Below are 55,720 nucleotides of genomic sequence, written 5' to 3'. Positions count from 1 at the left end.
TTCTCATTCTGCCCCCTGCTGATACCGCAGCTTGTTCGGGACCTGCCAGCGTTCAGCAGTACGGATATTCTCCGGAGTTTCCCGGACGATAAACGGGATTTCGTACATCACTGCATACAGCGGCTCGCCGCTGATGCGAAGCCAGTCAAGTTCCTTCAGCGACGCGAACCGCGACTGCCAGCGCCAGAACGGTCCGGCAAGCTCTGTCGCGTCAAACTCGTCGCTCCAACGGGTGTACCAGGTGCAGACGGTTTCCGGCGACTGAAAATCCAGGTCTATTTTTGCCTGCTCCAGCAGGTTCTGGCGCAGTTTCCAGCGCTGTTCAAACTCGCGGGACTGGCGGCGTAGCTGGCGGATGGTCTTAATGCCGGACCTGTGCAGCCGTCTGCCTGTGCGGGTGTGCATGACTTCAGGAAACAGTTCGGCCTGTACATCAATCGTGAGGGGCAGCGGGCAGGCTTCGCCACCGGTAGCGATCATCGTGTTAAGCGCCTCCTCGACCTGTTTCAGGTTCGAATGGCGGTTGTTTGGTACCCAGTGCAGGCCAGGTATTTTACTGGCCACCGTGGCGTTGAGGCGTCCGCTACCCGTGAGAAGGCGCAGAAAGGTACGCACATACGGCATGGCGGGCAGTCGTGCGCCGCGTTCGCGGACAGACTCAACATGGCTGATAGCCTGTATTGCCGCCTGACGGGCAGGCTTCAGGGAAACGAGCGCGTGTGAGGACGGGATCATGCTGTCACCTCCCCGCTCATCAGGTTCGCCACGGTACTGGCAGTGCAGTTAAAGCGGCGCATACCTGCCAGCTGAGCGATCAGCTGACTTATCCGTTCAGGCTGGAGCGTGTCGCTCTGGTAAAGGGTACGCACCACTTCACCGCCGGATGAGAGCAGCACCAGAAGCCAGTAGGGCGAGACTTCGCCGGGGCTGCACACGCACAGATGCCAGTCATCACTGCCGTCAGCACTGAAGCGGCACTGGACGGGGAAGAAGCCACCAAACTCGCTGCGGAATTCGGCGCAGACGCGCCATCCTTCTGGTGTCGACAGGAGGCCGGTCACGGCATCGCTGAGGGCGCGGCGCGCGTCCTCACCCTGTTGACGGATAAACTCCAGATCGGAGGCAGTCAGGGTGTTGATTCGGTTCAGGTCATATTGCATGGTCATGTCTGTTCCCGCCGCCCGAAGGCGGCGGCCTCCGGTATTAAGCAGCGTGGTCAGTGGTGTCAGCGTCGGTTTCAGTGGCGTCTTCAGCCTCAGCGGCTGGCGCAGTGCGCACCATCCAGTCAGGCAGCCAGCCCTGAGCATTCAGATCCTGTTCGGCGGCCTTCGCTGCATCGCGGCGCTTGAGCTTCACGACTTCACCCGCACGGGCGCTGAGTCCGGCTTCTTCATAGGCTTTGCCAATCTGGGCAATCGTGAGCTTGCCGAAGTAGCTCTCTGCATCAGGCTGCCACCATTTACGCAGGTCAAAGTCCAGCGCCGCTTCCAGCCCGTCCAGTTCGCTTTTCGCCGTATGGTTATACATACGCTCCTGAATGCCGTTGATACCGTGCGCCGCACAGAATCCCAGCAGGGTGTTCACCTGCTCTGCTGACCATGACAGCAGCCAGGTAAAATCGAGATGCCAGTCTTCAGGCAGCGTTGCCTGTAACGCCTCTTTCTGTGCCCTGAGCGCCGTGAGCGCCTTACCTTCCTCACCGGAGGGAGCCAGTGATGCAAGGTGATACTGATTCGAGGACACGGAAGCTTTCAGCGGTTCATTGCGCTTGCCGTAGGTGCGATCAAAAAGCGCAAGACACAGCGTCCACGTCAGGAGTGCCACCGATACGTCGGGCCGACCCGCCAGTTCCGCCTGAACGGCGAGAGTACGCTCGGCAGACATGGCTTTAACCAGCGTTGCCGGATAGGCGTCAGCGGGAATGTCAGGCGTGGTGTGTCTGATCACATTGTTTTCACGTTCCTGACGCGCCTGTGCTTCTGCGGCCCTGTCCTCGTCGGTCAGCCTGCGGATACCCGGCTGAACCCGAAAATTGTCACCATCCCATGACACCCAGATACCGTGCGCGGCGCGAAATTCTGGCGTGGCTTCGCGGTATTCCGCCTTGCAGTAAATGTCATCGATCTGCTGCTGAAGCTCGTATTCGTCATCGTAGGTTTCAGTAGCGTCCATTTGTTCTTCCAGCTCACTGACGCGCTTCTGTTCTTCTTCCGTCAGGACAGCTTTCGGCATGGCAAAACGGTACAGTTCAGTGTCCTCACCGCTGAAGCGTAGTTCCGTCATACGGTACTCAGCCCAGCCCCAGCCCTGCTCCTGCTTAAGACGCGCGGCGAGCACGGTGAGCTTGCCACCCAGCAGTGATTTGACCAGTGCCGCATCGGCAAAGGTGCTGTCCCTGTCGCTGAACAGATCGGCGGTCAGGGCACCGCCAGCGGCGGTGTAGGCTTCCTCCCCCACAAACTCAAACATCGGATGACTGATGGCCATCTTGTCGTCCGTCACCATTTTGCGAAGCGTCTGGGGAGCAGGTACACGACCGTACCACTGCGCCTTCGCTTCCTCCCAGATCTGCAATTGTCGTTCATGCGTTTCGGCAAGGGTCATCACCTCACAATGCTCAAGGGTGATTTCATCCCGCGCCAGCGCATCCAGCAGGGAGGGGGCAAGGTTCGCCAGCTTCAGGCAGCGCTGAACGTGGCGCGGGTGGTAGCCCATCAGTGCGCCGATCTGCGAGGCCGTTTTACCTTCCTGCTCAAGAGTGCGAAAACCGATAATCTGCTCGGCAGGGTGCATGTTTTTACGTCTGCCGTTCTCGATCATCGAGGCCGCCACCGCCATCTCCACAGGCAGGACCTTCACCGGAACAAAGGGCGTGTCTGCGTCGAGCACACCGCGCATCACCAGAATGCCAGTCCCCCTGCGGCGCCCCTCCCCGCCCACAATGCCGATCGTACCGTCCGGCAGTTCTGCGCCGATCAGGTTCTGCAGAATGCCCATTGCCTGAATGCTGTCTGCCATCTCTTCCACTTCCGTATCGGTATGCGGAATGATGCGCGTGTTCAGTCTGGTGTGTGACAGACGGGAGTACGGGAAGATTTGCACGGGCGTGTCCGCAAGCAACTGGACGAGCTTCTGCTCCGTGGACTGCGCGATTTTTTCCGTTGCCTTTTTCGCGCGGGTGGATTTTGCGGGGTTTTTTGCCGTAGTATTGGTGGTGGCCATGATTTTTACTCCTGTGTTTAAGTGATGGTCCGCCGTGGCCGGATTCCCCTCCGGTCACGGCATCCGGTTATTCAGTAATGCGTTTCGGGTGTGCTGCCAGTGCCGCAAAGGACGGATAGCCGTCGAGTACCTGCATCATTGCTTTCGCGCCTTCCAGCATCGCGGTATCAGATACCGTTGCGCAGTTCTCACATACGGCAATCGTTGCCACGATCCCCGATTTCACATCAGAAAAGCGTTCGTACATGCGGTTGCTGAACAGGACGCGTTCGCCCCCTGCCATCACCTGCCAGTTGTTGCAGTCATTAAAACGGGTGTCCACGTTGTCAAACTCGACCACGTGGGTGTCGCTGGCCTGAATGCGCAGCAGCTTCACGATTTCGTTGCTCTGCCCGACCTTACGGGTCGCCGGACGGGAATTAAGGTTCTGCATGTTTCCTCCTTCTCTGGGTTAAGACCGGACATCCGGTCGCGGATTAAAGCTGCACGTCGCGCAGGTTACGTTTAAGTTCAGCGAGAAAATCCGGCTCAAACGACCAGGCGTGCCAGTTAAGTAATCCGTGAGTGCGGATCTCCACCTGAACATCGCCGTAACGGCTCACACCGGACACCGTGACGGTAACACCGGCTTTCAGCGCAGTGGCCTGAGCCACCCACTCCTTCGCGACAGAAACAGGGTTTTGTTCTTCCCCCATCTTCCTGGAAGATTCCTGAGCGGCGGTTTTGACGTTGACGTTTCGTGTGTGCATCCTGGTTTTCTCCTGTGGTGATGGTTGTCCATCTCCCTGGTGAGTTCTCTCGCGGCAGAGGGCAAAGAAGCAACGGCGGGGCGACAGGAGAAGGGCGCAGACAAAAGTTTTTGCGGCACGCAAAAAGTTTTGGCGGAGTACATTTCACCCTTCGGATGACGGCACGACGGTGCTACGACCAGCCCTCCGCGTGAGGACGCACGGGGGATGGCCTCACCGGGCGAACAGGATGCACGCACCCGACACGGCGGAACGGCGTGGCGGCCTTAAAGCGTCGGCTTCGCCGGCGCGGTCAGGGCGGCCCGGCCCCGGCCGGTGCAAGCCGGGGGTTGACCTCAGCCATCAGACCCTAGCGTCAGCCCGAAACCCGGAGGGGTTCGGCGGAGCCTGGCGGGTGCGTCAGCAGCTGCCCTGGCGGAGTGGGGCTCGACGACCGGACCGCCACGCGGGCCGGGAGCCGAAGGGGGCCAGAAGAGAGATTGAGGTGTTCTGAGAGGTTTTGCTGATCGGGTTTCAGAGTCAACGCCACGCCACGCCACGCCACGCCACGCCACGCCACGCCACGCCACGCCACGCCACGCCACGCCACGCCACGCAGGACCGTACCTGTGACAATTTGCCCTCACAATGCCTTTCATCTGCATCGCCACGGGCTAACATCAGGGCGGGAGGGGGGCAGCGCCGCAGGCGCTGGCCTTCACGCCCCGTCAGCCCGAAGGGGTGACAGGGTTTTCGCACGCGGACAGGCGGCGCATATGCCCCGCACGGATTATTTACTGTCCGTCGCCCTGACCGCCCTGGAGAATGAAGTGGCCGCAAAAACAGACGGCACACTGCCGGGTAGCAGATTCGCAGATCTCATCCGGCACTTTCGCTGTGGTTACGGGGCTGAGTCCGGATCCGCGCCGTCGCTCGTTGATGCGCGTTTTATACTGGCGCAGGATACTGCGGGTTTCCGGTGACAGTTGCATGGTGTGCTCCGTTTTTAGTTTCCGGAGGCAACGCCTCCGGTTTCTCTGTCAGGCCTCGAGCGCAGCGCGCAGGCTCATCATGACGTCATTTTCTTCTTTCAGGGTTTCTTCTGCGGATCCGCCGCCATCCTCCGCACATACGGCGATACGCTGCATTTCCCTTCCTGCAAGTTGCATGACCATTGCAAGCGAGGCTGCGGGAATGGTCACGGTGCGGTGTGCCCGTTTCTCCTCAATCATTTTCTCCACGATGCCATGAATGAGAGACACACAGCCGCCGCAATCCAGCGTGGTACTCAGCCTGTCCATAATCGTTTCGATCTCGTCACTGCTCAGATCCCAGTCCACACAAATGCTTCGGATATCATTGCTGTCCCAGCTGGCGAAAACGTACTTCTCGCCATCGAGGTCGGAACATCTGAACATTTCAAGCGCAATTTCTCTTGCTGTACCGATCATGTTTTTCTCCTTTTATCGGGCGGCATCGCCGCCCGTGGTCAGTCAGTCAAGGGCGCGCCAGATGGTGGCGCTTTCCGGATGGGTATCAGCAAATGCCATAAGCTGCTCATAACGGCGGCAGAAGTGGCGGCACAGTTCCTCATGGTCATGGTTACTGTGGTGCCAGCTCCGGTGATTCAGTACCAGCGCCGTGAGGATGATCCCCGCCACTTCCCCGCTGACTGTCTGCTCAAACCAGTTGTCCGGATTGCACAGGGTCAGGCTCTCCACGTCGGGCACCATATATCCGCCGCCTTCCGGCAGCCGGTAAAACTGCCAGAATCCCCCCTGATACTCGGGGCAATAGCGCCGGGCGTAGGCGTACACGGATGCCTCGGACGTCATAAAATCGCCGCCAAACAAATCAGGCAGGAAAGTCAGGCGCTGCGCCCCCTCAAGACGAACAGCATCACAGGTCACGGTCTGGTTCATAGATCCTCCACGGTTAACATATTCTCGGTTCCGGCATCGCCGTGACGACACGACAGACCGGCGAAAAGCGGAGGACACAGGGGCGACGCCGCAAGCCGCAGCGCAAAGCCTTCACGGGCTGAATGCACCGTGAAGGGTGCGAACGGGTGAGGACGGAGGCGCCAGCGAACCCTTGTGGCCGATGCGGCCGGGCTACAGTGAAGTCACGGCGTATGCCGTCACCGCACGGAGCTTCAGGGGAGTTTCATTGTCCCGACGTGGCCCGGAGGGCGGCGGCGGATAAAAGCGGAAGGCACTGACATCCTTATTCGCTGTGGATGGCCACCGGTTGCCGGGGCGTTACCCCGGCGTTCTCTCAGGCAGCCAGCGCCTCCTGTAGCGTGCGCACGTAATTCAGCTCATTCCTGACGGATTTGGGCTCCCGCCGCCCGGCTTCCCAGGCCATACCGATCCGGTTTTCCAGCTCGCATTCATAGTTACGCAGGACGCGGGAAAGAAGTACCGCCGGAACACTCACCTGACGGTTTGCCGCTTCCCGCTGACGGGTCAGGAGGTCACTGATTGTCTGATGATTTACCCCTTCCTGGCGGTATTGCGTCATTTTCATTTCGCCGAGCGCCTTCATCACGGCGCGGATTTCAGTCCCGTCCGGTTCTGGCCGGGTTTCACGGCAGGCCACGCTAATCCCCTCTTCCGTCCAGACCAGCAGGACCAGGGGTTCGTCAGCCGTGAACATGTTTTCAAGCTGTACACAAAGTTCTTCGCGGGTTCCGTACATCGTTTTTTCTCTCCAGTAAGGGGTTACAGGCCGGGCCTCAGCCCGGCAGGGTCAGTCAGTCCTGAAAGGTTTCGTCCAGCACCAGGGCTTCGCGGTAGGCTTCCAGAAGCAGGGTGTTGATCCGGCGCAGAGTCTGCGCAGCCATACGTTCGGTAAGCGTCGCCGCGTCGTGCCGGTGCTGCGATTCGAGGCGGTTCAGCAGCATCCGCACGTCACACATGGCATTGCTGAGTGCAGCCACGTCCGCGCGCAGGGGTTCAAGGCCCGGGTAGTTCATGCTGCCTCCGGCCAGTCAGGGTAAAACGCGCCGTCATTGGCCGCCGGCATCCTTCTCGCCCGTTCAACCTGTGCCAGACGGCGAACGCCGGCGGCGTGGTACTGCTCAAGCATCTCGATCCCGATATAGCGGCGGCTGGCTTCGGCGGCGGCCACGCAGGTGGAGCCGCTGCCGGCGAACGGATCAAGGACAATGGCCCCCGGACGCGTGAGCGATTCGATTAGCGGCCGCAGGCTCTGCACCGGCTTCTCCGTCGGATGGTGTCGGTTGCCCGTGTATTGCCAGGGGATCACGTCCGCGACGGGGCGGTCCGGGGTCTGCGGCCTCCCCTTCGCCAGCAGGTAGGCGCTCTCATGGGTGTAACCCACGAACGTCGATTTTGAGGCATAGCTCTTGGCAAAGACGATATGGCCAACCACCCGGAAGCCGGCCGTTTTCCACGCATTCAGAAACAGATCCGCGCGGTTCCAGGCGTAGAAGCTCACCATGAGACTGTCGTTTTTCAGCACGCGGTACATTTCATGACAGGCAGGCTGGAGCCATTCGGCTGAGTTGTCCCCGGCCAGGGTACGACCGGTACGGTCCTTATAGCCAACCAGATACGGCGGATCGGTAAGAATAAAATCGACGGCACGCGCCGGGAAACGGGACATCACCTGCACGCAGTCACCCAGAATAAAACGGGACATAGACACACTCCTCTCTGATATGCGGCACCCTGTTGCGCCGTGCCGCCACAAAAACCCGGCGAAAAGCGGCGGGCGCAGGGGCGACGCCGCAAGCCGCAGCGCAAGCCTTTCACGGGCTGATGCGCCGTGAAAGGTGCGAACGGGTGAGGACGGAGGCGACAGCTTCCCTTGCGACCACAGCGGCCGGGTTAGCGTGAAGGCACGGCGTTGAACACGCCGCCGTCTGGCGGCCATAAGGCGGAGGTAACCGACATCATTGATTACCGTTTCTGGTAGCTGATGCTGTTACGGGGATGTGGCAGAATAGTGACGAGTGTGTATCACGATACCACTTTGATTGTTATTAGCCTGGTATGTTTTGGGACGCCTCCGGCCGGAGGCGACTTTTTTTTGAAGCAGGTATATAGCAGGAAAAAGTGGGCTGTCATTGTGTGATCCCCAGCGCCGAAACTATCTGAAAGGTTTTCAATTAACACGAATTGCATGATTTCAGGACACCCCGCCCCCGGAAGGTGTCCTTCTTTTTCGTCAGTGCCCCCTTCACCCCGTCCATGGCAAGCTGCAGAGTGTCCCAGTTAAATCCGGTTCCGGCATCGTGGCTGTGATCGCAGATACGCATGGCTTCAGCAATTTGCGCTTCAGACAGACTGTCATCGAGTGACAGGAAATCGTCTGCCAGCCAGAACGCCCCCAGACACAGTGCAGCTTCAGCCTGGCGATGAGTCCTGCCACCGTCACATCATCACGGCAGGCAGGACGCGACGGCAGTACGCGATCGGCGATGTCGTTCCACCACCAGTCCTCGTCCTCCGGCACGGATTCATGCAGGGTCTGTAATTCCACGCCCGGAATCAGGGAAAGCAGCTCCCGAATTTCGCTCAGGCAGAGTCGTTCACTGCGGGCATCCTCGCTCCCCAAGTAATGGTGGTTGATATACACGGCAAACTCGCCGCTATCGAGTTCAATACAGGTCAGTCTGAACATGGTTGTGTCCTCAGCATCCGGCACCCTCTTGCGCCTTGCCGCCACAAAAACCCGGCGGAAAGCAGAGGACGCCCGGGCGACGCCGAAGCCGAAGCCGCAGCGCAAGCCCGTCACGGGCTGAATGCACCGTGCAGGGCGCGAACGGGTGAGCAGTTGTGTTTGATGTCAAACAGGAACCATGTTTAAAAGACGCGTAGTGGTTGCAGGCGATGAATGTCTGTTATGAGCGAAGAGCAGACATCCTTGACCTGTGAATCATGAATCTTATTATCTCTTAGGCTTGTTAAACAGACTTAGGGAGAACTGGTGTTGGGCTGGAAATTACTAATCGGCTTTCTTTTTGTCACCATCATTGGGTTTGCACTATTTGGTTTCATTTTTTCACTCCAGCAACTGTAGTAAAATGATCGTCATCCTTGTTGCATGCCATCCATGAAACACAAAAACCCGCTCAAGGCGGGTTTTTTATCACGTTCACTTATCTGCTCAGGCCAGAGCCGTCATCGCTGTCGTAAGCGTCTGTGTCGTTATCGGCAATTAAAGCGCGACAACATTTCCGGCAGCCGGACCTTTGGCACCATTCTCAATCGAGAACTCAACCTTCTGGCCTTCGTCGAGCGTTTTGTAATCGTTGCTCTGAATGGCAGAGAAATGAACAAAAACATCTTTGCTGCCGTCAGCTGGCGTAATGAAGCCAAAACCTTTATCAGAGTTAAACCATTTTACTAAACCAGTCATTTTATTCGACATAGATACTTCCTTTAATTTTCTTGAGCCACACGTTGTGGCAAACATGGCCTGCTTGCAGATGAGGACTTATTGGGCACTTAGGAGGAGGCTCATGCAGAAGAGTATCTAAGGATAACGCTTGAAATGAGGACTGCTTTACTAAAACTGCTTTCATAAGGTCTGTATGCCAAACCGATGACGCATCGTGGACTGATATAAGTTGATAAGCAAGATTATTTTTGTCAGTAATCAGTTGGGAAAACTTACAATTCAAAGGGAGCAGTAATCTTAAAAGCCCTGACCATTGCAGCAAGGGCTTTTAAGGTACTACAGACTTCATATTTAACATTAATGGACTTAATAAAGTGATACTGCTATTTATACTGCTTTCAAATGTACCCGTTCACTACAGATAATATTGGGCATTAATACTAAAAAGCCTCCCTCTATTTATCTCGTTTTACACCTCCAACGCTTTCGAAACCTAAGCGTGGAAACTTAAACAAGCACATCTCCCATCGCGACATATACTCTTTGATGCGTTGCCCTTTGCTGATACGGTTACCATCAAAAAAACGAAACCGTCAGCATCAACTAAAAAAACAAGGCCTTACATCTTCGCGCTAACACTACCATTTTGCGAATCAGCACAATCACTACGAGGCCTGAAAGCTAACTTCATCCCAAACAACAAACTTCGGGGCCTGTAAAGCAAAATGGCTTAATCCAAAACTTCTTTCTATTCACTAACTGACTAACCACTTTCATTGTGCTGCTGTGTACTAATTTACTTATTTGAGATTTGCGGTCAATACTGTTTTTTAAAACATGTTTTTATTAACAGCGATAGTGACTGCGCTGCATCCCGCGATTCATTGTATCGAACTATTGGCAATGTCCGCTATTGGCACAAAGCGGACCGACATAGGAGCCGCAAGGTTCGCTATAGGTTTCTCATTGTCACACTGATCATACAAGGACGGAGGCGACAGCCTCCCTGGCGGCCGAAGCGGCCGGGTTAGCGTAAAGGCACGGCGGGTAATCTTTATGAGAAGATGTGAAACGGAGGGAAAAATTTCACATTAAATACAAATGTGATTTACATCACAAAACAACGCTTTATAATCGCCGAAAAATTAAGCGTTTAGTTTTGACGGCAGGAGTACGATGTCACCCTGCCGTTTTTTTTAAGCCTGTTGCGCACGGTACCTTGCTTTATCGCGCAGGAGCCGCGCCAATACGTCTCAGCGCATCCTGAACTTCCTGCAGTCCAAAAATTTCTTTCGGTGGCTGTTCCTTTCCGGCCAGGCTACAGACTGTAAAGACCGCATCTGATGCGGTTAATCTCTCCCGGTACAACGCCTGCAGTGCCACTACTACCAGCGTGCGTTCGTCTCCTGTCAGTTCTTCAAGCTGCATACTGTTTCCTTCAGGTTAATGTTCATATTCGTCCCCGCCCCTTTGGTTTTTTCTCGTCAAAAGCCAGAAGAACCCCGAGGCCGATCAGTGAGGCATAGCAGACCTGCATCGCGATTGTCACCGGCAGGGAAATGTTATCAATCAGAACACCGGGAACCACGACGGCCACGCCTGCCAGTATCATTCCCCTGCCGGTCTTTTTGACCAGATCCGGCCACTGAGATTCAGGGACGTTCCGGGCGCGCAGAAAGTTGTGAATGAACTGCTCTGCCTTTCGTTTAATCACTGACATGTTTTACTCTCCGAATGCACGTCGCATATTTTTCTTTATCCTGGTCGTTTCACCGGATACCTGCCCGGCAGAGGCTGCCGGTTTCCCCGTTAGTGCAGCCTGACTCGCGCCAGCAGGACCGGCCATCTGCTGAACCAGAACCTGCAGCTCGCTGACCGTTGCGGGTGGTACCGGCATGCTGGCCAGCAGACGCGGCAGCTCTGGTGCCGTCGTGTGCAGGGCCAGACCGGTGATAATCAGGTTTCTCAGCAACTCGCCCCGCAGGCGGGATGACACGCCCGTCAGCACACTTTCCACCCGTTCACTGCTCCGGTCATCCTGAAGCGTCAGGGTGTAACGCCGGCGCTGATATTTCGTCTCAGGTGGCATTGCCAGCGCGGCCACGCCGCCATCTGGCTCATCAGGAAGTCCGGAAAGTGAAGACCAGGTGCCGGAGGCCAGGGCCATCACGGCACAAAGCCGGATGGCGCTCAGCTGCCCGTCAAAGAACACCGGGATCAGTACCGGTAAACGAGCATCCGTCTGATACATCACCGCCCCGGCGGTGGCTGCGGTCCGGATGAAGTCTCCGCGCAGGGGCTGTGAGATGGTGCTGATGGTCGCCATCGCTGCGATGTCGGTGCGATCGTCGCTGTGCAGATAGAAAGAATACAGGCCGTCCGGCACGTTTAGTCCTCTTTATTGTAAAGGGCAATCTCTCTGGCCAGCGCCAGCTGCGGATCGCCTATAACCTCGATACGGTCAGGAGCCAGAGGCCAGGCCTGACGGACAGCCTCTTCAATGAGGGATGCCCCTCCCCCGACCAGGAATACCCGGTTAACGTTCCTGAAGGCCGTCAGCTCACTGGTGACGCGCGCGCCTAGGGAGGTGATGGCCTCTGTAATTTTGCTCAGGACATCATCAATTTTACCGGCATCGTTGATAACACGCTGCAGATACTGACGATCATTGCGGTTGCGGATGACCGTGTCAGCAATGAGCGCGCTGGTTTCACTGTCTGCAGCACGCAGCGCGCCTGCAGCTGCCCGGGTGACCTGTGACACGCCAACAGACGGATTACCATGCACCGCACTGATATCATCAAACTGTCCGACAATCACACCGGCATCGAGCGTGGTCCCGCCGAGATCGATAATCAGGGTGGTTTCCGCGGGTCCGGCCTTCAGCTCAGCGAGACGGGAGAACGCTGCCGGCAGTGACTCCGGCATCACCTTCACGTCCTTTACGGTAAATACCCTGCCCTTGTTCAGAACCAGCTCACGCATCAGGTTTTCACGTTTGCGTCGGATATTTTCCTCGTTCCGCTGGCAGTCCCCGTCGTAATACTCGCTCAGGGGCAGCGTCACGGTCAGGCTCACCGGCTGCGGCTCAAGTCCGCTGTTCAGCAGCGCATGATGCACGGCCAGCAGGTTGAGATCACCGTACTGATATTCCACGTTTGTTGTCGGGATGGCATCCCGGCTGACGCTGTCCCAGGTGTATTTCAGCGTGCCTACCTGATAGTTAAACGTTGCAGCACTGAATTCAGCCACTTTCCAGCCATGCCGGAAGGAGTTAGCAGAGACCCGGGTCTGCAGCTCGTTTCCTTCAAACCATGCCAGCTTAACATTAGTTGAACCATCATCGCAGTAAATATTCATCATTATGCTCCGTCAATTAAACTCAATTTGATAAACATTATAAGAGCAAAATGGGAAAATAAAAGCCTTATTTCTCATTATGAGAAATACAAATGATTCAAAATGATATTAATGAACATTTGAGTAGCTTAGGTTACTCACCCTGTTCATGGAGCATGTGATCTGGATTATCCTCACGCTGCTAAATATACTGTATGCATAACCAGTATTTTTAGACATCAGGAGGAAAGATGAAACTGCAGCTTTTCAGCACCGGGAAAGAACTCCCGCCACAGGCCCTTCCGTTGTTTGCAGACCTGGCCAGCTGCGGTTTTCCCAGCCCTGCTGCAGACTATGTCGAGTCTGACCTGGATCTCCATGATTACTGCATACGGCATCCGAGCGCGACTTACTACCTGCGTGCCAGCGGCGACAGTATGTCCGACGGCAGCCTATACAATGGCGATCTGCTGGTTGTGGACAGTGCAGAGAAGCCCCGGCACGGCGATATTGTTGTGGCCAGCGTGCAAGGGGAGTTTACGGTCAAACGGCTTCTGCTGACGCCACGACTGACACTGCAGCCGATGAATGCCAACTGGTCGCCGATTTATCCTGACCCGGACGATCTGGATATCTTTGGCGTCGTCACGCACATTATCCACCGTCCCAGGGAGATGTACTGATGTTTGCCCTGGCCGATGTGAACAGCTTTTATGCCAGCTGCGAACGTGTTTTCCGTCCGGATTTGAAAGGAAAGCCGGTTGTGGTGCTCAGTAATAACGATGGTTGCGTAATCGCAAGAAGTGCCGAGGCAAAGGCCTGGATCAAAATGGGCACACCGTGGTTTCAGATGAAAAACGAAAAGTACCCGGAAAAAATATACGCGTTCTCAAGCAACTATGAACTTTATGCCTCAATGTCAGCGCGCGTGATGAGTTGTCTGGAGGAGCTGGCCCCCAGGGTGGAACAGTATTCGATTGACGAGATGTTCCTCGACCTGACCGGCGTGGAGCACTGCATGGATCTGGAGGATTTTGGCCGACAGCTGCGCCAGCATGTGTATGACTGTACCCGTCTGACCATCGGCGTGGGCGCCGGCCCTACTAAAACGCTGGCAAAATCAGCACAATGGGCCTCAAAGGAGTGGAAACAGTTTCGTGGCGTGCTCGCCCTGACCCGGGGGAATCCACAGCGAACGCGGAAACTGCTTTCACTGCAGCCTGTCGAAGAAATCTGGGGCGTGGGAAACCGTATTGCACGTAAGCTAAATGTACTGGGCATTAAGACCGCGCTCGATCTGGCCCTGACGAACCCGGCTTTCATCCGCAAAAATTTCTCCGTGGTCCTCGAGCGAACGGTGCGGGAACTGAACGGGGAAAGCTGCATGTCGCTTGAGGAAGCACCACCAACAAAGCAGCAGATAGTCTGCAGCCGCAGCTTTGGAGAGAAGATCACGGAGTACGATTCGCTCCGCCAGGCTATCTGTCAGTACGCAGAGCGGGCCTCTGAAAAGCTGCGTAAAGAGCACCAGTACTGCCGGCATATTTCCGTATTCATCAAAACGTCCCCCTTCGCCGTAAAAGAGCCTTATTACGGCAACGTGGCCACAGAGAAACTGCTTACCCCTACTCAGGATACCCGGGACATCATTGCGGCTGCCACAACGGCTCTGGAGCGTATCTGGAAGGATGGCCACCGATATGCCAAGGCCGGTGTGATGCTGAATGACTTCACCGGCTCCGGTGTGTCACAGCTGCAGCTGTTCGACGAACGTCCGCCACGTCCTCACAGCGCTGAGCTGATGAAGGTTCTCGACGGTATTAATCATTCCGGCCTGGGACAGATCTGGTTTGCCGGACGAGGAATTGCGCCATCCTGGCAAATGAAACGCGATATGCTCTCCCCTGCGTACACCACCCGCTGGAAAGATATCCCCATTGCGAGGATCAGTTAAATTTCGCCTTTCAGAGTGAGCCAGTAGTGCTCGCCGCAGCCGAACGACAGGGCGAAGCCCGCGAGTGAGCGAGGAAGCACCAGGGAACTACATGGGCAAATTCTGCTTACGCTCGAAGTTTAATGGATAGCTCTTTCTGGGTTATCCACTTATCCACGGGCATATTTTTATAAGATCTTTTTAAAGGGTTGTTAGGTTTACCTTTTTAGAATACCTCCCAGCCCTTTATCCATGCGGGTTAGAGAAGGATCAATGTGACAATTTGCCCTTTTAGTGTGACAAATCACCCTCAAATCCCCACCTAAACTGTGACAGATTGCCCTTAACCCTGTGACAAACTGCCCTCAGGAACTGTTGTATCTCACAAAGTTATCCCTACCTGTTGACTCTTTTTTATTTAGTGTGACAATCTAAAATCCTGTCACACTTTACACGGACCTGTCATGACGGAAGTTGCGGTTATTAACCATAAAAAACGTAAGAATAGCCCGCGAATTGTCCAGTCAAACGAACTGACTGAGGCGGCATACAGTCTATCTCGCGATCAAAAGCGTATGCTTTATCTCTTTGTGGACCAGATTAGAAAATCTGACGGTACGCTGCAGGAACATGACGGGATATGTGAAATTCAAGTCGCCAAGTATGCAGAAACCTTCGGTCTGACCTCCGCCGAGGCCAGTAAAGATATCCGTCAGGCGTTGAAGGGGTTCGCGGGTAAGGAAGTGGTCTTTTATCGCCCCGAAGAAGATGCGGGTGAAGAGAAGGGATATGAATCCTTTCCCTGGTTCATCAAACGTGCGCATAGTCCCTCCAGAGGACTATACAGCGTACATATCAATCCTTATTTAATCCCTTTCTTCATCGGGCTTCAGAACCGTTTTACACAGTTCCGACTTAGTGAAACGAAAGAGATTACTAATCCTTATGCCATGCGTCTTTACGAGTCATTATGTCAATACCGTAAACCGGATGGTTCTGGCGTTGTGTCGCTCAAGATAGAATGGATCATGGAGCGCTACCAGCTCCCCCAGAGCTATCAGCGTATGCCAGACTTCCGCCGTCGCTTTCTGCAGGCGAGCGTCGATGAGATCAACAGCAGAACGCCAATGCGTCTTTCTTATATCGAGAAAAAGAAAGGCCGCCAGACAACACATATAGTCTTTTCTTTCAGTGATATAACCTCTATTCAACCTGTGTAACACTGAGGGTTATCTGTCACAGTTCAGAGGGTGGTATGTCACACCATAATTAAAGATCTGAGGGTGATTTGTCACAGTACAGACCACCTTCATTTGCCCACGCTGGTTTTCAGGTACTAAATGAAGCCAATTTTGTGATTTAAAAACACTTAGTGAGGGCAATTTGTCACAGTTACCTCAGTACAGCTTGTCACATATCCCCTCAGCCCTGAGTGTAGTTTGTCACACTACGGATAATGCACTCCACTTCAGACTGAGGGTTTATTGTCACTGTTTGAATTCAACGCCTCTACCTGTAACTACTGGTGCATTTTTCCTGCACTAAAAATGTGTTTGAGCAAGAAGCTGTTAAATGTCCTGTCTGAAGGTTCTGGCCAGCCCGGAGGATCTGTTAAGAGCACGCCCTCCTGCTCCATCCAGCTATGTGTTTGTTGTTTTCGCGCAATATATTCCTCAGATTCATAGCCCATTGTTTCAATGATGAAAGTGGTAACTGTATTTTCTTTTCTCGGTACCACATTCAGTATGAAATCAGGATGAATGACCTCTTCCACCCCATTCATAATGCTTTTCGACGTGAAGAGTGGCTTGCTGAGGCTGATCGCCTCCGGATGATTGGCCTGACGGCCTGCATAGCTGCTGGCGTTTATTATTACCTTAAGGGTGTCGCGCTCTTTATTGCTATCCACTGGCACCGGATTATCAAGCGTATACGCGGCATGAGCATAGCCTTCATGGCAGTAAACTTTCCCATCTCTCCCTCTACGGTATTCCAGTATTGCCCAGTAAGGCGCCCGGCTGCCAGCGTTGTATGTGCTTTCACCATTGATGCTGACGCGGGCTTCAGGCCTATGGACAAAAGTATTACCCCGAACGGTGAAGGTTACTTCTTCTCGGTTGGCATCGGTCGCAATACCCATGATATACACGCATGCCTCCTTATCACTGCTATCTGTTCCCAGAGAAACTTCCAGTTGGGTCAACATGTCGTTAATCCGTTCGTGGGACAACCAGGGCGCGCAGCTGAACAGCATATTCAGCAGAGTTCCATTGCCCATTGAATATTCATCCAGCACTTCTTTTATTCTGTTGATCGAACCGACAAGGCCCGGACTTTGAAACTCTGGTACCAGTTCAATTTGATTCAGGCCGGCTGCCTGAATGAGTGTCAGCAATTTTCGGCCCAGAGCCGGAATGGGTTTAAGAGTTTTGCGTCGAGGCTTTCTGGGCACTACCGGCCCTTCCACAGAGGTGATTCTGGTTTCTTTCTTCTTGTCTGGTAACCAGTCATTTTCACCTACCGGGTATAACGGGCTGGTTTTTCCTTCAGTGACGCTATTATCAGCATCCTTACTTTTCTTTAGCCTGAACAAAGGGCATTGTTCATCATGATATCTTGTCGTCTTAACGTGGCGTAATTTGGCAGCATTTACCTCGCAGTTAAAAGGTCCTTCAGTGATCGTGTCATTTTCGACGCAATCACATTTTACCCATAACTCACGGCGGTCCATTTCTTCAAACACTGTTTTTGCTATACGTAAATCGGCCTGTGATGGCTTACGACCGTTGCTGCAGACTTGCAGCAAAGCGTCCCTTTCAGCCATGTTAAGTTTACGTACAAAACCCCCTCGTGGGTCTGTTTTCCATACCAGCTCCATACGGACTCCTTCATTATAACTAGCAGCAAGATAGCAGATAGATAGCTGCAATATATATGTTAAAAAAAGATAGCTGCAAGATTGCATTCATCTTGCAGCTATCTATTAGTAGCCCTGCTGTTTTTTATATGCGGCAATCGCATTTTCCAATACTTCAACTAGCCTGAGTCCTTCACGATCTGCGATGTCTCTAATCTCATTATCAAGTTCAGGAGTGATGCGTGTCGCAAACGCTAATGTCCGATTTGTCTTTCTTGCTGAACGGCCATCGCGCCGGGTGTAAGGCAGGTCATTCGGTCTATCATTTTCCTGTTCAGACTTTGAGTAAGGCACTGGCTCTGATAATTGTTGAGGCTCAGCTGGCGCTATCTCGGGTGCATTTAAACTGGTTGCCACTTCATCAGGACCTGGAGGTGACCCAAGCCCTATCCGAGCACGTTTAGATTTTAGTTTCGATGCATCAGCCATTACTCTTCTCCAATCTTATCTATGAGCGCCTGGATAAGCTCATCTGCTCTTTCATTTAAACCTTTGTAGCGTGTTTCAGTTACAGCAAGCCCCGAATTCATAGCCTTTCTGTAAGCTGGTTTTTCAAAGAGGCAACCTGCTAGAGTTTCGTAACCGGCTTCACTGATGTACGCACGGGCATCAAGTTCTTCAGCCTCCGTTCCAACCCGGCTTAAAGCGAAAACCAGTTTTGAACGTGGAATTCCTTCCTTTACCAGCGCATTGAAAACTTTAATTGCTGGAACAAGATCATCCAAAGATGCACCGGTTGGCTGAACTATTAGATCGGCAACTTTAGCAATTTCAGATGTTCCTTTACTGGCTCGAGCTGGTCCATCGAGGATGAGAAGTTCATAATCATCTGCTGACTCGATCGCTTGTTTTGCTGTGGAGAAAACTTCAACCGATGCTACTGGCGGCAGACCGGCTGCAAGACGTCTACGGTGCCACTCTGCACTCGTAGCCTGCTCCAAATCGAGGTCAGCTAATTTTGTTTTAATACCACATGCAGAAGCTTCACGAGCTAAGGCTCTCGCTTTGGTACTTTTGCCAACGCCGCCTTTCTGTGAAATCAAACCTACTATCCAGGCCATTATGCCCCCTATCTTGCTGCAATCTAGCAGCTAGCAATCTTTGAGTTAGTAGTAGCTACCATAAAGTTATGTAGCAATCTAGCTGCAAGATATCAGCTATTTAATTGTCTTGCAAGATATCTGCAATCTAGCAGCAAGATAGAATCTTGCTATTAAAATTATAGTGCATAAACTTATATGGCTTTATGGTTTCTTGAAGTTTCCTGGTTAGCTGCAAGATAGCAGCTAACATTAAGCTGTGGCTTTTAAACCATGGAAATCGTGGTATATCCTTCTGCAATCTAGCTGCAAGATAATATCATGCTAACAAATTACAGTGCATAAACACATCAGGCAGCTTGGGATAGTGCGGGTTCCATGTTAGCTGCAATCTAGCAGCAAGATCAGTTATTGATGTAGCTATGATATATGCTTAATCATCGTTACGGCTTCTGCTTCTGACATATGAAATTGAACCCTGTGACGCGCAGCGACATCCAGCGCAAACACCTTGGTATACACCTCCGTCGAACTGATGCTCTTATGCCCCATTAAACTCTGCAGTACCTTCAGTGGAATACCGGCGTACAGCATATGCATGGCGTAGGAATGGCGGAACGTGTGCGGTGTTACCGGTACGGAGAACGTCACCCCGTCGGCCGCCGCCGCTTCAACCGCTTCGCCGAGCCAGGTGCGGACAGTGCGATCGGTGATCTCCCAGATGCGTGCCTTCTCGGTTCTGCCGGTGCGCTTGTTACGTCGTTCAAGAGGAATTTTCAGCGTGGCCACCATCATCTCCAGCTGGCCGACATAGTTCGCATCGGAAAGCGGTACCAGGCGGTGTGCCTGACTGCCCGCGGGCGCACGCCCTGCTGTTCTGGCGGCTTTTTCGGCCCGTTGTTTGAGTGTGGCCAGCTGCACGAACGGGTAGGGCAGCGCCAGGGAAAAATCACTCCGGGTCAGCGCCAGCGCCTCGTTAATGCGTGCGCCGGTATTCCAGAGGGTGGCCAGCAACATCTTGCGGTGGAGATCGGGTACATAGTGGAGCAGGGCGCTCACTTCCGGTGCCAGCAGGTATTTCGGCAGTTCGTCCTGAACGAGAGCCATCTGGCGCAGGGCCAGCGCGGCCGGGTAGTCGATGGCCACCGGCAGCTGCGCGGCGGAAAAAGAAACGCCCTGGCCCGGTATTGCCGGCATCATTGTTTGTTCTCCTTAGTAGGCAGGTATTGTTCCTCGGAATGTTGAGCCTTCAGACTCCCGGGCTGATCATTTTCATGGGTTGTCTCACGGCTTCGTTTCAGCTTACTGTAGAGCCAGCAGGGAATAAAAATGGGGGAGAACATGATGAAAGATATGAGTTTTGTCAGTAAAACATCCCACTGGCGTTCTGTCAGATACCGGATTTGCCCTGCCTGATATGACTGATTCGATTTCAGGCATTCAATCTCACGCTTCTGGCTTTCGCACAGTCGGTGCAATTCATCAACGCCCTTATGCAAAGGCACAGCGATAAGGGGGCTATGAAGACCTTTAGGGTACTGAAGCTCGCCTACGGTTAAGGGGAGGGATAGTCTTCCGCCTGGTTCGAACCTGAATCCGATACCGTTCCAGAAGCGATCCCGGCGAAGCATATTTTCCATGTCATTTTCATCGACAGGGGATGTCCGGATACGTTTCACAGGGGTATCAGATGGAAGAGTCTTTGCCCAGGAAATCAGCTGAATCATGATCCAGGAGCCAAGTCCGCGTCCCCGCAAATTGTAGTCAAGCATAAAATCCGAATTCGTAAGGTCCAGTTCGGTTGTGCCATCCCAGATATTAACTGTAAACTCCGCTTTGTACTCAGACTCCTGATGCCAGCCTCCCCCGTCCCAGTAAAGGGAAAGAGTACATGTGCGACCAGCCAGTTTTCTTTTCACGTCAATACCACCACTGGCTGGAGAGTAAGTTTCCTTAAGGGTTCTGATGACGACCACCCTGCAGGCTTGCTGGTATCGGCCACCTGTACGGCTCTCAGGCAAGGTCAGCAGCCAGGCATTACTGGATTCATCAAATTTTGGTACATCCACCGTATATATTCCTTTTCCTGTAAATCGCTTCAGTCCAGCTCCGGTATAAAACGGTCTGGCTCAAACGGCCATCGCTTGTCGCCTTGGGAATACACCTCGATCCACGCCAGTGTCCCCTGCTCAAAATACAGGTGATAACCGTCACCGGCACTGAGGGTCAGCATCCCGTTAAAACAGGTATCGGTTCGCGTACCGTCACCCATCCAGCGAAGCAGGCGGCCTTCAGCGGAAATCTCGTAAAATTCACACTCGCAGTCCAGGTCGTCGGTCTGAAAGTCCGTCCCGGTGACTCCGTCCGGCATCCGGTACCGGAATCTGACCGTATCAAACATTCCCATACTTTTGCTTCCTTAAATTGTTGAGAAATCCCCCCATCAATCATTTCGTCGTAGCGCAGCAAAAAATTCAATACCCGCGGATTCGGAGGGCAAACTGAACACCCCTGAGGCAGCGTTGAGTGGGGCAGCGGACACGAGATCCAGTTCCGGATAAGGGTGTAACGACCGGAACCCTTCGGGAACCGGATTGGGCATACAGTCAGTAAGCAGCCAGCCCTGGAAGGGGTTTAACCGGTCGAACCATGCCACCACCTGATTGTCCCAGGTCACGATCCGGTAAAACTGTTCACCGGGCTGGAGCCACAGCTTCTCATGGCCCTGTGTATTGAGTCTCTGGCATGTCTGCCAGAGTCCGGGATTGTCCGGATTGTTCATCTCGATTCCTTACTCGTTAATGGGAACGTTCTGGCATCCATCCTGCTTTCATCATCATGGCTGTGACATTAAGTTATTTTCACTGCCGTTATGTTTCCGGATGCGATAATAAGCAGCCATATAGCCACGTCGTTAAATTACCGGAAGCCCGTTCCGGCTGGATCCGATTTTCTGGCATATAACAACTTTCCGGAAGTCTACCACGGTCAGGGAATAACCACACCGGCCTTTTATGGAGGTGAGCAGGCGGTCGCGGGGCAGGGGAGCAACACAACATATAGAAGATAACGCAGCTGACGGCGTGGCACATATTGTGTTTCTGCGCTGCGGCGCGCCGGAGGGCTTAAGGAAGATCCGGAACCTGGGGTTTTCGGATCTCCCGTAAGAAAGAGAAGGATTGCTGCTGTATAATCACGAATTCATGTTGATTATTGCGATTTGGGAATTATTGTCTTTCGGGAACTAAAAGGCGCTGATTATTGCACTGAGTGGACAAATCATACTGAGGCGTATATGCGACGAAGCGGCAGGCATTATTTTCATCCTGAACGCTCTTCCCGCCCTTTGTTATCGTGTCCGGTCAGTAAAGTCCGCTTTGTGCCAAAGCGGACGTTGCTACCAAACAGTCTGAGTGATTCAGCAAAGCGTCAGTCGTCATATATTTTCAGGACAAAGATGCACGCGGAACCAGTCAACAACCCTATTTATGACAACGGGTTGATACCAGTGATCATCACCGTGTTCTGCGCCTTCGATAAGGACGTAGTCCGCTTTGTTTCCCGATTCCAAAAGGGCTTTGTAAAGCGTTGCGCTCTGTTTAGGTGATACTAATGTATCCTTACTTCCATGCATTATTAGGAACGGAGGTTTACATCCCTTGAGACGCCCTATGGGGCTTGCATTTATCGCTTTTTCAGGTACAGAACTGATTGAGGCACCTGCAAAATTCTTGAAAGCCACACCATTAATTAGCAGTGACTCCGTGACTGCAGGAGACTGATGCACTTTTTGTCGGAGATCCGGAAAACCGTCACCTATGTTACGCAGATCTGATATTCCGTAAAGCGTAGCGACAGCCTGCACATCAGCGGACTGGCTGAGAAAATCGCCGTGATCGAATGACTTATCGCCATTAGTGGTACCAAGCATCTGCGCCAGCCAACCTCCAGCAGAATCGCCAATTACACCAATTCGTGAGGGGTCAATTCCATAATCATGGGCATGTTGACGAAGGTATCTTACTGCTGCTTTAGCATCTATCACTGGCGCAGGGAAAGTATCAGGAATTGTCCTGTATTCTGCCGCTGCAACAACAAAGCCAGCCTCCGCTAAAGCCATGCGCATTTCCACAAATTTGTTGTGTTCAGCGGTCATAAACCCTCCCCCAGGAAAATAAATGATACCTGGTTTCAAAATTTTGGTACGAGGAACAAGAAAAGACATATGCAATTGTCTGACAGAACGAGTTTTTTTTACTGTCTCATAAACCACATCACTAATATTATCTATAGGGGTTTTAGTCAAGGCGACTTGGATAATTTTTGCCCCATGAACATAACCAGGAAGATCATGATAATTAGAAGATATTTCATTATTTTCTTTAGAAATCATAAAAAAAACACCAGTTTTTAAATATTGTTTCACCAGCCCACCTATAATTCTGAAAGGGTAGGCCATCCTGTCAGATAATTTTCAAGGCCGAATTAATGGTAGCAAAAAATAAAATTCGCTTTAACACCCATTTGAAATATGTACAGACTAACATTGATGTCAGGCATACGTAAAATATAATCCTCTGTAATTACACCATCCCGACCAAGCTTGGTGAAATCGGTTCTGTCTCCGGATGACTACTGTATACATACATATCGGAAGGCTCATCAATTCAAACACTTGTATTATCTACAAATCACAAAAAGTGATATTTATATTCATAGCCAGTTACGCCCTTGGGTTATTGTTATTTTTTTCATATCTCAACCGGTCTTCACGAAAGCGATCAGCATTATCGACAATCCAGGTCCACAGCGGGATCATTCGCACAAGTAACTCCATACCTGTATCGGACAGCTCGTATTCGACTCGTGGCGGGATTTCACTGAAATCATGGCGAATAACCAGTCCGTCGCGCTCAAGCTGTCGTAATGTACGTGTCAGCATGCGCTGAGTCACTCCGTGCATACGCCTGCCAATTTCGGCGTGACGTAGTCTGCCATAAACGCCAAGCGTGTTGACGATACCCAGTGACCATCGACTGCCTGCATGAGCCAGTACCTCCCGCCGCAAGCCATCATCATCGTCTTTCAGACCCTTACAAACAGCCTGCGAATACTGAAGAATTTCGTCCCGATCCATTTCACAGATTCCCGGTATCATACGTGTACCTTCTTTTTTAGCCTGTTATGAATTGCTAGAGTGGCGCAACAATTCATGTAAGGCCAGATTATGAACAAAACTGATCTTAACGCTACGTCTGAGAAAATCCTCGTGCTCGGTGCCGGTGAGCTGGGCCTCCCCGTTCTGCGAAATCTTGCCCTTCGGGCAAAAGATGTGAAGGGAACGAAAATCAGCGTACTGCTGCGCGAAAGTACCGTAACGTCAGATGAACCCGTAAAAAAATTAGTAATCAAGGAAATCAGAAACCTCGGTATTAATATAGTTACGGGCGATCTCGTCATGAGTTCTGTCGACGATTTGGCCAGCCTCTTTGCGCAATTTGACACAGTCGTTGGCTGCACGGGGTACGCGGCCGGAATAAATACACCAATGAAACTGGCGCAGGCGGCCCTGCAGGCGCGGATTCCACGCTATTTTCCATGGCAGTTTGGTGCCGATTTTGATGCCATCGGACGTGGCAGTCCACAAGACATCTTCGACGCGCAGATTGACGTGCGTGATTTACTACGCAGCCAGCATGAAACTGAGTGGGTCATCATTTCGACCGGCATCTTCATGAGCTATTTGTTCGAACCAGACTTCGGTGTGGTCGATCTGCAGAACGATACTGTTCACGCACTCGGCAGCATTGACAACACCATGACGCTGACAACACCTGATGATATCGGGATGCTGACGGCAGCGATCGTATTTACAACTCCTCGCATCCGTAATGAAATTGTGTATATCGCCGGTGATACACTGACCTACGCAGAGGTTGCAGATAAGCTGCAATCAGCGCTTGGCCGCCCTTTCGACTGCACGGTATGGAGCGAACAATATCTGATGGATAAACTGGCGCTCAACCCACAAGACATGATGTCTAAGTATCGTGCCGTTTTTGCGCAGGGGCGGGGAGTTGCATGGGATAAAAAGCAGACATTCAATGAACGCCATAACATTGCGGTCACCGATGTGGCAGCCTGGATTAATGCAAACCTGACCCCGGGCAGCTCACTATAAACGTATTTAAGCTGCAGTAATAAATACCAGAGTCTTTCTCCTGCCTATCCGAATATGGTGATGAGAAAGACTCTGTTCCCCCTGTTGGCACTGATAGCAAAGCGGTTATGCTGTGTGCGCTGAAAACCGGCTCTCCGGTAAACCGGGGAATACGGCTGATTTCGCTCTCAGCAGCGCTCCATCATGCCTTGACGGCACAGAAAGACCCACGCTGGCACTGGTACAATACAGCGTTGTGAATGCTTCTCCCGCGAGTGTCGGACAAGTGCTCTGAATTCCTGGAGAGGGCAGGATACGGTCCGTCGTTCCGTCCGGACGATAACGTACAACACGGCTTCCTCCCCATTCGGCATTCCAGATATAGCCCATTGCGTCCACGCAGGAGCCGTCAGGCGCCCCCTTTCCTTCTGTTACAGTGAACACGCGCTGGTTATTCATAGAGGGGTAATCACAGCACATTATACGGCCCTGCATCGAGTCACAGTAATACATCGTGCTGCCGTCAGGACTAAAACAGATGCTGTTCGGGATGGCCACCTCAGGCAGGGGTAGCGTCTCAATGCTGAGTGTCGCTGCATTTAGCCTGTGAAATCTTCCTATGACTTTCGCGGGGTACCCGTCATCCATGGTCCCGAAGACGAAATTACCCTCACGGTCGCACCGACCATCCCCTGTCCGTGTTCCCGGTCCTCCTGGTGACGCCACTATCGGCATAAAGGTACCTGTATTCAGATTGCAGAAGGCGAATCTGGATGCCAGCCCCATCAGTAAAACGTCAGAATTTTCAGTAAGTGCAAACGAACCGAGGCGCTCAGGCAGGGACCAGCGCATCACAATACTGGTGTCTTCTTCAAGGGCAAGCAGCTCGCTGCCTTCAATGTCAGTCCAGTAAATCCTGCGTGTCCTCTCGCACCAGATTGGGCACTCTCCCAGCAAATTTCTGGCATCAGCAGCCACTGAAAACATGTTATTTCTCCCGCATATAAAAGTTTCGCATCGCGCCTGATCAAAAGCTTACGGCCATCTGCACTATGGCAGAGCGCCGTAAGGAGCAATTCCCATCCCATCAGGGCAAAAAACGCGCTGAAAGTTTGTCACCAAAAAGCATGATGGCGAGACCTGCCAGCATGACCAGCATGCCCCCCAGTTTGAGCAGCGAAACCGGTCGCCTAACAGCACCCAGCAGACCGAAATGGTCAATCATTTGCGACGAGAGTAATTGCCCAACGATTGCCAGCCCTAGCAGAGCTGAAAAACCGATTTTCGGTGCCAGCACCACGTAGCTGAACAACGCACAGGCACCGATCAGGCCGCCCGCCAGACTCCACGCAGGCTGCGAAGGAATAGCAGCGAGAGAGCTAAATAACCCTCCACGTAGCAGCGAGTAAATCCCGAGGCTCAACGCCCCGGCCGTAAAGGAAAAGAACGCGGCGGTGACCGGATCCCCTCCGAGTCCTTTTGCGAGCTGACTGTTCAGGGTCGTCTGCAGGGTAATACCAAGACCCGCTGTAAAAGCTATTACGTAATAAATCGCGCTCATGCTGTTATTTCCTGTCAGTTTGCCTGTACCAGCGGCAGGAATTTCTCCGCAAAGATGTCCGGCTCATACCCGGCTGCCGCAAATAGGTGCTCGCGTGATTCATCAATGGCGGCGCGAAGGCGCTCACTGTCCACACCCAGCACTTTGCCGTTCTGCTTGACGATGCGCCCGCCGATCATCACGGTATCGATATTGCTGCGTTCAGCTGCATGTACCACCGTTCCGAATGCATTTCCGTTCGGGTAAAGGTTGAGGTCAGCCGCGTTAATCAGGATCAGATCAGCCTGTTTTCCCGGCGTCAGGCTGCCTATTTTATCCTGCAGACCGGCACAAAACGCACCATCGACCGTTGCCGATTTAAGCAGCTGCGCTGCCGGGATCGTTGTCAATGAATGATCTGATTCACAGCAGTGCTGCTTATGCATGCCCATTACGCGCTGCAGATAAAACGCCACGCGCATTTCCATAAACATGTCGGTGCTGTAAGACGTTTCGTTATCCACGCTCAGGCCAGGATTGATGCCATGACGCAGCGCAGCCTCGATGGCAAACATCCCGCTTTCAATACCGTAGTGCGAATCTGAGCGCGGGCAGACGTTTACCCGCACGCCGGCTTCACGCAGGATTTCCCAGCCCTCATCAGGCAGTGCGGTACAGTGGTTAAAGATATTGTCCGGACCCAACAGGCCCTGCTGATGCAGCGATTCAAGCTCGGAGGCCATCTCAGCACCAAAGAACTCGGTCACGATCGGCAACCCCAGCCTGCGGGCCTCGGCCCACAATTCCGGCTCCAGCTGGGCCATGACGCCGAGCGTCACAAGACTATCAGGATTATCCCTGAAATATTTTTCCTGCAGACGCTGCCAGTTGCCAGGCCAGTGCGCTTTATCCCATTCGCCTGCTACCGGCGCACCGGAAGCATGAATAGCGCGAATACCGGCATCAAGCAGGGCTTCAACGGCGGCGTCTGAATGCGCTGCGGTACGGCTGTTGTGCGAGTTATCAATCATGGTAGTGATACCCGCATCAATCGCGCCCAGCGCCGTCAGGAGATTACCGACATAGATATCTGCTGGCCGGTAGTATTTCGCAAACGAGAAGTGCGTGGCGTTGCTGTAATCGTCCAGACAGGTGGCATTGGGGTTAATACGGCGTAGCTGACCTTCCCAGGCATGACGATGAGAATCGACCATTCCCGGCATGGCAATCATATTTGTTGCATCAATGACGTGAGCACCCTCGGCGTTCAGGTCCTTGCCGATTGCGGTGATGGTTGAACCTGTGACAAGAATATCGCCACGTTCATGGTTACCAACATTCTCATCCATACTCAGTATGGTTGCACCGCGGATCAGCGTTACCGGCGCATTATCCGTATGATTATTAACAATATCTCTGATGTAATCGGTCATTTGAAGTGTCTCTTTCAGGTTCAGAAGGGAAACAATACGCCTCCTGTTTAAACTGAAAAAGATGACTAACTTGTTTTCATCATTCAGAATTTACGAATAATGAGTATTATCACCGTTACATGCTATTCAGGAGTGCAGTCAGGTGGATCGTATTCAGGCTATGCAGGTTTTTATAAGGGTGGCTGAGGCCGGAAGCTTTGTCCGGGCCGCGGAAACACTTTCCCTGCCTTCTTCTACTGTTACCAGCACCATCAAAAACCTGGAGAAATATCTGCAGGTGCGTCTGCTGAACCGGACCACAAGACGTGTCAGCCTTACTCCGGAAGGTCTGCAGTATCTGGCACAGTGCCGGGAAATTCTGGCCTTAGTTGAACATACGGAAGCGAGTCTGGCCGATTTGAACAGGCGCCCCCGTGGCCGTTTACGCGTTGATATGCCCGGCGGTATAGCGCACTTCATCGTCATGCCAAATCTGAAAGATTTCTACAGCCGTTATCCTGACATTTACCTGATGATCGGTGTCAGCGACCGGCAGGTTGACCTGGTTCAGGAGGGGGTAGACTGCGTGATCAGAACCGGAGAGTTAATTAACTCCACGCTTGTAGCTCGTCCGCTCGGAGAATTTCGCTGGATAACCTGCGCCTCTCCCGACTATCTCAGGGAGTACGGTATTCCGCAGTCACCTGAAGATCTGTCTCATCACCGGGCTATTCATTATTTTTCCGGACAAAGCCGGCGTACAGACGTATTGCGTTTTGTAAAGGGAACAGAAACGCTGTCCGTATCCGTCAGTGGGCAGGCGGCCGTCAACGAGACGGGGCTTTATATAAAAATGTGCCTTGAAGGGTTCGGACTGGCGCAGCTTGCTGAAAATGTTGTAGCAGAACACATGGAGAAAGGAACGCTGGTTGAAGTTCTGGCCGACTGGCAGCCGCCGTCTGTTCCTGTCACGCTACTTTATCCTCATCAACGTTTTCTTTCCCCTGCTGTACGTGCATTTGCAGACTGGATAAGTGAAATATTCAGTTGATACGCCTGTCACTGCTCCCCGTTGCACATTAAAAGTCGCCAGTATTCAGGGCCCCTGAAAGAACGGCAGACTTTGTTTCTACGGGTAAGAGCATCTCGGAGCAGCGACTTCCTGTAGAAAGGCTGTACTCAAAAATTCACATCCCCGGTGTATGGAGGACGCCGGCTAAGAGCGCCAGCCAAATCCGGGCCCGCTTTCAACTGAAGTGTCTGAGTAAAATACTTTCAAGGATGTGAAAAACGGTCCTGATGCGCTGCGGTACCAGGGTCTGGTAGGGCCGGTAAAGATAAAGCTGCCAGGTTTCCAGTTTCAGTTCGGGCAGGACATTGACCAGCCTGCCGTCTTCAAGGTATTTCCTGCAGGCCAGATTACTCGACTGAATGACAGCTTTACCGGCTAACGCAGCCTGGATCTCCGACTGGGAGTCGGTGGAAAAAAACTCCAGGTGGCGCGGTACAAAAGTATCAACGCCATCGAGCATATATTCGAATACTTTTCCTGTTTCAGGATTCAACAGGCCACTGAAAGGGTAGCGCTGGCGCAGATCTTCGAAATTTTCCGGCGCGCCCAGCTTCTCAATGAGCCGGGGTGACGTCATCAGCGCGTGATGAACAAGCGTAATGGGCCTGACGATAAAATTCTGGTTTGGCTCCCGTTCTATACGAATCCCCATGTCAATGCGGTTCTGAACAGTATCCAGCTTCATCATGTCTAACCGCCAGTCTATAAACAGCTCAGGATAAGGATCGAGGGAGGTAAGAAGCTCATATAACACCTGCTCGTGGCCGGGAAACCGGAATAACGTGATCCTCACAACTCCCTTCATGTCATTGTCATCTCGGGCCGTCTGAAAAAGGGCCTCTGAGTCTTCAAGCAGCCGCATAGCCTTCGGCAGGAAAAGCTCACCAAAGCTGGTCAGCACAATTGATCGGGTATTCCGCTTAAAAAGTGGCTCGCCGAGCTGATTTTCCAGCTCGGCAATAGTCCGCGTCACCACTGAAGGGGAAATGGCCAGTCTGACTGCTGCTTCACGAAAGTTCATCGTTTCTGCAGCGGCAACAAAAAATTTCAGCGCATCAAGTTTATTCATCATTATTGTGATTTTAGCAATTCTGACTTTCTAAATTAACAATTTTTCAGCAACAAATCCAGCCGTATACTGTACGTCTCAGAATCAGAAATGCTTTAAAAAAGGGTTAAATAATCATGAAAATGAGAAGGTTAGGTAGCCAGGGGCTTCATGTCTCGGAAATGGGACTGGGGTGCATGGGCATGGACCATGGCTATGGCTATTCAGTTGAAATCCGTGAGCGAACAGAGCTGATAGACAAGGCTGTAGAACTGGGCTGCAACCTTTTCGACACTGCCCCCATTTACGGATTTGAAAACGAAGAACTGCTGGGTGTTGCGCTCAGCAAACACAGGGACAACGTTATCATCGCGACCAAATTCGGCGTGACCGGAATGGAAAACAGTGATGGACAGCTGGTGCCGGTATTAGACAGCCGTCCGGCGTCTGTCAGAGAGCAACTGGAAGGTTCACTCAGTCGCCTGCAAACCGACCATATCGACCTGTTTTATCAGCATCGTGTCGACCCAAAAGTTGAGCCGGAAGTGGTGGCGGGATTAATGAAAGAGCTGATCGCGGAGGGGAAAATTAAGTACTGGGGCTTATCCAATGCGCCCGTATCTTATATTCGCCGGGCTCATGCGATCTGCCCGGTCACCGCAGTCGAAGACCAGTATTCAATGATGTGGCGTAAACCTGAGCAGGATTTGTTCAAAGTCTGCGATGAACTTGATATTGGCTTTATGGCCTACAGCCCGCTGGGTAATGGATTCCTGAGTGGTCAGGTTACCGCTGATACAACTTACGGGGAAGGCGATTACCGGGGCATGATGGGTCGCTTCAAACCTGAAGTAATGGAAAATAACCAGGCGCTACTGGATTTGATTGCTCAAATCGCGGAAAGAAACAACGCAACTTCAGCACAGATTGTTCTTGCCTGGGAGCTGGCTCAGAAGCCTTACATCGTACCGATCCCGGGAACAACGAAATTACACCGGCTCGAAGAGAATTTTCACGCCGCAAATGTTCAGCTCAGTGACGCTGAATTAAATGATATCAATGAAGCTTTATCCCGGCTTGAAATTGACGAAACATTCTTCTGAAAAATAAGAGATCGACATGAAAACAACTGTATTTGTTACCCACCCCAACATTAATCAGTCACGGGTAAACTCAGCCCTGGCAAAAGGTGCAGCATCACTGACCGACGTTGAAGTGCGTTATCTGTATGACCAGTATCCGGATGGCAAAATCGACGTGGCCGCTGAACAGGCTGCACTGGAAAAGACGGATCGTATCGTGCTGCAGTTTCCTATGCAGTGGTACAGCACGCCGCCACTTCTTAAACAGTGGCTTGACGATGTACTGACGTACGGCTGGTCACATGGTGGAGAAACACAGGCGCTGCGCGACAAGCAACTCATGCTGACCGTTTCGCTTGGTGGTGCAGAGTCTGCCTATCAGCCTGATGGCGCTGCCGGACATACGGTAGGCGAGTACCTGCTGTCTTTTGAAACCATCTCCGGGTATCTGGGTATGAACTACATCAAGCCGTTTATTACAGGCGGAAGCGCGACGATAACTGACGAAGAAATCGTAGCTCAGGTCGAACAATATAAAACGGTATTAGCCTGATTACCTTCGGGCGACCATCAGTGTTTTAAAACGCCCTCAAATGTGCCGTTGCCGTTAACGGCACATTTTTTTATCAATGGGAAGGAGAAATCCTGTGTCTTTACAGCCAGTTGAACTGAATAAAGCATACCGATTATTGCAGGTCGGCCCAACTACAATGATTTCCGCTAAGCATAATGGTAATGCCAATGTGATGGCCGCCGCATGGGTGAGTCTGGTAGGAATCAATAAAGTCATGGCGTATATCAGTCCGCAGGCTTACACCCGTGGATTGGTGGAAGAAAGTGGTCTGTTTGCCGTACAGATACCCGTAGTCAGCCAGATGGAAACCGTTTTGTACGCAGGTGAACACAGCTACCGTGACAGGCCTGACAAGAATCATAAAATACCGATGTTCTACCTGAAAGAATTCGATGTTCCGCTGGTAGAGGGCTGTGCTGGCTGGCTTGTATGTAATGTGATACCTAACGCGGCATATGAGCTGGAACATAATCTGTTTATGGGAGAAATTGCCGGCGCGTGGAGTGACGATCGGGTTTTTCGCAATGGGCACTGGATATTTGATGAAGCACCTGACGAATTACGAACCATACATTATGTTGCCGGGGGGCAGTTTTATGCCATCGGCAAAGGAACCCGGTTTGACCATGGTCCGGGCAAAGACTGATGCGCAAGTACTGCTTGTACTGATACAGTAAAATGCAGGGACCGGTTGTTAAAATGCCTTCCTGTTCCCTCATGGCCAGCAGGCGATGTCGCCTCTGAGCCAGCAGGGGACGCCGCTTTTCGGTGCCCGCACCCTGCATTCTTATATGCTCCTGTTAGCCCGTAGCACTCATCAATGAACAATGGCATGTCACAGGGAAGGATCAGTGTCTTTAATCAGAAAGTGACAGTTTTGTTCTACCCACCGGTTGAGTTCATTCGCTGCCTGAGGGACGTTCCCAGTTCCGTGAGTGCATATTCGACTTTGGGCGGTACTTCACGAAAGACAGTGCGCGTAACAAGATTCCTGCTTTCAAGTTCCTTTAGAACGTTTCTCCGGCACCTCAGATAAAATAGACGGGTTTGCAGCGGCTGCCGGCTCAATACTTTTTTCGAGGATCAGTATGTTGTCAAGTCACTACAGGAGCAGTTTGCGGCCTATGCGGACAATTTCCCGGCACAGCACAGCTATCGCTCAGTATGCGGTCTGGCTGGCGCTGGCTGAAAAAGGAATTGGTGCCAACCTGCAGCATTATAATCCTCTGATCGATGAAGATATTCGCACTGAGTGGAATGTTACTCCATCATGGAAACTCCGCGCGCACATGAATTTCGGTGCTATCCTTTCACCCGCCAGTGAAAAAGCCTTTATGGGTGATGAAAAGCGATTCATCGTTGCCAAACAGTCCTGAGGCTTGCTTATTATATTATTACTGACCGCGATCGCCCTTAGTTTCAGGGCGGCCGCTGAATGTTACGCTCGCCCTGAACGGCCTTTTCACCGAAAAGTCCGCTCATCGGGATAGTACAGATGGCTCCGGTACTATTAAGACGCTTCAGAACCTCAATGGAAAGCATCCGCTTTAGAAGTTCAGCTGGTACCCTCCTGTGTAAGCCCATTCAGCCCGGCTGCTGTACAGGTTCCAGGTGTACATCTCGTCCGGCAGCCATTCCGGTGCAGGCTCCTGCAACTGAGATTGCTGTGGTCATCAGTAATGGTACGGTCCAGCCTCCGGACAACTCCTGTACTTTACCCAGCAATAGCGGTCCCATCGCCGCCATCAGATAACCGATACTCTGCGCCATGCCTGACAGCGCGGCAGCATCACCCGCGTTTGTAGTGCGCAACCCGATGAAGGTCAGACCCAGCATCATGCTGGCACCCGAGCCGAAGCCGAGGAGTGCAGCCCACAGCATCGCCAGATTTGGCAAATAAAGGATGCCAATAAAGGATACTGCGGTTAAAAGGCTGACACCAGCAGCGGCTAATTTCTGATCGTTAAGACGACGCAGCGTGGCTGCCAGAATTAAGCCGGGAATAGCGGTGGTGAGCTGAAGGATGCCATGTACCTCACCAGCCTGAGCTGAGGATAGCCCACTGCCTGTCAGAATGACTGGCAGCCAGCCGACCGCAACATAAAAGGGCATCGCATTCAAGCCCATAAACATGGTGACCTGCCACGCCAGAGACGAGCGCCAGACCGCAACGGTCGCTGCTTTTTTCTCACCTGCTACTGGCAATTGATGCTTTTTCTTCAACTGCGGCAACCATAAAAGCATCGCAAGGAGCGGTGCAATAACCAACATAGCTAACGCGATGTTCCAGCCCCAGCTCTGCGTCAGAGGAATGACAATGGTAGAGCCGATAGCGCCAGCGGTGCCCATGGTGATGGAATATGCTCCCGTCACGGAAGCCACGTTTCCGGAAAAGTCACGTTTAATCAGGCCAGGCAGCAGGACATTGCCCAGGGCAATCCCGATACCAATTAATACTGTTCCGCCATAAAGCGCCCAGACGCTGTCTGTTGAGCGAAGCAGAATCCCCGCTGAAATCACGACCAGGGCACCAAAAAGGGTGCGTTCAAGGCCATACTTGCGGGAAATCGATGCGCTCAGTGGAGAAAAGGCGGCAAAGGCCAGTAAAGGCAGCGAGTTAAGCAACCCAACGGCTGTGATACTCAGCCCAAAATCATGGCGAATGGACTCTAAAACGGGTGCGATAGCGGTAAAAGGAACACGCAGGTTAATGGCAATAAAAAGAATGCCGATCACAAGTATGATTGAAGACCACTTGTTCGTCGTGTGGGACATAAGTTTTGCTTTCTCTGAAAAAAAGAAAGACTTTAAAGGACGCATGAGTTACAGAATATAGATAATCTGACAACATATAGCTAAATCATGCCAGTTAATAAAAAACCGGTGACCTCACCGGAAGAGTTTAATGCCGATGATTTCAGTCAGGCCGCTATCGCCCTGCATGTATCATCGTCAGGCGAGTATGCCGGGCAGCGTCCGCACGCTCATCGCAAGGGGCAACTTATTCTCTCTATGCGCGGTGCAGTGCGCTGTGAGGTTGACGATGCGCTGTGGCTTGTTCCACCGGGGCATGCCGTCTGGGTTCCGGGAGAGATCCCGCACCGTTGCCGGATCACGAAGAATGCAGATACGTGCTTTTTATTCATCGAGCCCGGCGCAGCAGCGATGCCGGAAATTTGCTGTACCATAGCGGTTACACCTCTGGTCCGCGAGCTTGTTCTGTATCTTGCAGAGCAGGAACATACTTATTCTCCTGACAGTAAAACCGCCAGGCTTGCAGCGGTGCTGCTGGAGCATATTCCGGATGTGCCGGTCGAAGCACTCCATCTTCCTGTATCAGATCATCCTAAAATCCGGATTATGGCTGAGGCACTCTTTAATGAGCCAGATGACCGGCGAACGTTAAAGCAATGGGCTGCTCATCTGGCCATCAGCGAGCGTTCTCTGGCCAGGCTGATAAAAGAGGCGACAGGAATGAGCTTTGGCCGCTGGCGTCAGCAGCTGCATTTGATGATTGCACTAAGCCATCTGTCTGAAGGTCAGCCCGTGCAGCGCGTAGCCGGAACTCTAGGGTATGATTCGGTAAGTGCGTTTATTACGATGTTCAGAAAAGCGCTGGGTAAATCACCGACGCAATATTTCTCTTCCCTGGATTAGTGCACAAGCACAGAAGTCGAATTTATTTAAATAACACCAGCGTCCGCTTTTCGCTCAAAGCTGACCTTACGTTCCCTCCTGCCTTTTGCCTAGAACTCTTTTCTGCCGTTTCTCGTTTGTCCTTCCATACGCTTAATCACTCCAGATCCGGCTTCAGGAGTTTTCGGATCTCAGAAAAAGGGATGAACAGGAAATACACAGGGCAGCATACGAATTTTAAAAACATACGCTTCGCAGTATTTAAGTTCCTTAAAATCCAGGATAGTGTATGAGCATTGCAATAATTCATACACACATCAAAAGGTACACGGAATGAGTGAAAAAGAACATGACATGACAAACGACGGTGGGGAGAGCGTAACGTACACGCTGCGGAACATTCCCGCCGACATCGACCGGGTGATCACCGACCTGGCAACTCACGCCCGTAAGCCAAAGGCGACGTTTCTGCGTGAGTTCCTGGAAGACAGCTTCCGGGACGTCATCGACAGTTTCGCCCTGAAAAACCCGCTCATCGCCTCTCTCGATGACGAGCTGGCCAGTTATCTGGGCGCCGAGGTCATGGAGAAACGCTACCAGAGCCATTACATCACCCGCTGGAACCAGGAATACCAGAAGCTGCTCGGGATCTCGACGGAAGAGGAGCTTCGCCGGGTGGTGCTGACCAACACACCCTTCCTGCACGCACGTGCCGACCAGGTGCTTAAGGGCTGGAAAAAGATCCCGCGCGGGATCTCCCTGACCTTTTCCCTGTTTGCCGAGATTGCCGGCCGGGACAGGGGAACCATTGACCGTGCCTGGAACAGGATTTTCTACTCGCAGCTGCAGGAGAAAAAACACTGCTTTTACCGGGATATTGATGTTATTCGTGCCCTGAAGAAACAGCATGCCGTCTGCGGCTACAGCTGGACCAGGGATGACATCACCGTGCGCATTTACCGCCCGGATGAGTACGGCTACGGTGCCTGGCGGGTGCTGCTGGTACTGGATGAAAGTGTCATTACCCAGAAGTGGAACATCCCGTTCCCGGAACTTGACGGACGTCGCTTTACCACTGACCCGGGCTATGACGCCCTGATCAGCACCGCTCCCGACAGCTGGGATAAGGCCTTCCGTTTTGTGGACGGGATTTGTGAGCTTCATCTTTACAGCAATGGCGTGGAAGAAGATCAGAATCCGACCCCGCTGCCGGTCGTCGCTGAGGCGCTGATTGAAGCGGTGGTGCACGATCTACTGTAACGGACCCGGGTGTACGGGCACAACCACAACTGCATCATCAGGAGGCATAATGAAAGGTCGACAGAGCCGCTATGTTACCGGTGGGGAGAGTTTCGCGGAGATCGCCCGTCGCCCGGGAGGGACGGTGGTGATGCTCTGCCTGAACAACGGGCTTGAGGATGCGCTGCGGGAGGCATCCAAATCCCTCAAGTCAGCCTTCACCCGTTGCGGGCGAAGATGCCGGCTGTCAGCGGGAACGGCGGAAGGACCGTTTACTGGTCGCAGGCAGGGCGTGGCGACCCATCTGTTCGTGGAGGTACTCTGAGGGGCAGGGGGTAAAAACTTGAAAAAAGCATGCGCCTGGTAGCCCTGCTGCGGGTGAAAATGAATGTACAGATAGGGAATGGATAGCACTTTTTGCTAAATGGATGCCAGTATTACTATGCTATAGTTACTTTAATGGAAAACTGCGCCTTGGCAAAGGCGATGTTTTCTGTTAACATTACTTTCATAGTATTGTTCCGCCCCGCACCACCCCAACAGATCCGTTTATTTCCCGCCAGACTGGTCATCACCATGCCGGCCAGGATTTTTTTGGATTTTTTTCCGGGGAGCACCCGGGACGAGCTTAAAATCGGTATGACAAACAGGAGGATGCGAATGAACACATCATAGCAGAGCTGAAAGATAAAACATTCTGTACGGTATCAACAGCGATCACGTGTGTGAGGCGCGGGTGCCTTTTCAATCAAAAAATGAGGTCAGAACCATGATCACAGGCAACACATCAGTGTTAACAACAACCATCCATTGGAGGATATATGGATTTTCTGAAAGACACCGAGGGAACGGTTTTATTCCCATTCCAGACTGAAATCGCTTTTATTATGGCGATTATCACCACCGCCAAAGACCTTTCCGTCAGTGCCTGGGGGCACATCGGACAGAAACAATACTGGAGCGCGAGTCTCTGTATTTTGCTTCTTGTGGCTTACATCGGACTCTGTGCTGCAGTAGTCTGGGCGGTAGTACCCTGGCTTAAGGCCTTTATTGTGTCGAAATTCGCAGTTTCGGCACTGTGGGTCACGCCAGTAAAGAGCGGGCTGCTCTGGAGTATCGGAAAGATGGTGGGCACCATCTGCCGAAAGTTTACTCTATTAAAGTAACAGCAGCAAGCTACACTAACGGATGGTGAATGTCAACAGGTATTCACCATTTCCTTACGGCGGTGGTCCCTGTGGCCACTGCCGCTTTCGCGTGGGTGCAACACGGCAAAACTCCTCTGTACAACAGGGGCTCCCGCCGTCATTTTCCGGCACAGGTGAGGCCGGAATTCGGACTAAAACGTAAACCGCGGGCCAGTCCGGTAGCGTTCACTATCGGCCAGCATTCTCTCAACCAGAGAGAAATCCTTTTCACCGCAGAACACGTACTGCTCCGCGAACTCCACCTGCAGGGAATTGTAATGAGTGACATGCTCCGGGGTAAGCGGCATAAGAAGATAGTCCGTATACCTCTGGATATGTTCCAGTCTTTCAAAAGGCCGAATGTGACGGGGGATAAGATGCGGTGCCATGGCGAGCAGATGTTGAAGATGCTGCTTTTGACGAACCATCTGTTCACGGATGGAGGGGCAATACATGGCCAGCATCAGCGTCGATGACAGGGGGAGGTAAATCTGTATCCCGCGAACGGCCAGACCAAGATTACCGTACGGACCGAAGTCATTGCTGTTCTTAAGCACTACGGGATTGTCTGATACGTAAAACGGACGTTCTGGCCTGGTTTCCAGAAGGTACCAGTCCTTTTTCAGCAGGTGATCAATATGTGACATCTGCTGGACGAGCTGCCGCAGAAAAATATCCTTGGTATCGCCCTCGGACGACAGGCCCAGGGTTTCTAAAGCCTGCTCTTTAGTCGAGCCGATGGACTCCATCTTATCGGTGAGCAACGAAATCATGCCTGAGACACGCTCCAGTTCGCCGAAGGTTCGTGCGCGCTGCACGGCAACAAACACGGCCATCCTGTAGCGTTCGTCATCTGTCAGCCTGCGAATATCCCTGTGCGCCAGCAGGGCTGCAATTACCGGTGCCGCGTGGTGCTCGTAAATCCCCAGCAGTGGTTCAAGACTCAGACGGTCCGGGTGATTATCGAGGTTGTAGAACGTGTTGCGGACTGTCGCATCATCCGGCGTGGTGGCATAGGCGCGCCCGGCAGCCTTGTCAAAGGCGTATAAGCGCTGCCGCTTACCGTTTCCCGGCGTACTGAAATGCTTCAGTAAAAAACGGGGAACCGTATGCTGCCTGACCACATCGGTCTGCAGATTGAATGGATCGGCCATAACTTTATCTCCCTGAAAAGCCACGCAGGCGCATCGGTGCATCTGTATTGACGGCATGGGCAGCTGGTTTGCAGCTTAGCATTAGAAAACAGAACCGTTCGATAATAACTGTGTTTAACGCCCTGTCAGTACCGATGGAATTTAAATCTCCGGAACCGGGAGTTTTCGGATCTGCGCGGCGGGAAACCGGCAAAGGATATGATAATCAAACCAGTCGCACGAAATCATATTGCGTATGATATTTTTCATTAATAGCAAAATCATATCTGATATGATGTTACCAGTTCAGCATAATATCATTCATGATATGTTTTTCACTTAACCGGACCTTATCAGACGGAGCGTACAGGATGGATCAGGAACTGAATTTTTCACTCAGCTATGAGCTGCTGATGCAGAAGACAGAAGACGAAATCAGGAAATGCGACCTTCGCCAGGACGGCTGCCACTACGTCCAGGAGCTGAACAGGGCCTCAGACCTTCTCCGGTTCTGGTTTATCCTCGCGATGAGCGGGTACCCGGGCGTGCCGGATATGGAGCGCATCGATGCTGACAGGCAGCGCCTTGAGGGGCTGATCCATGGTCTCAGGGAGGCCAGGGCGTGACGGATAAAAAAAACCGCCGCCCGTCCCCCCTGCAGCGACGGGTGCTGATTGTGCTGGCCGCCCTCGGTGCGAAACGTCCGGGGCCGGTGGCGACAAAGGATATCGAGCGGCTGCTGGAGCAGGGCGGGGATGCCCCGGTATACGGGCCGAACCTGCGCGCCTCCTGCCGGCGCATGGAAACGGCGGGCTGGCTGCGCACCCTGCGCGCACAAAACCTGCAGCTGGCCGTGGAATTGACGGACGCCGGCCGCGCGCTAGCTGCTCCCATCCTTGCCGAAGAACAGGCCAGCCAGCTGGCCGAACAGCGTGCCACGGAAGTCCGGGTTCTGCCCCTGGTCCCGCACAGCCAGGCAGACGAGTCTGACGACCGGCCGGTGGAGCTGGACGGTCGCTGGCACCTTGCGTGCCGGGGCGACTACGTTATCCGCCTCGACGGCACCACCTGTCTCCAGCTGTGGAACACGGACGGGCAGGTGACGCGCCTGGCGGCCGATCCCCTTCAGGTGGCGCAGTGGTTGCAGGCCTGCCACGACGCGGGTATTGCGGTCCGGATGCAGATCAATGAGAGCACCACGCCGGAGGCGGGCACGCTTAACGGTACCGCGCCGGCAGACCTGACCGGCACCTGGTACCGCCAGCTGGAGGGGGCGTTACAGGCGCTGGGGATCACCGGCCTGACGGACACAATACGCCAGGCCGTAGTGAGTCCTGAAGCATCTGTCCGGTCACTGCCGGCACCGGCGCGCCTGCTGCACGTTCTGCGCGACTGTCAGGAGGCATTCCCGCTCACGGCTGCCGGCTGTGAGGAAAACACACAAGCCGCGCTGGCTGACCTGCTGACCCGGGCAGGGTTCACCCCAGGCCTGTCAGAAGAGCTGCAGCGGCACCGTATCCGCTGGTCGCTGATGAGTGAAGAGGATGTCGCCCGGCAGGAACTTGAAAGCATGCTTGACGGGCTGGCCAGACGGCAGCTGTACTGCAACCGCGAACAACTGACGGAGATTGTGTTTTCGCCGGTCCGCAAACCCGGCGAGCGCTGGACTGAACGTCTTCAGTGGCTCCTGGCAACCGGTGGGTTCGGATTCAACAGCCCGCTGTCCCGGGAAGACGCTGCTCCGGCGCTGGATTTTCTGGCCGGTTATACGGGACAGGAAGTGGCGGAGCATCTGGCCACGGAGATTGCATGGAACGTTGCCGGCGCAGGGGACAGGTCATGAGTCCGGCACCTTATGAAGGCAACGTCCATCTCATCGTGACCTTCACGCGCCGTAAAACCGTGACCGCCGGGGAAACGTTCTCTCCGGATGAACACGACGCCGGAAGGGCTTACGAAGTCTGGCTGGACCGGCTGGCCAGGGCACGCAGGGACTGTCCGTCCGCCACAGCCGGCGAGCTGTATACGGGGGGTAATAGAACAGTAGCCGCAGTTAAGCGGCTACTTTAAATGGCCATTTATAAATTAAAGCTTAACGTGAGTTTTCGTTCCACTGGGCTTCAGACCCTTTAAACAACACATTATCGTTAAAAGGTTTTCATGCCCGGTTAAGCTGAAGCTGAATCACTTTCTATGTAAAATCATATACGATCTGTACTACCACACCCTTTTCGCTTTTAAGAGACCTTATCATCACGGTTTCTGTGGGGTCTGTTCCGCGCCAACATATATTGTCGATGTTGCATGCACCCTGAGGTTTGTAGCCCAGCGATACAAGATAAGCATCAATTTTGCTCATGTCCTCAGTACCATAAAATTTTATGGTATATACATGGGTTGCTGGCCCGGTGATATTTGCAAAATCAAAATCATATTGTGGAGAAATGCGGGGCATTTTTTTCAAAATATCGGGGGTGTAAAATTCATATTCCCGCTTATCCTGCTCGGTATAGTGTGCACTGCCTGCAAATTCCATTTGTACATAAGGCCACACCCAGACCAGAGCTGTGGCAATGACCACAACCATCGCAATGAGAACCTTGAATGAGTTACGCATAAGGTAATACACCGCCTTTTGCTTTATCTATATATGACCCGTCGGCGCTGACGATGCTGACAATTCCTGAATGAAAGTCATTCCACGGTCTGACTGTTTTCATAAAATTTGGTAGCTCACCTTTGCGGGGGCGGGCGTTCGGATATTTATCCGGATCGGGGAACAGTAGCGGGATGAATGTTTCATTTTTCCATGAACCAATTTTGCCATAGTAATCCCAGCGTTTGAGGGCTTCTGCTTTACTGACCGGGCGTAGCATGTCAAACGGGTTCTGGATGGTCACTACACGGTGGAATCCCAGTAAATCTGACACCAGGTCTTCCCCGCTGAACCCACTGTCGGTCGTCAGGCTGACAGGAAATGATGACTGTAGTCCCTCGAACTTCCTGGCCAGCGACATCATCATCGCCAGCGCAATGCTCTGGCGCTCAGAATATGAGCGCCCACGTTTAATTCGCCAGGTGATAAACTTACCCATTTTCATGGTTCTGGCCGGGTCAATCATGGACTGAGAATAGACAACTTCGTAGTGCTCCCTTCCGGAGGACTCACCGGTATCAATATTTCGCAGCAGTTTTCTGATATCTGTTCCTTGTGCATGGCCTAAATCGATCCATCCCAGAACCTCCGTGTAAATCAGGCCGTAAGGGCTACCATATTCCTGGCCATCGATAATGTCTTTACGTTTACTCATCCTTAACCTCCTCTCCTGGCTGACTGGTGAATTTTAACACACAAAAATACACCAGAAGGTGGAGGACGAGATTTTAAGAAAAGAGTCCGGGCCATCACTGATGGCGAAGGGAAGTACAGAGGCACTAAATCCCGATAAAAGGTCATTTTGAATAGCCAAAAAGGGTCAGGCCAATTTACATCGCAGATTGCCATTTTAGCCCTCTCTTTTACGATAGCCAAATTACTTATACTCATATTGGCCGTTTGAAGAGCAAAAGAGGGGTCCGCTTGGGAAACGGAAAATATCCTACGCTAAGCCTGTTTTTTGAACTGACCTGACGGGTTGCTGTGTGCCAAAAGCGGGCAACTGAACAGAACTAAACTTCAATTCCCGTATGTATTCTATCAACCCTGATGAAAATGACCGGCAACATCCGGTAAAAGGAAGCGAAACGGAGCCTATTTACACCGATGACAGCGTGCTTTGCGGGCATTTGTCATCCTCCGCGCATTGACTCCATTTACGCATCGTGTAGAGTAAAAAGGCTTTTTGCCGGGACAGCTGACAGCTCTGACTGTGATCTGCCCGGCGGGCATTCGTGACCAGCGCTGAAAGCCTGTACAGCCGGTCTTTCTGGTTCCTTAAGGAGCATAAATGCCTGTAAAGGAGTTAAAAAAATTATCATGCGTACTACGCCGCCCTGAGTCATACCCCTCTCTGTCGCACTGAGTAACCTCAGTCGCGCACTCAAAAACATCCCTTCTGCGGATGTGCTTTTTCGTACATAAATTTTGCCCTCACGGGCTGACTGCATTCAAAAACTGAGAAACTACTATGTTGCTGTCCTCGACGCGTAAGGACTGGCTGGGTAACGTCCGTGGTGATGTCCTCGCCGGTATTGTGGTCGCGCTCGCGCTTATTCCGGAAGCGATCGCCTTTTCCATCATCGCTGGCGTAGATCCGCAGGTCGGTCTCTATTCCGCTTTCTGTATCCCCATCGTTATAGCCTTCTTTGGTGGCCGCACGGCGATGATTTCCTCTTCCACCGGTGCGATGGCGCTGCTGATGGTCACGCTGGTGAAAGACCACGGGTTGCAGTATTTACTCGCCGCCTCCGTACTGACCGGCGTGTTCCAGCTGATTGCTGGCTACCTGAAGCTCGGCAGCCTGATGCGCTACGTGTCGCGCTCGGTGGTAACCGGCTTCGTGAATGCGCTGGCGATACTGATATTCATGGCGCAGCTGCCGGAACTCACCAACGTCACCTGGCACGTATATGTTCTTACCGCTGCCGGCCTTGGTATCATATATCTCTTCCCGTACCTGAATAAAACCATCCCCTCACCCCTGGTCTGCATCATCGTGCTGACCGCCATTTCCATGTGGCTGCACCTTGACGTGCGCACCGTGGGCGATATGGGCAAACTGCCGGACAGCCTACCGGTATTCCTCATTCCTGACATCCCGCTTAACCTCGACACGCTGCTGATTATTCTGCCGTATTCCACCGGGCTTGCCGTGGTGGGGCTGCTGGAGTCGATGATGACTGCTACCATCGTGGACGACATGACCGACACGCCGAGCGACAAGAACCGCGAGTGCAAGGCGCAGGGTATTGCCAATATCTGCACCTCGTTCATCGGCGGCATGGCGGGTTGCGCCATGATTGGCCAGTCGGTGATTAACGTGAAGTCCGGCGGACGCGGGCGTCTTTCCACGCTGACCGCCGGCGTGGTGCTGCTCTGTCTCATTATCTTCCTGCGCCAGTGGGTTTCTCAGATACCGATGGCGGCGCTGGTTGCGGTGATGATTATGGTCTCCATAGGTACCTTCTCCTGGCGCTCCATCAGCAACCTGCGATCCCATCCTCTCTCAACCAGCGTGGTGATGCTGGCAACCGTGGTGGTGGTGGTGGCCACACATAACCTGGCATTTGGCGTGCTGACCGGCGTGCTGATTGCCGCGCTGAACTTCGCCACCAAGGTCGCCCGCTTCATGGCAGTTTCATCTGAGCTGAAGGGCGATACTCGTACTTACACCGTGACCGGCCAGGTCTTCTTTGCTTCGTCTGACCGGTTTACCAGCCACTTCGACTTCCGCGAGGCGCTGGATCGCGTGGTGATCGACGTGACGCACGCCCACTTCTGGGACATTACGTCGGTCAGCGCGCTGGACCGCATCGTGATCAAGTTCCGCCGCGAGGGTACGGAGGTGGAAATCAGGGGTATGAACGAAGCAACCCGGACTCTCGTTGACCGCTTTGGCGTGCATGACAAACCCGAAGAAGTTGAAAAGCTGATGGGCGGCCATTAATTCACAGGAGAATTCAACATGAATAACACCGTTATTGCATGCGTGGACGGCTCGCCGTCAACCCGCCCGGTCTGTGAGTATGCGGCTTGGGCGGCCGGTAAGCTGGACGTGCCGCTTGCCCTGATGCACGTGCTGGAAAAAAATGATCCTCCCGCCGTGTCCGACCTGACCGGCACCATTGGCATCGACAGCCGGGAGCAGCTGACTGAAGAGCTAGTCCGCATCGAGGGCGAGCGCAGTCGCCTGATGATGGCACAGGGAAAGGCCGTGCTGACTGATTGTGCGGCGCTGCTGAAGCAGGCAGGACAGCCGGAGATCCGGCTGATGCAAAAGCACGGCGCGCTGGATGAGATCCTGGCAGAGCTGGGCGATATCCGCCTGATGGTGCTGGGCCGCAGAGGCTCCCGGAATCCGGTTGGCAGTCACCTGGAAAGCGTCATCCGGTTGCAGAAGCGGCCGGTGCTGGTCGTGCCGGAAACCTTTTCGACGCCGTCACGGGTCATGTTTGCGTATGACGGCAGTGAGGCGAGCCGGGAAAACCTGATGCGCCTGACCGTCAGCCCGCTATTGAGCGGCCTTACCTGTCATCTAGTCATGGTTAACGGCGAAGCGTCGACGCTGCAGGATGCGCAAGCGATCCTGCAGGATGCTGGGATCGTCACGGCAGCCCAGCTACTGAAGGATAAATCAGTCACCGGCGCGTTATGCCGGTATGCCGATGAGAATGGCATCGACCTGACGGTGATGGGGGCTTATGGTCATTCACAGCTGCGCCGGTTCTTTATCGGCAGCCACACCACAGAGATGCTGTCAGAAAGTCGTCAGGCTCTGCTGATGCTGCGATGAAGCGCACGGGCCTGGCTTTCAGGCCCGTTATCCGAACGTCCGCTTATCACTCATAGCAGACCGTCATGCCAGCTCAAAAAACAGGCTTAGCGTAGGATATTTTCCGTGTCCCAAGCGGACCCCAAAGACGCCGTTAATCGCAACAGATTGATTTACCTGTTATTGACCACTCAATTGAACCTCTTAACCGTCTTTTGGGTCCACTGCTCCCCAAACCCCGAGTAGAGCCGTTTATGTTTCTGTAGCCAATCAGTTCGACAGGGATACTCATAACACTATCGTGGCGACAGTTCAGAAGCATTAAAAAAAAGCCTGCTGATTCAGCAGGCGAAGAAGCAAGAAGAAAGTCACTTCTAACACAGCTTCCTTCCCGTTAGTCCGAGCTACTGGTTCACCAGGAAAGCAGCGATGCTTTACTTACATTTTTATTTATAGTTGCTGATTCAGAAAAAGGAAACCCGCTCATATAGAGCGGGTTTTATGCTATGCAACATTTCTATGGTGCCGGGTGCCTCCCGGTGACTTTACCCCAGCCAGTAAAGTCGCGTGCCTACCTGCAGACTACCGCTGACTGGAACGCCCTTTCGCTTAGAAGGATTCACCACCGAAACAAATTATAATATTTTCGATCCAGTCGTCAATCCGTGGAGTGAAAAGCATGACTATGTTCCTTTAGCAAAATAGTGACCTTCCCTGACATTAAATACAGCTACTCAGGAGTTGATAATGGCCTTATAATAAGGCTAATGTCTTAAACACTAACCTTTAATACATTCAGTATACTGCGAGTCTAAAACTGATGAAAAAGAGATCGGGTGATCCCCGCAAACGACACGCGATGAAAGTTGCGGAACAGGCCATAAAAACAGAAAAAGCCAGACGTATGACTCTGATTGTTTCCAGGGAATATGAATTAAAGGCAGAAACACTCAGGTTGCTGGAATTATTTGAAGAACAGTTCCCTGAATCTCCCGGATTCCTCTACGATGAACATCTGTACATGTATATTTTGGGTATGATTGTTCTGCACCGTGCCGGTTGTGAACTGAATAATGAACCTGAAAAATACTGTCCTTTCGAACAGCTCGATACACTGGGTCCGTTGCCGGAAATGAGGAGAGAAATCGAGGAGTTTCTCGTCAGTAATCGCCTGGATAAAGCTGAAACCTGGTCTGTTTTTCATCAAAGGGCATGAGGACCAGCTCTGCCAGAACCGTAAGGGTTTAAGGCCCTGACAGCTCAGTGCTTACCTGCAGATAAATGAATAAAACTGCAGGCGGCACAATGTTCTTTTATTATGCTTTACGGTTAACGTTATGTCAGACAGCGCAGTATTACCTGTTGGTAAACTGCATGCGGTAATATTTCAGATGCAGAACAGAAAACGGAATGCGGATCGCCGGGTGAATATGGTCCGGACTGGTCGTGTTTTATTACCTGGTCGCGATCATTTTATATTCAGACTGTTCATCTAATAAAAGAAGCATCGTGCTGATCTGAAATAAAATTTTACAGGTGAATGCACGCCTTAAACTAAATGTATTGTTGTCATTGCCGATAACAATATAGCAAGTCAGGGGGGTGTATGAACGATTTTCACAAATTAAGTATTTGTATTCAGAATAAAGATGTGACGGGCGCAATGCGTATATTGCGGGATAAATCAGAATTTGCAGTGCGTAAGATTCTGGAAAAAATAAAGATCAAAGTGACACAACCATCCGGCAGAGCATTCTGGCATTATGTGCAGAACTGGCTGCTGGCAGCGTGCCGCCAGGGGAATATACAGCATGAAACTTTCCGTACCCGACGTGCTTCACAACCTCAGGAATACCGGCAGTCTCAGTCCGGCCGCACTGGATATGGTCAGGCTCATGGCACTTATGGCCATGCTCATCGATCACATCAACACAGTCTTTCTGACGCCTCCCGTGCCGCTGATGTATGCGCTTGGCCGGATGGCCTTCCCCCTGTTCACGCTTATATGGGCGATGAACGTGCAACGTACACCAGAACGTCTGCAGGTGAGGGCAAACCGGCTGTGGCTCTGGGCCATCGTAACGCAACCGGCATTCAGTCTGGCCTTCCGGCTTCACCAGCCGTGGTGGGCACTGAACATTCTGTTCGTGTTCGCCGGCGTCACGCAGCTGCTCGCCCTGCAGCACCGGTATGGCAGAAAGGGAAGTCTTGCAGGAGGATTGCTTCTGGCACTCATGATTTTTCCACTTCAGCCGGCAAGCTATGGTCTGCCAGGAATTATGCTGGCCGTCAGCCTGGCGACCGTTACTGGCAGAAGTACAGCCGAAATGAAATGCCTGTCTACCTGCACAGCCGTGCTGTCACTTCTCTGCTTAAACGGACTGTCTCATATACTGTATATGCCCGCAGAAACATTATTGCTGGCCACACTGCCTGCTCTGGTGTTCCCCCTGGTTGCGGTAGCCTTGTGCAGGGATCTTTGCCCGGAAGGACGTCAGCGATTTATGCCGCGTAATTTCTTTTATTTTGCTTACGCAGGCCACCTCGGTCTCATCGGCCTGGTACAGTATGTCCTGGCCTGAGCACGGTGAAGGCGATGGTTATTACTGAGAAAGCGCTGCCTGATACAGGCGTCGGTTCTCCCGGAGCAGCCGCCTCTTTCGTGCAGTAAAAAGCCCCTGCAAAGGGGCTGGCCTGTCTGTCGATTGCGACAGGCTGACTTTACAGGTCGAACGGGAATTCGCCTTCGCGCGGAGCCACTGAGCCATTCAGGATGAGATCTGAATACTCGACTCCTGCCTTCAGCATTTCCAGCGTTCTGGCTTTGCTGTTGGAGTACGCCGCGACGGAAACAATATATTCCATCTCAGGCACAAATTCAGGCCATCCCCCGAAAGAATGGTGCGTGGCGTGCCACTTTCCGGTGCGTTCGTCTGGCAGATGAATCATCTGGGCTAAACGGTACTGCGGGTCGAATTCTTCCAGGGTTACAGAAGACGGCTGTTGCGCCGCGGCTCTGCCCAGTGCGTCAAAATAATAGTTTGAGGCAGCAAGCAGACCTTCAGCCATGACGATTTCGCCACCGCTGATTTCCTTCATAACCAGGAACACTTCTTTACGAGGCAGTTTCTGTGGTGCGGTCATTATATAACTCCATAATACTCAGTTGAAAAATCGTCCCGTGGTTTTAAACCCCTTCGGTGTAACGGCCGGGAGCGCCTTCAGCGCGGACTGCATGCCTCTCCGGATATAGATGTCATTTCCAGTGAACGTCCCGTTCTGGCACTGGATCCATTTCCCGGTTTTGCGTTCAAACCAGAAAGACAGGGTAACGCCGACAAATTTCGGGTAATGCTGGCGTTTGGCCATAGGGGAGGAGGTCGTGAAACATTCTTTGATCGGTGCGCCATCCGGCAGTTCCGGATAGGCCTGCGGATGCTTACTGTGATCGTAGTCCCACCATACGCTGATGCACAGTTCGCCATGTCCAATATCTCTCCAGATGATCACGCCTGGTTTACCGGCCAGCTGTGTATGGATGTGTCCGGTTTCGCCGCCTGACTGGTCGCCAGTGGCTGACACATCCAGCGTGATAGCGTTACGGTCAAGAAGCTCGTTTACCGCCATGACGGCCAGTTTATGTAGTGGAGTCATTTTACCCCTCTGTTAAACGAAAAAATATCCGGGTGCCCCACAACCCGAACACCATTATGCCAGTCATCTACAGGGCTTTCAGATGCCGCGTCGCGGCATGGAGGCGCCAGCTGATGTTAAACAGGGCATGAACGTCGAATGGCGCCGTGACCGGCGTAAGCCGTTACAGACTAACAGGTTCTGCATTACCCATCCCGTTCCCTGCGAGGCCAGTCTGACGTCAAGCCACTGAATTGTTTATGTACGCGGTCGGAGTGAGTCCGTCAAGGCCTGTGGCCGCTGACGGGCTGTATCTCCGCGTTAGCGCCGTCAGGCGCTTACGAGCGTGTACAGCGAACTCACCGCAACTCTTCCTGCAGCCGTCCGGGTTACTAGTTACAACATCCCTCTTAAAGCGAGGGTGTTCCGGCCCTTCGGGCCGGGGCGGCGTCGGTTTAGCAGGGGGCAGGTGTGTCCGCGGTGTCAGGTTCTGGCCAGAATGGGGCCGGTGCCTGCGAGGGGAAGTACTTTTGATGTTCTTCTGAGCGCGCGGCCGTCAGGCCGCTGCACGCGAAGTCATTTTCACTTATCCACAGAGTGGCCGGAGACAAAGATCCACTCTGGAATGAAATGAACAGAGCGATAATAAAAGGGGGGTTAGATTATTTTGCGGGTTCGCTTTTTCTCATTTCCGGAAAGTGCCGATTATCCGTTTGCGGAATTCTGTGGAAAAAAATAAATGCGCGTATTTACGCACCGTTCTGAAGGGAGATCGGCGCAGGAAGAGCGCCTGATTCGGGCGGGGTGTACAAAAAACACACCTGAATGGTGAAAAAAACCAGCACCAGAAGCCCCGGCAAGGGGCATTTAAACAGAGAACATGTTTGGCGGGTATCCGGGTCAGTCCGGTGGTGCCAGCGCCAGGTCCAGTTGACAGAGATGCTGGATAGCCAGCTGGGTGAGCCGCTCAGGCGTACACCAGTACGCTTCATCCGGCGGCAGGGTTTTGTATACCCATTTTTCCATCTGGTGCAGCCGTTCATCTGCCGGCAGCTTGATCAGGTTGTTGGCACGCTTGCGCTCTGCCCCTTTTTTCCTGCGGTACTTCAGGGCATCCCGCTGCTTCTGAAACGCCCAGCGTTTACGGGCGGTTTCCGGAGAGATATCCTCATCCTCCCTCATCACGCCTTCACGTATTAACTGTTCACGTTCGGCACTGAGACGGAGTTTCTTTTCCTGTTCGCGGCGTAGTTTGTCCATGTCCACACCCAGCATCTGAAAACCGAGCGGGGTGATGTAGACATGGGTCGGCAGCCAGGTGCGGGATTCGCGATCCCACTTGCGCTCTTCAGAAAGCCCCAGCACACCGAAGCGTACCTGCTCATCAATCAGCCGGGAAAGGCGTGACACCGTCACCTCTGTTTCAGGAATGACATTCCCGTCAGCATCCTTCGGACTTAGCTCTCTGGCCAGGCGTGAGACGCACAGGACTACGCTATGTTTGCCGGCATCACAGAAACTGATGGCCAGTGGCCAGAAGGCATCCATGAGACGCTGGCGCTCCGGGCGGAACGCGTATTTACGCCCCGCTTTGCGCCGGCCGGCAACAAAGAGAGGGTGCCGTGAAACATGGGCACGCAGCGTCACCTCACCGGTAGTTTTGTTAATTTTAACCAGCCGGTTGTAGGCATAGCCGAGCTGTCCTGACAGCTTCTTGTAACGCTCAGGGCGGAACCAGGAAGGAAACTCACATTTTGGTTTCGTTGAGTGATCTCCGCGACGGCGGCGGGTCACTTTTTTGGCGGGTGCGACCAGAAAGTCATTCTGCAGACCGGCATCCACGTCCTGCCAGAAACGCTCCTGTTCTTCTGCCGGTAATTCAGACCAGTGACGTGAGCGAGTCTGCGTTCTGGCCACAGTGCGGTAGCCATCATTGTTCTGCATCTCCGTCAGGTTTCCGGCTGGCCCTGCATCTGTCGCATCGGTTGCAGACAACGCCCCGTGCATCGCTGCCAGGGCAAAATCGTATTCTGCGGCCAGTTCGCTTACAGACCCGGAGACGAGACAGGTCACCGGATCAGTATGAAGAGTCAGAACCTTAAACAGGGCATCGAGAGATCCGGGATGTTGCAGGCTCTCACCCCGCGTCACGGCGATGAGATCCAGGGAACAGCTGCGCTGAGATGTCGTTATGCCCGGCGTATTGGACGCCATTTTCCGGCGAAACGGCAGCGTGGCAGAGCTCACAGGAGCCACATACAGAGTATGTTCCAGGCTGACCGGTAGTTCAGCAGAAAGGAATGAGGTTACTTTTTCATTCACGGCGGCCTGTTCTTATGGCGGCCGGGTGTTGTTTTCTATGGTGCATGCGTTATAATCCTTCACAGGCAACGCGCCTGCTTTTGGACCCCCTGATATCTGACTCTTCCGCCAAGTTGATGACAGATTTCGGGGGGTTTGTGCATTCAGGCTCCGGAAAATCCCGTTACCTGCTCCTGAACGTTTTATCGGACACGTTCTGTCCCTGTTTGTTTCCGGAAGTCCGCATATCCTCCGGATAACCCTTTTCTGCCCCCTCTCTGCCTCACCACAAAGCAGCCAAACGGTCAGTTTGAGTTAGGGAGCAAAATTATTCTGAATCAACAATCTGTCCCACCACAAGACGATCGATGACGATCGGAATACTACCTTCTCGCAACAAAATTTTCCAGATGTAAGACCGGATTACCGTCGATTGTTTGCGTGCTAATTGTCCTGTTGTGACATTTAACCGAAAGTGCTCGCAGCAATGTCAGGAAGTTGGGTATGGTTAGGTAAGCCTGGGCAGGGAAGAGAACTTTAGAGGCAGGACTTTGAACTCAGTAGTTACAAGCTGAATCTTTTGTATTCTGACGGCATTGAGAAAAGTTTGTGTAGCATTTGCTATACAGCTTCCTTGTGATATGCTTGTAAAGCAATTGCTATACAAGGAGCGCCGCCATGAAATCAGATGTTCAGCTCAATCTCAGAGCCAAGGAGTCTCAAAGAGCACTTATCGATGCTGCTGCAGAGATCCTCCATAAATCACGCACAGACTTTATCCTTGAGATGGCCTGCCAGGCTGCGGAGAATGTGATCCTCGATCGTCGTGTATTCAATTTTAACGATGAGCAGTATGCAGAGTTTATCGAGATGCTTGATGCACCAGTTTCGGATGATGCTGCCGTTGATAAACTGCTGGCAAGGAAACCGCAGTGGGACAAGTAACTGCACCAGAACCGTTATCCAGCTCCCATCAACTTGCTGAATTCGTCAGTGGTGAGGCTGTACTTGATGACTGGCTTAAACAGAGAGGATTAAAAAATCAGGCTCTCGGTTCAACCCGAACGTTTGTTGTCTGTAAAACATACACGAAGCAGGTTGTCGGTTTTTACTCTCTGGCCACCGGCAGCGTTAACCATGTGGAAGCCACGGGAAGTCTCAGGCGCAATATGCCTGATCCTATTCCTGTTATCATTCTTGCCCGTCTGGCTGTTGATGCTTCATTCCGGGGAAAAGGGCTAGGTGCTGATTTACTGCACGACGCAGTATTGCGCTGTTACCGGGTCGCAGAAAATATAGGCGTACGCGCGATTATGGTTCATGCACTGACTGAAGAGGCTAAAAGCTTTTATCTCCACCATGGTTTTAAGGCGTCGCAAACCCAGGAAAGGACTCTGTTCCTCAAACTCCCACAGTAGAAGAGGGGGAAGTACTTAATATGTCAATAACTTATTGATTTTAAATGGATAAAAGATAGCATTTAACATAATCTTTGTTATGCGCATTTATAATGTCAAAACATATATCGGCCATCTTATGTGCAACTAAGTTGAAAATTTCTATGCTTAAATCTACCCCCAGCGGCTTAATGAGCATAACATCATATTATGTGTCATCATTTTGATTTATCGGTGTTTATGCTATCTTTTCTGTATACTTCTCTTTGTATAAGCGAGTAGGTGTTAAATGAGTACAAACGAATCAAAAATCGCTGGGTTAGGGTTCCTGCAGGCAATCATAGCAAGAATGGCCAATAATTCTTTTTATATTAAAGGATGGGATCTAACATTATTTGTCGCAGTTACTGCTTTAAAAAAGGATGCAACTCAATATTCAAGCTATTTACTTCTTGCATTGATAGTCAGCACCATAGCTTTCTGTCTATTAGATGCTTATTATCTACAGCAAGAGAGAATTTTTAGGAAAGTTTATAATCTCTTGGCAGAATCAACTTCAGATACAATTAACTACTTTAGAATAAACCCTGTTCTTTATAAAGAACAACTAAATGGTGATTCTCTGTCATATAGAAGTTCATTAATTTCTGCATCCATTCTTCTTTTCCATATACCAATGTTTGTTGCGGTTTTTATTTTTTTTGTTTTGTTTTAAATAATGGAAATTAATTATGTTACATGCTTTCAATTTTTCAATACCTGATTACTCATTTCTTCTGAATGGAAGCTATTCATTCACTTTAGCGGAGCAATTAAGACTACCAAATCCGATAAAAAAAATAAAAGAATCAATAACTAAAACAAAAAATCATAATGAAACTATTGTTGATTCAATTAATTACGAAGAATTCAAAAAAATTTGGTTCCCTAGTGTTGATTCACATGTTTTTATTTCCCATAGCCATGTTGATAAAAATAAAGCTATAGCTTTGGCTAATTTTTTATTTTCAAAATTTGGGATACGCTCATTTATTGATTCAGAGGTATGGGGATATATGGATGATGCGCTCCATGAATTAAATAATAAGCATAATAAATTCCCAGGACAAGAAAACACTTATATATATGAATACTGTAATAGACTTGCAAGCAATTTGAATATGATTCTTTCTTCCGCATTAATGAAAATGATACACAATTCGGAATGCCTGATATTTATTAATACTTTAGATTCATGCATCCAAAATGGTGATGAGTTTCGAACACAATCACCATGGATATTCTCGGAATTATTAATGAGTTCAATGCTCGAGAAAAAAGAACATAAAGATCGTCCATCTGATCTACGCAAGTCGATAAGTAATAGTCGTGTAGTTATTAGTAATGAAGCGTTTGACGAAGCAGTATTTTCATATCCATTGTATTTACAACACATGCACAATGTTAACAACGAAAAAATTTATAAAATCAATAAACTAAGTCCAAGTGGCATTGCTTTTACGACAAGTAACTATAGCGACATTGCATACCATTTTGAAACAGATGATATTTTTAGAAATTTAGATGCTATTTATAACTTGGTACTTTCTCATTGATTGCTATTTCATCTTATATTTGGGCCATCCATTATGAATGGCCTTTTTTGAAATATAATGACGAAACATTTTTGAACATAAAGAATCAAATTGAGTCCAGTTTGGAAACAATACGCAATACAACATTTTGCATTATGGAATTTTTCTCTTCTTCTAAATTACCGTTAAATTGATATTTAATTGATACCAGATCCATGGGGATACCAGGAAATAGTGTATCATCCAAAAATACAGGGATTACCTCGCCGTTAGGGATTCGTAAAGCAAAACAATCTCTTTCAAAAGTGGGCCATAATTTTTCTTTATGATATTGGTCCAACAAGGCAACTACTAACCGAGAACGTTGAGCGAAAATTTCTTGGAAATATTTAGACCATGGCCCACCCAAATAATTATCCTCATAATGACGATCGTAGAAAACAGAGATATCTAAGTTCTTTAAACTATCTACAAGAAAATTAGCGAAATCCCTATTCTCTCCGGCGAAAGAAATCGCTATATCAAACTCATAATCTTCTTCTGCATTTCTAAAACCACATCTTTGCCTTAAAGAATCCCAGTCTAAATTTCTCAGATAATAAAATAAAGCAGGATCTTCAATAGCAAAACCTTTAGTTTCTGGGTCGTAATAGAATAACCTTGAGCACATTTCTTTTTGCTCTAACAGAACTTTAAGTCGGTGGTCTTTAACGTTATTTATACTGCCTTTAATTTCCGGGCGTGAATTAGCCAACTCGTTTAAGTCTACATTTGAACTTTCTTGTTCAGAAACAGCACGAAGTAATTTATAATATGGGTCATTTGTAGGTCTAAACCGCCTTCCCCTACAAAACTCTTTGACTGCAGGGTCATAATTATGGTGTAATTTTTCTACAACTAATTGATTAACAAGAGAACTATTCCAAGTTATATCTCTTTTATTTTCTTGTGTCCTATCTACACCAACAGATAAGCATACGGTTCTGCATATTTGCTGAGTGAGCCAATAGTCCCCACGACTTTCATTTACAATTTCCTCTATAGGGGAAATTGTAATATTCAAGTGGTCACAACCAGCATTTATTAATTGCGTTATTGAATCGCGAGTTCCTGGGGCTATTCTGTGAATACCGATGCGTTTCGCAACATCAGGCACAAGCTGTATAAGATCTGAACCCACATTATTAATACCGATTATCACTAACTTTGGAAGGTTACTTCTATCATCACGCTCAGCAATAACTTTTGCTAAATCTGCAATTCTCCTTTTAGATGTATCATTAAGCCTATGAAAATCATCAATGATAAATATATTGGGGCCCGAGCTAATGTTTATTTCATCAATCAATGGCAAATCTTGTGGTTCTCTTGGACTTAAAAGCTTTGGCACGTTGTCAGGATATATTTCTAATAAAACCTGTTTTACTGTTGTAGTTTTTCCTGTACCAGATTGTCCTTCTACTATCACCGGCATCCCTGCGCGACGAACATCAACAAGCAATTGGCTAAAATTAGGTGGCCGTACAAAAGTAAATTGTGGAACCCCCTCTGTTACAAATACATCTTCAAGATTCATGAGTAGCCTATACAAACTATTAGGAATAAATTGAATTATGTATTTTATTTAATTTTAACCTGAACAGCAAAAAAATGTTTCTACTTATTAAAATGTACGTTTGAAAAAGTAGACTCTCTGCGCTACGCTGTGGCGGTATCCTTCACCCCGATTTTTCACGCAGCGCGCCGGACGCT

General features: G+C 51.5%; 64 protein-coding genes (1 of these 64 cut by a window edge). 24 read left to right on the top strand and 40 right to left on the bottom strand.

The features are described from left to right. From M2422_RS23090 to M2422_RS23005, 18 genes are all read right to left on the bottom strand, one after another. On the bottom strand, positions 1-7 hold the 5' end (the start) of the coding sequence (locus tag M2422_RS23090) for a hypothetical protein (protein ID WP_032641239.1). It extends 224 nt beyond the left edge of the window; 7 of the gene's 231 nt are visible here — the first part of the coding sequence; it begins with the start codon at positions 5-7; the stop codon falls past the left edge of the window. Then, entirely contained in the window at positions 4-735 is a 732-nt protein-coding gene (locus M2422_RS23085) for a plasmid SOS inhibition protein A (RefSeq protein ID WP_259142994.1), read from the bottom strand. Before M2422_RS23085 ends, M2422_RS23090 begins: the two co-directional genes overlap by 4 nt. Further along, entirely contained in the window at positions 732-1,166 is a 435-nt protein-coding gene (gene psiB, locus M2422_RS23080) for a conjugation system SOS inhibitor PsiB (RefSeq protein ID WP_259142992.1), read from the bottom strand. The genes M2422_RS23085 and psiB overlap by 4 nt, the downstream gene beginning before the upstream one ends. A 37-nt stretch (positions 1,167-1,203) precedes the next feature. Continuing rightward, positions 1,204-3,222 (bottom strand): ParB/RepB/Spo0J family partition protein, encoded by a 2,019-nt coding sequence (locus tag M2422_RS23075; protein WP_259142990.1) that lies wholly within the window; start codon positions 3,220-3,222, stop codon positions 1,204-1,206. 67 nt (positions 3,223-3,289) lie between these two features. Next, complete coding sequence (locus M2422_RS23070; protein WP_259142988.1) at positions 3,290-3,655, bottom strand: hypothetical protein; 366 nt, start codon at positions 3,653-3,655, stop codon at positions 3,290-3,292. Positions 3,656-3,698: 43 nt separating this feature from the next. Next, on the bottom strand, positions 3,699-3,971 hold the full coding sequence (locus M2422_RS23065) for a hypothetical protein (protein ID WP_259142987.1): 273 nt from the start codon (positions 3,969-3,971) through the stop codon (positions 3,699-3,701). A gap of 773 nt (positions 3,972-4,744) precedes the next feature. Further along, positions 4,745-4,942, bottom strand: a complete 198-nt coding sequence (locus tag M2422_RS23060) for a hypothetical protein (protein ID WP_259142986.1) — start codon at positions 4,940-4,942, stop codon at positions 4,745-4,747. A gap of 48 nt (positions 4,943-4,990) precedes the next feature. Beyond that, positions 4,991-5,401 carry a hypothetical protein gene (locus M2422_RS23055; protein WP_259142985.1) on the bottom strand — a complete coding sequence of 137 codons (411 nt, stop codon included), beginning with the start codon at positions 5,399-5,401 and terminating at the stop codon, positions 4,991-4,993. A gap of 42 nt (positions 5,402-5,443) precedes the next feature. Further along, complete coding sequence (locus M2422_RS23050; protein ID WP_259142984.1) at positions 5,444-5,872, bottom strand: antirestriction protein; 429 nt, start codon at positions 5,870-5,872, stop codon at positions 5,444-5,446. A 355-nt stretch (positions 5,873-6,227) separates the two neighbouring features. Beyond that, positions 6,228-6,650, bottom strand: coding sequence for a DUF1380 domain-containing protein (locus M2422_RS23045; RefSeq protein ID WP_259142983.1), 423 nt, complete (start codon positions 6,648-6,650; stop codon positions 6,228-6,230). Between the two features lie 55 nt (positions 6,651-6,705). After that, on the bottom strand, positions 6,706-6,927 hold the full coding sequence (locus M2422_RS23040) for a hypothetical protein (RefSeq protein ID WP_259142982.1): 222 nt from the start codon (positions 6,925-6,927) through the stop codon (positions 6,706-6,708). Further along, positions 6,924-7,616: a DNA methylase gene (locus M2422_RS23035; protein ID WP_259142981.1), complete on the bottom strand. Its 693-nt coding sequence runs from the start codon at positions 7,614-7,616 to the stop codon at positions 6,924-6,926. Before M2422_RS23035 ends, M2422_RS23040 begins: the two co-directional genes overlap by 4 nt. A gap of 540 nt (positions 7,617-8,156) precedes the next feature. Beyond that, positions 8,157-8,600: a hypothetical protein gene (locus M2422_RS23030; protein WP_259142979.1), complete on the bottom strand. Its 444-nt coding sequence runs from the start codon at positions 8,598-8,600 to the stop codon at positions 8,157-8,159. Between the two features lie 537 nt (positions 8,601-9,137). Next, positions 9,138-9,350 carry a cold shock protein CspG gene (cspG, locus tag M2422_RS23025; protein ID WP_090121314.1) on the bottom strand — a complete coding sequence of 71 codons (213 nt, stop codon included), beginning with the start codon at positions 9,348-9,350 and terminating at the stop codon, positions 9,138-9,140. Between the two features lie 1,194 nt (positions 9,351-10,544). Further along, positions 10,545-10,748 carry a hypothetical protein gene (locus tag M2422_RS23020; protein ID WP_259142978.1) on the bottom strand — a complete coding sequence of 68 codons (204 nt, stop codon included), beginning with the start codon at positions 10,746-10,748 and terminating at the stop codon, positions 10,545-10,547. Between the two features lie 22 nt (positions 10,749-10,770). Continuing rightward, entirely contained in the window at positions 10,771-11,040 is a 270-nt protein-coding gene (locus M2422_RS23015; protein ID WP_259142977.1) for a hypothetical protein, read from the bottom strand. A gap of 3 nt (positions 11,041-11,043) precedes the next feature. After that, complete coding sequence (locus tag M2422_RS23010; protein ID WP_259142976.1) at positions 11,044-11,706, bottom strand: plasmid partitioning/stability family protein; 663 nt, start codon at positions 11,704-11,706, stop codon at positions 11,044-11,046. Between the two features lie 2 nt (positions 11,707-11,708). Then, positions 11,709-12,680 (bottom strand): plasmid segregation protein ParM, encoded by a 972-nt coding sequence (locus M2422_RS23005; protein WP_259143072.1) that lies wholly within the window; start codon positions 12,678-12,680, stop codon positions 11,709-11,711. Positions 12,681-12,910: 230 nt separating this feature from the next. On the opposite strand from M2422_RS23005, the gene umuD reads away from it, so the two are divergent. From umuD to repE, 3 genes are all read left to right on the top strand, one after another. Then, positions 12,911-13,342 (top strand): translesion error-prone DNA polymerase V autoproteolytic subunit, encoded by a 432-nt coding sequence (gene umuD / locus M2422_RS23000; RefSeq protein ID WP_259142975.1) that lies wholly within the window; start codon positions 12,911-12,913, stop codon positions 13,340-13,342. After that, a complete protein-coding gene (locus M2422_RS22995) occupies positions 13,342-14,613 on the top strand; it encodes a Y-family DNA polymerase (protein ID WP_259142974.1) in 1,272 nt (423 codons plus the stop codon). Before umuD ends, M2422_RS22995 begins: the two co-directional genes overlap by 1 nt. A 443-nt stretch (positions 14,614-15,056) precedes the next feature. After that, entirely contained in the window at positions 15,057-15,812 is a 756-nt protein-coding gene (repE, locus tag M2422_RS22990) for a replication initiation protein RepE (RefSeq protein WP_023337966.1), read from the top strand. 299 nt (positions 15,813-16,111) lie between these two features. Here repE and M2422_RS22985 read toward each other — a convergent pair whose 3' ends face one another. From M2422_RS22985 to M2422_RS22945, 9 genes are all read right to left on the bottom strand, one after another. Further along, a complete protein-coding gene (locus tag M2422_RS22985; protein ID WP_259142972.1) occupies positions 16,112-17,470 on the bottom strand; it encodes a hypothetical protein in 1,359 nt (452 codons plus the stop codon). A gap of 105 nt (positions 17,471-17,575) precedes the next feature. Continuing rightward, positions 17,576-17,938 carry a hypothetical protein gene (locus M2422_RS22980; RefSeq protein WP_259142970.1) on the bottom strand — a complete coding sequence of 121 codons (363 nt, stop codon included), beginning with the start codon at positions 17,936-17,938 and terminating at the stop codon, positions 17,576-17,578. After that, positions 17,938-18,570, bottom strand: coding sequence for a ParA family protein (locus M2422_RS22975; RefSeq protein ID WP_259142967.1), 633 nt, complete (start codon positions 18,568-18,570; stop codon positions 17,938-17,940). The genes M2422_RS22980 and M2422_RS22975 overlap by 1 nt, the downstream gene beginning before the upstream one ends. A gap of 399 nt (positions 18,571-18,969) precedes the next feature. After that, positions 18,970-19,749, bottom strand: coding sequence for a site-specific integrase (locus tag M2422_RS22970; protein WP_259142965.1), 780 nt, complete (start codon positions 19,747-19,749; stop codon positions 18,970-18,972). Further along, positions 19,746-20,618 (bottom strand): hypothetical protein, encoded by an 873-nt coding sequence (locus M2422_RS22965; protein WP_259142963.1) that lies wholly within the window; start codon positions 20,616-20,618, stop codon positions 19,746-19,748. Before M2422_RS22965 ends, M2422_RS22970 begins: the two co-directional genes overlap by 4 nt. 29 nt (positions 20,619-20,647) lie before the next feature. Continuing rightward, a complete protein-coding gene (locus M2422_RS23965) occupies positions 20,648-20,956 on the bottom strand; it encodes a hypothetical protein (protein ID WP_163333641.1) in 309 nt (102 codons plus the stop codon). Positions 20,957-20,992: 36 nt separating this feature from the next. Then, positions 20,993-21,331: a hypothetical protein gene (locus tag M2422_RS22955; protein WP_259142962.1), complete on the bottom strand. Its 339-nt coding sequence runs from the start codon at positions 21,329-21,331 to the stop codon at positions 20,993-20,995. A 654-nt stretch (positions 21,332-21,985) separates the two neighbouring features. Then, positions 21,986-22,942 carry an alpha/beta hydrolase gene (locus tag M2422_RS22950; protein ID WP_214578610.1) on the bottom strand — a complete coding sequence of 319 codons (957 nt, stop codon included), beginning with the start codon at positions 22,940-22,942 and terminating at the stop codon, positions 21,986-21,988. A 330-nt stretch (positions 22,943-23,272) separates the two neighbouring features. Beyond that, the gene (locus M2422_RS22945; protein WP_197719739.1) at positions 23,273-23,707 is read right to left on the bottom strand and encodes a helix-turn-helix domain-containing protein; all 435 of its coding nucleotides are present in this window, start codon (positions 23,705-23,707) and stop codon (positions 23,273-23,275) included. Between the two features lie 69 nt (positions 23,708-23,776). On the opposite strand from M2422_RS22945, the gene M2422_RS22940 reads away from it, so the two are divergent. Then, positions 23,777-24,730, top strand: a complete 954-nt coding sequence (locus tag M2422_RS22940; protein ID WP_063432453.1) for an aromatic alcohol reductase — start codon at positions 23,777-23,779, stop codon at positions 24,728-24,730. A 105-nt stretch (positions 24,731-24,835) separates the two neighbouring features. Here the strand turns inward: M2422_RS22940 and M2422_RS22935 are convergent, their stop codons facing one another. The 3 genes from M2422_RS22935 to M2422_RS22925 form a co-directional block, all read right to left on the bottom strand. Beyond that, the gene (locus M2422_RS22935; protein ID WP_259142958.1) at positions 24,836-25,696 is read right to left on the bottom strand and encodes an SMP-30/gluconolactonase/LRE family protein; all 861 of its coding nucleotides are present in this window, start codon (positions 25,694-25,696) and stop codon (positions 24,836-24,838) included. 100 nt (positions 25,697-25,796) lie between these two features. Then, positions 25,797-26,270, bottom strand: a complete 474-nt coding sequence (locus tag M2422_RS22930) for a DMT family transporter (protein ID WP_259142956.1) — start codon at positions 26,268-26,270, stop codon at positions 25,797-25,799. A gap of 14 nt (positions 26,271-26,284) precedes the next feature. Beyond that, a complete protein-coding gene (locus tag M2422_RS22925) occupies positions 26,285-27,682 on the bottom strand; it encodes an amidohydrolase family protein (protein WP_177333309.1) in 1,398 nt (465 codons plus the stop codon). Positions 27,683-27,824: 142 nt separating this feature from the next. Between M2422_RS22925 and M2422_RS22920 the strand changes: the two genes are divergently transcribed. Continuing rightward, positions 27,825-28,712: a LysR family transcriptional regulator gene (locus tag M2422_RS22920; RefSeq protein ID WP_259142952.1), complete on the top strand. Its 888-nt coding sequence runs from the start codon at positions 27,825-27,827 to the stop codon at positions 28,710-28,712. 196 nt (positions 28,713-28,908) lie between these two features. Here the strand turns inward: M2422_RS22920 and M2422_RS22915 are convergent, their stop codons facing one another. Further along, complete coding sequence (locus M2422_RS22915) at positions 28,909-29,802, bottom strand: LysR family transcriptional regulator (RefSeq protein WP_259143068.1); 894 nt, start codon at positions 29,800-29,802, stop codon at positions 28,909-28,911. A 116-nt stretch (positions 29,803-29,918) separates the two neighbouring features. Here M2422_RS22915 and M2422_RS22910 point away from each other — a divergent pair, with 116 nt between their 5' ends. The 3 genes from M2422_RS22910 to M2422_RS22900 all read left to right on the top strand — a co-directional run bounded on the left by M2422_RS22910 (position 29,919) and on the right by M2422_RS22900 (position 32,083). Continuing rightward, positions 29,919-30,884 carry an aldo/keto reductase gene (locus M2422_RS22910; protein WP_259142950.1) on the top strand — a complete coding sequence of 322 codons (966 nt, stop codon included), beginning with the start codon at positions 29,919-29,921 and terminating at the stop codon, positions 30,882-30,884. Between the two features lie 16 nt (positions 30,885-30,900). After that, a complete protein-coding gene (locus M2422_RS22905; RefSeq protein WP_259142948.1) occupies positions 30,901-31,416 on the top strand; it encodes an NAD(P)H-dependent oxidoreductase in 516 nt (171 codons plus the stop codon). A gap of 94 nt (positions 31,417-31,510) precedes the next feature. After that, positions 31,511-32,083: a flavin reductase family protein gene (locus M2422_RS22900; protein WP_012540013.1), complete on the top strand. Its 573-nt coding sequence runs from the start codon at positions 31,511-31,513 to the stop codon at positions 32,081-32,083. Between the two features lie 236 nt (positions 32,084-32,319). Here M2422_RS22900 and M2422_RS22895 read toward each other — a convergent pair whose 3' ends face one another. Next, the gene (locus tag M2422_RS22895; RefSeq protein WP_259142947.1) at positions 32,320-32,505 is read right to left on the bottom strand and encodes a helix-turn-helix domain-containing protein; all 186 of its coding nucleotides are present in this window, start codon (positions 32,503-32,505) and stop codon (positions 32,320-32,322) included. On the opposite strand from M2422_RS22895, the gene M2422_RS22890 reads away from it, so the two are divergent. Further along, on the top strand, positions 32,475-32,813 hold the full coding sequence (locus M2422_RS22890; protein WP_404997325.1) for a nitroreductase family protein: 339 nt from the start codon (positions 32,475-32,477) through the stop codon (positions 32,811-32,813). The genes M2422_RS22895 and M2422_RS22890 overlap by 31 nt on opposite strands. A 208-nt stretch (positions 32,814-33,021) precedes the next feature. On the opposite strand, the gene M2422_RS22885 is transcribed toward M2422_RS22890, so the two are convergent. Then, positions 33,022-34,212, bottom strand: coding sequence for a CynX/NimT family MFS transporter (locus tag M2422_RS22885; protein ID WP_077139406.1), 1,191 nt, complete (start codon positions 34,210-34,212; stop codon positions 33,022-33,024). Between the two features lie 87 nt (positions 34,213-34,299). On the opposite strand from M2422_RS22885, the gene M2422_RS22880 reads away from it, so the two are divergent. The 4 genes from M2422_RS22880 to M2422_RS22865 all read left to right on the top strand — a co-directional run bounded on the left by M2422_RS22880 (position 34,300) and on the right by M2422_RS22865 (position 37,478). Next, positions 34,300-35,094, top strand: a complete 795-nt coding sequence (locus M2422_RS22880; protein ID WP_012540031.1) for a helix-turn-helix domain-containing protein — start codon at positions 34,300-34,302, stop codon at positions 35,092-35,094. Positions 35,095-35,406: 312 nt separating this feature from the next. After that, a complete protein-coding gene (locus tag M2422_RS22875; RefSeq protein ID WP_259142945.1) occupies positions 35,407-36,333 on the top strand; it encodes a hypothetical protein in 927 nt (308 codons plus the stop codon). Positions 36,334-36,382: 49 nt separating this feature from the next. Beyond that, positions 36,383-36,637, top strand: a complete 255-nt coding sequence (locus M2422_RS22870; RefSeq protein ID WP_259142943.1) for a hypothetical protein — start codon at positions 36,383-36,385, stop codon at positions 36,635-36,637. Between the two features lie 496 nt (positions 36,638-37,133). Then, positions 37,134-37,478, top strand: coding sequence for an abortive infection protein (locus tag M2422_RS22865; RefSeq protein ID WP_259142941.1), 345 nt, complete (start codon positions 37,134-37,136; stop codon positions 37,476-37,478). A gap of 173 nt (positions 37,479-37,651) precedes the next feature. Here the strand turns inward: M2422_RS22865 and M2422_RS22860 are convergent, their stop codons facing one another. After that, entirely contained in the window at positions 37,652-38,653 is a 1,002-nt protein-coding gene (locus M2422_RS22860) for a DUF4238 domain-containing protein (protein WP_259142939.1), read from the bottom strand. Between the two features lie 350 nt (positions 38,654-39,003). Here M2422_RS22860 and M2422_RS22855 point away from each other — a divergent pair, with 350 nt between their 5' ends. From M2422_RS22855 to M2422_RS22845, 3 genes are read left to right on the top strand one after another with little or no spacing between them, the layout of a single operon-like run. Then, the gene (locus M2422_RS22855; protein ID WP_259142938.1) at positions 39,004-39,258 is read left to right on the top strand and encodes a hypothetical protein; all 255 of its coding nucleotides are present in this window, start codon (positions 39,004-39,006) and stop codon (positions 39,256-39,258) included. Then, positions 39,255-40,475: a hypothetical protein gene (locus M2422_RS22850; protein ID WP_259142936.1), complete on the top strand. Its 1,221-nt coding sequence runs from the start codon at positions 39,255-39,257 to the stop codon at positions 40,473-40,475. The genes M2422_RS22855 and M2422_RS22850 overlap by 4 nt, the downstream gene beginning before the upstream one ends. After that, complete coding sequence (locus M2422_RS22845) at positions 40,472-40,702, top strand: hypothetical protein (RefSeq protein WP_259142935.1); 231 nt, start codon at positions 40,472-40,474, stop codon at positions 40,700-40,702. Before M2422_RS22850 ends, M2422_RS22845 begins: the two co-directional genes overlap by 4 nt. 121 nt (positions 40,703-40,823) lie before the next feature. Here the strand turns inward: M2422_RS22845 and M2422_RS22840 are convergent, their stop codons facing one another. Both M2422_RS22840 and M2422_RS22835 read right to left on the bottom strand, forming a co-directional pair. Continuing rightward, a complete protein-coding gene (locus M2422_RS22840) occupies positions 40,824-41,249 on the bottom strand; it encodes a hypothetical protein (RefSeq protein ID WP_259142933.1) in 426 nt (141 codons plus the stop codon). Beyond that, a complete protein-coding gene (locus M2422_RS22835; protein WP_259142931.1) occupies positions 41,242-41,943 on the bottom strand; it encodes a hypothetical protein in 702 nt (233 codons plus the stop codon). Before M2422_RS22835 ends, M2422_RS22840 begins: the two co-directional genes overlap by 8 nt. A gap of 816 nt (positions 41,944-42,759) precedes the next feature. Here M2422_RS22835 and M2422_RS22830 point away from each other — a divergent pair. The 4 genes from M2422_RS22830 (at position 42,760) to M2422_RS22815 (ending at position 47,645) form a co-directional block, all read left to right on the top strand. Next, entirely contained in the window at positions 42,760-44,238 is a 1,479-nt protein-coding gene (locus M2422_RS22830; protein WP_259142929.1) for a SulP family inorganic anion transporter, read from the top strand. 18 nt (positions 44,239-44,256) lie between these two features. Then, a complete protein-coding gene (locus tag M2422_RS22825; RefSeq protein WP_259142927.1) occupies positions 44,257-45,084 on the top strand; it encodes a universal stress protein in 828 nt (275 codons plus the stop codon). 838 nt (positions 45,085-45,922) lie between these two features. Further along, entirely contained in the window at positions 45,923-46,279 is a 357-nt protein-coding gene (locus M2422_RS22820) for a hypothetical protein (protein WP_259142926.1), read from the top strand. A 595-nt stretch (positions 46,280-46,874) separates the two neighbouring features. Further along, positions 46,875-47,645 carry a TraX family protein gene (locus M2422_RS22815; RefSeq protein WP_259142924.1) on the top strand — a complete coding sequence of 257 codons (771 nt, stop codon included), beginning with the start codon at positions 46,875-46,877 and terminating at the stop codon, positions 47,643-47,645. 139 nt (positions 47,646-47,784) lie between these two features. Here M2422_RS22815 and M2422_RS22810 read toward each other — a convergent pair whose 3' ends face one another. The 3 genes from M2422_RS22810 to repA all read right to left on the bottom strand — a co-directional run bounded on the left by M2422_RS22810 (position 47,785) and on the right by repA (position 50,640). Beyond that, positions 47,785-48,207, bottom strand: coding sequence for a hypothetical protein (locus M2422_RS22810; RefSeq protein WP_259142922.1), 423 nt, complete (start codon positions 48,205-48,207; stop codon positions 47,785-47,787). 18 nt (positions 48,208-48,225) lie between these two features. Then, the gene (locus M2422_RS22805; RefSeq protein ID WP_259142920.1) at positions 48,226-48,717 is read right to left on the bottom strand and encodes a hypothetical protein; all 492 of its coding nucleotides are present in this window, start codon (positions 48,715-48,717) and stop codon (positions 48,226-48,228) included. Between the two features lie 879 nt (positions 48,718-49,596). After that, positions 49,597-50,640: a plasmid replication initiator RepA gene (repA, locus tag M2422_RS22800; RefSeq protein ID WP_259143065.1), complete on the bottom strand. Its 1,044-nt coding sequence runs from the start codon at positions 50,638-50,640 to the stop codon at positions 49,597-49,599. 1,035 nt (positions 50,641-51,675) lie between these two features. Here repA and M2422_RS22795 point away from each other — a divergent pair. From M2422_RS22795 to M2422_RS22780, 4 genes are all read left to right on the top strand, one after another. Further along, positions 51,676-51,942, top strand: coding sequence for a DUF1778 domain-containing protein (locus tag M2422_RS22795; protein ID WP_259142918.1), 267 nt, complete (start codon positions 51,676-51,678; stop codon positions 51,940-51,942). After that, the gene (locus M2422_RS22790; RefSeq protein ID WP_259142916.1) at positions 51,930-52,415 is read left to right on the top strand and encodes a GNAT family N-acetyltransferase; all 486 of its coding nucleotides are present in this window, start codon (positions 51,930-51,932) and stop codon (positions 52,413-52,415) included. The genes M2422_RS22795 and M2422_RS22790 overlap by 13 nt, the downstream gene beginning before the upstream one ends. 268 nt (positions 52,416-52,683) lie before the next feature. After that, positions 52,684-53,109, top strand: a complete 426-nt coding sequence (locus M2422_RS22785) for a hypothetical protein (protein ID WP_259142913.1) — start codon at positions 52,684-52,686, stop codon at positions 53,107-53,109. 16 nt (positions 53,110-53,125) lie between these two features. Next, complete coding sequence (locus M2422_RS22780) at positions 53,126-53,989, top strand: toll/interleukin-1 receptor domain-containing protein (RefSeq protein ID WP_259142911.1); 864 nt, start codon at positions 53,126-53,128, stop codon at positions 53,987-53,989. A gap of 85 nt (positions 53,990-54,074) precedes the next feature. On the opposite strand, the gene M2422_RS22775 is transcribed toward M2422_RS22780, so the two are convergent. Then, positions 54,075-55,544, bottom strand: a complete 1,470-nt coding sequence (locus M2422_RS22775; RefSeq protein ID WP_259142909.1) for a TIR domain-containing protein — start codon at positions 55,542-55,544, stop codon at positions 54,075-54,077. Positions 55,545-55,720: the final 176 nt, after the last annotated feature.

It is taken from the genome of Enterobacter sp. SLBN-59 (genome assembly GCF_024807915.1).
Lineage (GTDB): Bacteria > Pseudomonadota > Gammaproteobacteria > Enterobacterales > Enterobacteriaceae > Enterobacter > Enterobacter asburiae_B.
This window is presented reverse-complemented; position numbering and strand designations above follow the sequence as displayed.

Bases quoted from the DNA above. Each gene is read 5' to 3' on its own strand.
- M2422_RS23085 (WP_259142994.1), bottom strand. From the start codon at position 735: ATGATCCCGTCCTCACACGCGCTCGTTTCCCTGAAGCCTGCCCGTCAG.
- psiB (WP_259142992.1), bottom strand. From the start codon at position 1,166: ATGACCATGCAATATGACCTGAACCGAATCAACACCCTGACTGCCTCC.
- M2422_RS23075 (WP_259142990.1), bottom strand. From the start codon at position 3,222: ATGGCCACCACCAATACTACGGCAAAAAACCCCGCAAAATCCACCCGC.
- M2422_RS23070 (WP_259142988.1), bottom strand. From the start codon at position 3,655: ATGCAGAACCTTAATTCCCGTCCGGCGACCCGTAAGGTCGGGCAGAGC.
- M2422_RS23065 (WP_259142987.1), bottom strand. From the start codon at position 3,971: ATGCACACACGAAACGTCAACGTCAAAACCGCCGCTCAGGAATCTTCC.
- M2422_RS23060 (WP_259142986.1), bottom strand. From the start codon at position 4,942: ATGCAACTGTCACCGGAAACCCGCAGTATCCTGCGCCAGTATAAAACG.
- M2422_RS23055 (WP_259142985.1), bottom strand. From the start codon at position 5,401: ATGATCGGTACAGCAAGAGAAATTGCGCTTGAAATGTTCAGATGTTCC.
- M2422_RS23050 (WP_259142984.1), bottom strand. From the start codon at position 5,872: ATGAACCAGACCGTGACCTGTGATGCTGTTCGTCTTGAGGGGGCGCAG.
- M2422_RS23045 (WP_259142983.1), bottom strand. From the start codon at position 6,650: ATGTACGGAACCCGCGAAGAACTTTGTGTACAGCTTGAAAACATGTTC.
- M2422_RS23040 (WP_259142982.1), bottom strand. From the start codon at position 6,927: ATGAACTACCCGGGCCTTGAACCCCTGCGCGCGGACGTGGCTGCACTC.
- M2422_RS23035 (WP_259142981.1), bottom strand. From the start codon at position 7,616: ATGTCCCGTTTTATTCTGGGTGACTGCGTGCAGGTGATGTCCCGTTTC.
- M2422_RS23030 (WP_259142979.1), bottom strand. From the start codon at position 8,600: ATGTTCAGACTGACCTGTATTGAACTCGATAGCGGCGAGTTTGCCGTG.
- cspG (WP_090121314.1), bottom strand. From the start codon at position 9,350: ATGTCGAATAAAATGACTGGTTTAGTAAAATGGTTTAACTCTGATAAA.
- M2422_RS23020 (WP_259142978.1), bottom strand. From the start codon at position 10,748: ATGCAGCTTGAAGAACTGACAGGAGACGAACGCACGCTGGTAGTAGTG.
- M2422_RS23015 (WP_259142977.1), bottom strand. From the start codon at position 11,040: ATGTCAGTGATTAAACGAAAGGCAGAGCAGTTCATTCACAACTTTCTG.
- M2422_RS23005 (WP_259143072.1), bottom strand. From the start codon at position 12,680: ATGAATATTTACTGCGATGATGGTTCAACTAATGTTAAGCTGGCATGG.
- umuD (WP_259142975.1), top strand. From the start codon at position 12,911: ATGAAACTGCAGCTTTTCAGCACCGGGAAAGAACTCCCGCCACAGGCC.
- M2422_RS22995 (WP_259142974.1), top strand. From the start codon at position 13,342: ATGTTTGCCCTGGCCGATGTGAACAGCTTTTATGCCAGCTGCGAACGT.
- repE (WP_023337966.1), top strand. From the start codon at position 15,057: ATGACGGAAGTTGCGGTTATTAACCATAAAAAACGTAAGAATAGCCCG.
- M2422_RS22985 (WP_259142972.1), bottom strand. From the start codon at position 17,470: ATGGAGCTGGTATGGAAAACAGACCCACGAGGGGGTTTTGTACGTAAA.
- M2422_RS22980 (WP_259142970.1), bottom strand. From the start codon at position 17,938: ATGGCTGATGCATCGAAACTAAAATCTAAACGTGCTCGGATAGGGCTT.
- M2422_RS22975 (WP_259142967.1), bottom strand. From the start codon at position 18,570: ATGGCCTGGATAGTAGGTTTGATTTCACAGAAAGGCGGCGTTGGCAAA.
- M2422_RS22970 (WP_259142965.1), bottom strand. From the start codon at position 19,749: ATGATGCCGGCAATACCGGGCCAGGGCGTTTCTTTTTCCGCCGCGCAG.
- M2422_RS23965 (WP_163333641.1), bottom strand. From the start codon at position 20,956: ATGGGAATGTTTGATACGGTCAGATTCCGGTACCGGATGCCGGACGGA.
- M2422_RS22955 (WP_259142962.1), bottom strand. From the start codon at position 21,331: ATGAACAATCCGGACAATCCCGGACTCTGGCAGACATGCCAGAGACTC.
- M2422_RS22950 (WP_214578610.1), bottom strand. From the start codon at position 22,942: ATGATTTCTAAAGAAAATAATGAAATATCTTCTAATTATCATGATCTT.
- M2422_RS22945 (WP_197719739.1), bottom strand. From the start codon at position 23,707: ATGATACCGGGAATCTGTGAAATGGATCGGGACGAAATTCTTCAGTAT.
- M2422_RS22940 (WP_063432453.1), top strand. From the start codon at position 23,777: ATGAACAAAACTGATCTTAACGCTACGTCTGAGAAAATCCTCGTGCTC.
- M2422_RS22935 (WP_259142958.1), bottom strand. From the start codon at position 25,696: ATGTTTTCAGTGGCTGCTGATGCCAGAAATTTGCTGGGAGAGTGCCCA.
- M2422_RS22930 (WP_259142956.1), bottom strand. From the start codon at position 26,270: ATGAGCGCGATTTATTACGTAATAGCTTTTACAGCGGGTCTTGGTATT.
- M2422_RS22925 (WP_177333309.1), bottom strand. From the start codon at position 27,682: ATGACCGATTACATCAGAGATATTGTTAATAATCATACGGATAATGCG.
- M2422_RS22915 (WP_259143068.1), bottom strand. From the start codon at position 29,802: ATGAATAAACTTGATGCGCTGAAATTTTTTGTTGCCGCTGCAGAAACG.
- M2422_RS22910 (WP_259142950.1), top strand. From the start codon at position 29,919: ATGAAAATGAGAAGGTTAGGTAGCCAGGGGCTTCATGTCTCGGAAATG.
- M2422_RS22905 (WP_259142948.1), top strand. From the start codon at position 30,901: ATGAAAACAACTGTATTTGTTACCCACCCCAACATTAATCAGTCACGG.
- M2422_RS22885 (WP_077139406.1), bottom strand. From the start codon at position 34,212: ATGTCCCACACGACGAACAAGTGGTCTTCAATCATACTTGTGATCGGC.
- M2422_RS22880 (WP_012540031.1), top strand. From the start codon at position 34,300: ATGCCAGTTAATAAAAAACCGGTGACCTCACCGGAAGAGTTTAATGCC.
- M2422_RS22875 (WP_259142945.1), top strand. From the start codon at position 35,407: ATGAGTGAAAAAGAACATGACATGACAAACGACGGTGGGGAGAGCGTA.
- M2422_RS22870 (WP_259142943.1), top strand. From the start codon at position 36,383: ATGAAAGGTCGACAGAGCCGCTATGTTACCGGTGGGGAGAGTTTCGCG.
- M2422_RS22865 (WP_259142941.1), top strand. From the start codon at position 37,134: ATGGATTTTCTGAAAGACACCGAGGGAACGGTTTTATTCCCATTCCAG.
- M2422_RS22860 (WP_259142939.1), bottom strand. From the start codon at position 38,653: ATGGCCGATCCATTCAATCTGCAGACCGATGTGGTCAGGCAGCATACG.
- M2422_RS22855 (WP_259142938.1), top strand. From the start codon at position 39,004: ATGGATCAGGAACTGAATTTTTCACTCAGCTATGAGCTGCTGATGCAG.
- M2422_RS22845 (WP_259142935.1), top strand. From the start codon at position 40,472: ATGAGTCCGGCACCTTATGAAGGCAACGTCCATCTCATCGTGACCTTC.
- M2422_RS22840 (WP_259142933.1), bottom strand. From the start codon at position 41,249: ATGCGTAACTCATTCAAGGTTCTCATTGCGATGGTTGTGGTCATTGCC.
- M2422_RS22835 (WP_259142931.1), bottom strand. From the start codon at position 41,943: ATGAGTAAACGTAAAGACATTATCGATGGCCAGGAATATGGTAGCCCT.
- M2422_RS22830 (WP_259142929.1), top strand. From the start codon at position 42,760: ATGTTGCTGTCCTCGACGCGTAAGGACTGGCTGGGTAACGTCCGTGGT.
- M2422_RS22825 (WP_259142927.1), top strand. From the start codon at position 44,257: ATGAATAACACCGTTATTGCATGCGTGGACGGCTCGCCGTCAACCCGC.
- M2422_RS22820 (WP_259142926.1), top strand. From the start codon at position 45,923: ATGAAAGTTGCGGAACAGGCCATAAAAACAGAAAAAGCCAGACGTATG.
- M2422_RS22815 (WP_259142924.1), top strand. From the start codon at position 46,875: ATGAAACTTTCCGTACCCGACGTGCTTCACAACCTCAGGAATACCGGC.
- M2422_RS22810 (WP_259142922.1), bottom strand. From the start codon at position 48,207: ATGACCGCACCACAGAAACTGCCTCGTAAAGAAGTGTTCCTGGTTATG.
- M2422_RS22805 (WP_259142920.1), bottom strand. From the start codon at position 48,717: ATGACTCCACTACATAAACTGGCCGTCATGGCGGTAAACGAGCTTCTT.
- repA (WP_259143065.1), bottom strand. From the start codon at position 50,640: ATGCAGAACAATGATGGCTACCGCACTGTGGCCAGAACGCAGACTCGC.
- M2422_RS22795 (WP_259142918.1), top strand. From the start codon at position 51,676: ATGAAATCAGATGTTCAGCTCAATCTCAGAGCCAAGGAGTCTCAAAGA.
- M2422_RS22785 (WP_259142913.1), top strand. From the start codon at position 52,684: ATGAGTACAAACGAATCAAAAATCGCTGGGTTAGGGTTCCTGCAGGCA.
- M2422_RS22780 (WP_259142911.1), top strand. From the start codon at position 53,126: ATGTTACATGCTTTCAATTTTTCAATACCTGATTACTCATTTCTTCTG.
- M2422_RS22775 (WP_259142909.1), bottom strand. From the start codon at position 55,544: ATGAATCTTGAAGATGTATTTGTAACAGAGGGGGTTCCACAATTTACT.